Origin of the sequence: Paenibacillus sp. B2(2019), from assembly GCF_008370385.1 — a bacterium.
Lineage (GTDB): Bacteria > Bacillota > Bacilli > Paenibacillales > Paenibacillaceae > Paenibacillus_AQ.
Map to the genome: position 1 here is coordinate 1 of NZ_VTZR01000019.1, position 57,671 is coordinate 57,671.

General features: G+C 42.1%; 57 protein-coding genes and 1 pseudogene (1 of these 58 running past the window's edge). 12 read left to right on the forward strand and 46 right to left on the reverse strand.

The genetic code is table 11. From position 1 onward, the window contains the following. Positions 1–307: 307 nt before the first annotated feature. From fabZ to PAENI_RS16365, 10 genes are all read right to left on the reverse strand, one after another. Positions 308–736, reverse strand: coding sequence for a 3-hydroxyacyl-ACP dehydratase FabZ (fabZ, locus tag PAENI_RS16320; RefSeq protein WP_149646008.1), 429 nt, complete (start codon positions 734–736; stop codon positions 308–310). A gap of 123 nt (positions 737–859) precedes the next feature. Further along, positions 860–1,798 carry a CHAP domain-containing protein gene (locus tag PAENI_RS16325; protein WP_262495630.1) on the reverse strand — a complete coding sequence of 313 codons (939 nt, stop codon included), beginning with the start codon at positions 1,796–1,798 and terminating at the stop codon, positions 860–862. Positions 1,799–2,108: 310 nt separating this feature from the next. Further along, a complete protein-coding gene (locus PAENI_RS16330; protein WP_149646010.1) occupies positions 2,109–2,591 on the reverse strand; it encodes a hypothetical protein in 483 nt (160 codons plus the stop codon). A 77-nt stretch (positions 2,592–2,668) separates the two neighbouring features. Beyond that, the gene (locus tag PAENI_RS16335; RefSeq protein ID WP_188114596.1) at positions 2,669–3,568 is read right to left on the reverse strand and encodes a GNAT family N-acetyltransferase; all 900 of its coding nucleotides are present in this window, start codon (positions 3,566–3,568) and stop codon (positions 2,669–2,671) included. Between the two features lie 207 nt (positions 3,569–3,775). Then, complete coding sequence (locus PAENI_RS16340) at positions 3,776–4,393, reverse strand: hypothetical protein (protein ID WP_149646012.1); 618 nt, start codon at positions 4,391–4,393, stop codon at positions 3,776–3,778. 172 nt (positions 4,394–4,565) lie between these two features. Next, entirely contained in the window at positions 4,566–5,306 is a 741-nt protein-coding gene (locus PAENI_RS16345; RefSeq protein WP_149646172.1) for a class I SAM-dependent DNA methyltransferase, read from the reverse strand. Between the two features lie 593 nt (positions 5,307–5,899). After that, a complete protein-coding gene (locus PAENI_RS16350) occupies positions 5,900–6,766 on the reverse strand; it encodes an SDR family oxidoreductase (protein ID WP_149646013.1) in 867 nt (288 codons plus the stop codon). Positions 6,767–6,769: 3 nt separating this feature from the next. Continuing rightward, on the reverse strand, positions 6,770–7,273 hold the full coding sequence (locus tag PAENI_RS16355; protein WP_149646014.1) for a hypothetical protein: 504 nt from the start codon (positions 7,271–7,273) through the stop codon (positions 6,770–6,772). A gap of 108 nt (positions 7,274–7,381) precedes the next feature. Next, the gene (locus PAENI_RS16360) at positions 7,382–7,948 is read right to left on the reverse strand and encodes a MarR family winged helix-turn-helix transcriptional regulator (RefSeq protein ID WP_042189233.1); all 567 of its coding nucleotides are present in this window, start codon (positions 7,946–7,948) and stop codon (positions 7,382–7,384) included. Between the two features lie 57 nt (positions 7,949–8,005). After that, positions 8,006–8,353, reverse strand: a complete 348-nt coding sequence (locus PAENI_RS16365; protein WP_149646015.1) for a VOC family protein — start codon at positions 8,351–8,353, stop codon at positions 8,006–8,008. A gap of 311 nt (positions 8,354–8,664) precedes the next feature. On the opposite strand from PAENI_RS16365, the gene PAENI_RS16370 reads away from it, so the two are divergent. Next, entirely contained in the window at positions 8,665–9,477 is an 813-nt protein-coding gene (locus tag PAENI_RS16370) for a class I SAM-dependent methyltransferase (protein WP_149646016.1), read from the forward strand. 156 nt (positions 9,478–9,633) lie between these two features. On the opposite strand, the gene PAENI_RS16375 is transcribed toward PAENI_RS16370, so the two are convergent. The 3 genes from PAENI_RS16375 to PAENI_RS16385 form a co-directional block, all read right to left on the reverse strand. Then, the gene (locus PAENI_RS16375) at positions 9,634–9,888 is read right to left on the reverse strand and encodes a cold-shock protein (RefSeq protein ID WP_262495631.1); all 255 of its coding nucleotides are present in this window, start codon (positions 9,886–9,888) and stop codon (positions 9,634–9,636) included. A gap of 68 nt (positions 9,889–9,956) precedes the next feature. Beyond that, positions 9,957–10,205 (reverse strand): hypothetical protein, encoded by a 249-nt coding sequence (locus tag PAENI_RS16380; RefSeq protein WP_076287095.1) that lies wholly within the window; start codon positions 10,203–10,205, stop codon positions 9,957–9,959. Between the two features lie 880 nt (positions 10,206–11,085). Next, complete coding sequence (locus PAENI_RS16385) at positions 11,086–11,853, reverse strand: nucleotidyltransferase domain-containing protein (protein ID WP_149646017.1); 768 nt, start codon at positions 11,851–11,853, stop codon at positions 11,086–11,088. Positions 11,854–12,136: 283 nt separating this feature from the next. Between PAENI_RS16385 and PAENI_RS16390 the strand changes: the two are divergent. Beyond that, positions 12,137–12,517: pseudogene (locus PAENI_RS16390) on the forward strand (transposase); the annotation flags it as partial. A gap of 208 nt (positions 12,518–12,725) precedes the next feature. Here the strand turns inward: PAENI_RS16390 and PAENI_RS16395 are convergent. From PAENI_RS16395 to PAENI_RS16425, 7 genes are all read right to left on the reverse strand, one after another. Next, positions 12,726–13,601 carry an aldose 1-epimerase family protein gene (locus PAENI_RS16395; RefSeq protein ID WP_149646018.1) on the reverse strand — a complete coding sequence of 292 codons (876 nt, stop codon included), beginning with the start codon at positions 13,599–13,601 and terminating at the stop codon, positions 12,726–12,728. A gap of 150 nt (positions 13,602–13,751) precedes the next feature. Further along, complete coding sequence (locus tag PAENI_RS16400; protein WP_149646019.1) at positions 13,752–14,210, reverse strand: NUDIX domain-containing protein; 459 nt, start codon at positions 14,208–14,210, stop codon at positions 13,752–13,754. A 246-nt stretch (positions 14,211–14,456) separates the two neighbouring features. After that, complete coding sequence (locus tag PAENI_RS16405; protein ID WP_149646020.1) at positions 14,457–14,909, reverse strand: hypothetical protein; 453 nt, start codon at positions 14,907–14,909, stop codon at positions 14,457–14,459. 739 nt (positions 14,910–15,648) lie between these two features. After that, a complete protein-coding gene (locus PAENI_RS16410; protein WP_149646021.1) occupies positions 15,649–16,527 on the reverse strand; it encodes a PhzF family phenazine biosynthesis protein in 879 nt (292 codons plus the stop codon). Positions 16,528–16,792: 265 nt separating this feature from the next. Beyond that, positions 16,793–17,242 (reverse strand): hypothetical protein, encoded by a 450-nt coding sequence (locus tag PAENI_RS16415; protein WP_188114597.1) that lies wholly within the window; start codon positions 17,240–17,242, stop codon positions 16,793–16,795. A gap of 242 nt (positions 17,243–17,484) precedes the next feature. Beyond that, positions 17,485–17,967 (reverse strand): NUDIX hydrolase, encoded by a 483-nt coding sequence (locus tag PAENI_RS16420; RefSeq protein ID WP_188114598.1) that lies wholly within the window; start codon positions 17,965–17,967, stop codon positions 17,485–17,487. Between the two features lie 126 nt (positions 17,968–18,093). Next, positions 18,094–19,086, reverse strand: a complete 993-nt coding sequence (locus PAENI_RS16425; protein ID WP_188114599.1) for a phosphotransferase enzyme family protein — start codon at positions 19,084–19,086, stop codon at positions 18,094–18,096. A 708-nt stretch (positions 19,087–19,794) separates the two neighbouring features. Here PAENI_RS16425 and rsgA point away from each other — a divergent pair. Together rsgA and PAENI_RS16435 are read left to right on the forward strand one after the other, a co-directional pair. Continuing rightward, complete coding sequence (rsgA, locus tag PAENI_RS16430) at positions 19,795–20,859, forward strand: ribosome small subunit-dependent GTPase A (protein WP_149646024.1); 1,065 nt, start codon at positions 19,795–19,797, stop codon at positions 20,857–20,859. Next, entirely contained in the window at positions 20,856–21,872 is a 1,017-nt protein-coding gene (locus PAENI_RS16435; RefSeq protein ID WP_149646025.1) for an aminoglycoside phosphotransferase family protein, read from the forward strand. The genes rsgA and PAENI_RS16435 overlap by 4 nt, the downstream gene beginning before the upstream one ends. Before the next feature lie 187 nt (positions 21,873–22,059). Here PAENI_RS16435 and PAENI_RS16440 read toward each other — a convergent pair whose 3' ends face one another. The 10 genes from PAENI_RS16440 to PAENI_RS16485 form a co-directional block, all read right to left on the reverse strand. Continuing rightward, a complete protein-coding gene (locus PAENI_RS16440; RefSeq protein ID WP_149646026.1) occupies positions 22,060–22,872 on the reverse strand; it encodes a nucleotidyltransferase domain-containing protein in 813 nt (270 codons plus the stop codon). 85 nt (positions 22,873–22,957) lie between these two features. Further along, a complete protein-coding gene (locus PAENI_RS16445; RefSeq protein ID WP_149646027.1) occupies positions 22,958–23,758 on the reverse strand; it encodes an aminoglycoside 6-adenylyltransferase in 801 nt (266 codons plus the stop codon). 92 nt (positions 23,759–23,850) lie between these two features. Continuing rightward, positions 23,851–24,708, reverse strand: coding sequence for a GNAT family N-acetyltransferase (locus tag PAENI_RS16450; RefSeq protein ID WP_149646028.1), 858 nt, complete (start codon positions 24,706–24,708; stop codon positions 23,851–23,853). A 124-nt stretch (positions 24,709–24,832) separates the two neighbouring features. Next, the gene (locus tag PAENI_RS16455) at positions 24,833–25,354 is read right to left on the reverse strand and encodes a phosphotransferase-like protein (protein WP_149646029.1); all 522 of its coding nucleotides are present in this window, start codon (positions 25,352–25,354) and stop codon (positions 24,833–24,835) included. 217 nt (positions 25,355–25,571) lie between these two features. After that, the gene (locus PAENI_RS16460; protein ID WP_149646030.1) at positions 25,572–26,021 is read right to left on the reverse strand and encodes a DUF1569 domain-containing protein; all 450 of its coding nucleotides are present in this window, start codon (positions 26,019–26,021) and stop codon (positions 25,572–25,574) included. Positions 26,022–26,344: 323 nt separating this feature from the next. Beyond that, positions 26,345–26,755, reverse strand: a complete 411-nt coding sequence (locus PAENI_RS16465; protein ID WP_223178964.1) for a hypothetical protein — start codon at positions 26,753–26,755, stop codon at positions 26,345–26,347. Positions 26,756–26,863: 108 nt separating this feature from the next. Next, entirely contained in the window at positions 26,864–27,118 is a 255-nt protein-coding gene (locus PAENI_RS16470) for a hypothetical protein (protein ID WP_149646031.1), read from the reverse strand. Between the two features lie 210 nt (positions 27,119–27,328). Continuing rightward, positions 27,329–28,810: a DUF4179 domain-containing protein gene (locus tag PAENI_RS16475; protein WP_149646032.1), complete on the reverse strand. Its 1,482-nt coding sequence runs from the start codon at positions 28,808–28,810 to the stop codon at positions 27,329–27,331. Beyond that, on the reverse strand, positions 28,803–29,372 hold the full coding sequence (locus PAENI_RS16480; RefSeq protein ID WP_149646033.1) for an RNA polymerase sigma factor: 570 nt from the start codon (positions 29,370–29,372) through the stop codon (positions 28,803–28,805). The genes PAENI_RS16475 and PAENI_RS16480 overlap by 8 nt, the downstream gene beginning before the upstream one ends. A 469-nt stretch (positions 29,373–29,841) precedes the next feature. Beyond that, a complete protein-coding gene (locus PAENI_RS16485) occupies positions 29,842–31,461 on the reverse strand; it encodes an RNA polymerase sigma factor (RefSeq protein WP_149646034.1) in 1,620 nt (539 codons plus the stop codon). Positions 31,462–31,709: 248 nt separating this feature from the next. On the opposite strand from PAENI_RS16485, the gene PAENI_RS16490 reads away from it, so the two are divergent. Beyond that, positions 31,710–32,462, forward strand: a complete 753-nt coding sequence (locus PAENI_RS16490) for a YdcF family protein (RefSeq protein ID WP_149646035.1) — start codon at positions 31,710–31,712, stop codon at positions 32,460–32,462. On the opposite strand, the gene ybaK is transcribed toward PAENI_RS16490, so the two are convergent. The 5 genes from ybaK to PAENI_RS16515 all read right to left on the reverse strand — a co-directional run bounded on the left by ybaK (position 32,451) and on the right by PAENI_RS16515 (position 35,317). Further along, positions 32,451–32,924, reverse strand: coding sequence for a Cys-tRNA(Pro) deacylase (gene ybaK, locus PAENI_RS16495; RefSeq protein ID WP_149646036.1), 474 nt, complete (start codon positions 32,922–32,924; stop codon positions 32,451–32,453). The two genes, PAENI_RS16490 and ybaK, sit on opposite strands and share 12 nt — an antisense overlap. A gap of 96 nt (positions 32,925–33,020) precedes the next feature. Then, complete coding sequence (locus tag PAENI_RS16500) at positions 33,021–33,272, reverse strand: YolD-like family protein (RefSeq protein WP_042189285.1); 252 nt, start codon at positions 33,270–33,272, stop codon at positions 33,021–33,023. 86 nt (positions 33,273–33,358) lie between these two features. Next, on the reverse strand, positions 33,359–34,177 hold the full coding sequence (locus tag PAENI_RS16505) for an SPL family radical SAM protein (RefSeq protein WP_149646037.1): 819 nt from the start codon (positions 34,175–34,177) through the stop codon (positions 33,359–33,361). Next, positions 34,174–34,707: a methylated-DNA--[protein]-cysteine S-methyltransferase gene (locus tag PAENI_RS16510; protein WP_149646038.1), complete on the reverse strand. Its 534-nt coding sequence runs from the start codon at positions 34,705–34,707 to the stop codon at positions 34,174–34,176. Before PAENI_RS16510 ends, PAENI_RS16505 begins: the two co-directional genes overlap by 4 nt. Beyond that, the gene (locus PAENI_RS16515) at positions 34,697–35,317 is read right to left on the reverse strand and encodes a bifunctional transcriptional activator/DNA repair enzyme AdaA (protein ID WP_149646039.1); all 621 of its coding nucleotides are present in this window, start codon (positions 35,315–35,317) and stop codon (positions 34,697–34,699) included. The genes PAENI_RS16510 and PAENI_RS16515 overlap by 11 nt, the downstream gene beginning before the upstream one ends. 212 nt (positions 35,318–35,529) lie before the next feature. Between PAENI_RS16515 and PAENI_RS16520 the strand changes: the two genes are divergently transcribed. Next, complete coding sequence (locus tag PAENI_RS16520) at positions 35,530–36,069, forward strand: MerR family transcriptional regulator (RefSeq protein ID WP_149646040.1); 540 nt, start codon at positions 35,530–35,532, stop codon at positions 36,067–36,069. A 107-nt stretch (positions 36,070–36,176) separates the two neighbouring features. On the opposite strand, the gene aspA is transcribed toward PAENI_RS16520, so the two are convergent. Together aspA and PAENI_RS16530 are read right to left on the reverse strand one after the other, a co-directional pair. Next, positions 36,177–37,601 (reverse strand): aspartate ammonia-lyase, encoded by a 1,425-nt coding sequence (gene aspA, locus PAENI_RS16525; RefSeq protein WP_042128747.1) that lies wholly within the window; start codon positions 37,599–37,601, stop codon positions 36,177–36,179. 296 nt (positions 37,602–37,897) lie between these two features. Further along, positions 37,898–39,574: a hypothetical protein gene (locus tag PAENI_RS16530; RefSeq protein WP_149646041.1), complete on the reverse strand. Its 1,677-nt coding sequence runs from the start codon at positions 39,572–39,574 to the stop codon at positions 37,898–37,900. Between the two features lie 235 nt (positions 39,575–39,809). Here PAENI_RS16530 and kduI point away from each other — a divergent pair, with 235 nt between their 5' ends. From kduI to kduD, 3 genes are read left to right on the forward strand one after another with little or no spacing between them, the layout of a single operon-like run. After that, positions 39,810–40,643, forward strand: coding sequence for a 5-dehydro-4-deoxy-D-glucuronate isomerase (kduI, locus tag PAENI_RS16535; RefSeq protein WP_076300614.1), 834 nt, complete (start codon positions 39,810–39,812; stop codon positions 40,641–40,643). 34 nt (positions 40,644–40,677) lie between these two features. Next, the gene (locus PAENI_RS16540) at positions 40,678–41,433 is read left to right on the forward strand and encodes a DeoR/GlpR family DNA-binding transcription regulator (RefSeq protein ID WP_076286209.1); all 756 of its coding nucleotides are present in this window, start codon (positions 40,678–40,680) and stop codon (positions 41,431–41,433) included. Between the two features lie 43 nt (positions 41,434–41,476). After that, on the forward strand, positions 41,477–42,235 hold the full coding sequence (kduD, locus tag PAENI_RS16545; RefSeq protein ID WP_042189303.1) for a 2-dehydro-3-deoxy-D-gluconate 5-dehydrogenase KduD: 759 nt from the start codon (positions 41,477–41,479) through the stop codon (positions 42,233–42,235). Positions 42,236–42,280: 45 nt separating this feature from the next. On the opposite strand, the gene PAENI_RS16550 is transcribed toward kduD, so the two are convergent. Next, positions 42,281–42,715, reverse strand: coding sequence for a DUF5301 domain-containing protein (locus PAENI_RS16550; protein WP_149646042.1), 435 nt, complete (start codon positions 42,713–42,715; stop codon positions 42,281–42,283). A 5-nt stretch (positions 42,716–42,720) separates the two neighbouring features. Beyond that, complete coding sequence (locus tag PAENI_RS16555; RefSeq protein ID WP_149646043.1) at positions 42,721–43,242, reverse strand: hypothetical protein; 522 nt, start codon at positions 43,240–43,242, stop codon at positions 42,721–42,723. 142 nt (positions 43,243–43,384) lie between these two features. On the opposite strand from PAENI_RS16555, the gene PAENI_RS16560 reads away from it, so the two are divergent. Together PAENI_RS16560 and PAENI_RS16565 are read left to right on the forward strand one after the other, a co-directional pair. Then, entirely contained in the window at positions 43,385–44,035 is a 651-nt protein-coding gene (locus PAENI_RS16560) for an NUDIX hydrolase (RefSeq protein ID WP_149646044.1), read from the forward strand. Beyond that, complete coding sequence (locus PAENI_RS16565) at positions 44,032–44,577, forward strand: GNAT family N-acetyltransferase (protein WP_149646045.1); 546 nt, start codon at positions 44,032–44,034, stop codon at positions 44,575–44,577. The genes PAENI_RS16560 and PAENI_RS16565 overlap by 4 nt, the downstream gene beginning before the upstream one ends. Before the next feature lie 44 nt (positions 44,578–44,621). On the opposite strand, the gene PAENI_RS16570 is transcribed toward PAENI_RS16565, so the two are convergent. Further along, positions 44,622–46,697, reverse strand: coding sequence for a beta-galactosidase (locus PAENI_RS16570; RefSeq protein ID WP_149646046.1), 2,076 nt, complete (start codon positions 46,695–46,697; stop codon positions 44,622–44,624). Between the two features lie 282 nt (positions 46,698–46,979). Between PAENI_RS16570 and PAENI_RS16575 the strand changes: the two genes are divergently transcribed. Further along, positions 46,980–47,759: an AraC family transcriptional regulator gene (locus tag PAENI_RS16575; protein WP_262495632.1), complete on the forward strand. Its 780-nt coding sequence runs from the start codon at positions 46,980–46,982 to the stop codon at positions 47,757–47,759. Positions 47,760–47,897: 138 nt separating this feature from the next. Here the strand turns inward: PAENI_RS16575 and ybiA are convergent, their stop codons facing one another. The 6 genes from ybiA to PAENI_RS16605 form a co-directional block, all read right to left on the reverse strand. After that, complete coding sequence (gene ybiA, locus PAENI_RS16580; protein WP_149646048.1) at positions 47,898–48,449, reverse strand: riboflavin biosynthesis intermediates N-glycosidase; 552 nt, start codon at positions 48,447–48,449, stop codon at positions 47,898–47,900. Then, entirely contained in the window at positions 48,446–49,336 is an 891-nt protein-coding gene (locus PAENI_RS16585) for an NUDIX hydrolase (RefSeq protein ID WP_149646049.1), read from the reverse strand. The genes ybiA and PAENI_RS16585 overlap by 4 nt, the downstream gene beginning before the upstream one ends. Positions 49,337–49,363: 27 nt before the next feature. After that, complete coding sequence (locus PAENI_RS16590; RefSeq protein ID WP_149646050.1) at positions 49,364–50,374, reverse strand: AAA family ATPase; 1,011 nt, start codon at positions 50,372–50,374, stop codon at positions 49,364–49,366. Further along, a complete protein-coding gene (gene pnuC / locus PAENI_RS16595; protein ID WP_262495633.1) occupies positions 50,371–51,048 on the reverse strand; it encodes a nicotinamide riboside transporter PnuC in 678 nt (225 codons plus the stop codon). The genes PAENI_RS16590 and pnuC overlap by 4 nt, the downstream gene beginning before the upstream one ends. A 397-nt stretch (positions 51,049–51,445) precedes the next feature. Further along, positions 51,446–52,852 (reverse strand): alpha-L-fucosidase, encoded by a 1,407-nt coding sequence (locus tag PAENI_RS16600; RefSeq protein ID WP_149646176.1) that lies wholly within the window; start codon positions 52,850–52,852, stop codon positions 51,446–51,448. A 96-nt stretch (positions 52,853–52,948) separates the two neighbouring features. Continuing rightward, positions 52,949–57,671, reverse strand: partial view of a glycoside hydrolase domain-containing protein gene (locus PAENI_RS16605; protein ID WP_149646052.1) — the 3' portion only. 722 nt of this gene lie beyond the right edge of the window; only the last 4,723 of its 5,445 coding nucleotides appear in the window; its start codon lies beyond the right edge, outside the window; the stop codon is at positions 52,949–52,951.

Sequence of the window (57,671 nt, forward strand, 5' to 3'; positions counted from 1 at the left end):
TGCGGCAAAATCTTTAATGTGTTTATACATATCCAACATCTCCTTTTTGTAATGGAATCAAGTTTATTATACCGAACGCTAGTTCGCAAGTAAATATTTACATTTACTTAAACTACCCCCGTTAACCAAACGAAGCTGCCGAAAATCATTGCGCTAATCCCGAAATGTAATTAACTACGTATGGTTAATACTTTTGTTCATTTTGTTTACGCTAGCCTGCCCGTTAGCTTAATGAAAAGAGCAGGATACCGAAGCACCTGCTCATCAATGTATATTGTTCAACTATCGTTTCCCGTTACATTAAAACCTAAATCGAACTGAATGCAAACATTATTTCAGATTCGCATACCAATTCATTATTTACCGTGGCGATTCCCTTTCCCTTGACGATTTGTCCCTTGATTCGAATTACATCAAATACAAGAAGGAGTTGGTCTCCTGGTTTTACTTGTCGTTTGAAACGACAATTATCAATACCAGTCAGTAAGCCTATTTTATGATTGTTGCTTTCAACGTTAGACATAGCGATTCCACCGACCTGTGCCAGTGCTTCTACAATTAAGACTCCAGGCATTACGGGATAGTCAGGGAAATGACCGAGAAAATAAGGTTCATTAATGGTTACATTTTTAATTCCAACAGCTCTCTTCCCCTCATTAATCTCCAATATTCTATCGACCAAGAGAAATGGATTCCGATGAGGAATAATCTCTTTAATTCTTTCAATATCAAACATGGATTTGCCTCCCTAATCGGTTTATTACCATTTTATCGCCTTTGGGGGTTAAATTGGCCCGAAAAAAACTCAACATAACTCTTGTTAAATTATCCTATCTGTTAGCGTAATAACTGCTCGAAATCAATAACCAAAGGGTATATACTCTCCAATGAATTGATAATGGTAGCCGTTATCTATTCGGACATATCCGAGTATACAATGATCTCTACCCCTGAATGAGACACTAGAGTAGTTTTTATTGTCTTTATTACCTTCAGCAATCAAAATTCCATTGTCTTCACAAGCTAAAACAATTCCGATATGATCGTGAGAATTATCGGAGAGAAGCTTATCGAAAATAACAATATCACCACGTGCCGGAATAAATTCTTCTTGTTTAGCGTCATAGAAAAATCTAGTTTCGTGCAGCTGAGCCCAATCCAACCACGCACCAACCCCAGCTAGACGATACATTCGGTTAGGATATCGAATTGGAAGAAGTATTCCAACCTGCATACAGCAGTAGTATACAAATGCAGCACACCAGTTACCTTCTAGTACTTTATAGATATCTGAGTCCGGCCAATACTTGCAAATTTCCCGATAACGTTCATCTTCCGGTACCCCGATTATGTTTTGCTCTGCGAGATTTTCCGCAAAATCAGCCAGCATAAGTCGTCTGTCTTTAGTTTCTCTATTTAATGCTTCCACATCTACGTTTAATTCTGTATCTACATTTCCCTCCGGAATCCCTAATTCAATAAATACATTTTGTAGTCTATGTATATCCGTCTTAAGCAAATGATTTCCTGTATTTTGAAAGTACCTCTGCAATAAAATAGCGTCTTTAATAACTTCCTCATCTGGTCCATGAACTCGATTTCTATCTTCTTGATAAAAGATTGATCTAAGAATTACTGAGATCTCTTCGTCGGTAAAGATTTGAGTGCTACGTATTATAGGTCTTACCGCGTCTGCGCTATTGTGACCAGGAAAGGTATTTATTCCAGTTTTATAGAAATAAAAATCGTGTAGCACCCCCGCGATCGCAGCTATTTCCGAATCTTGTCCTCTTCTCATAGCGAGCATCGAAGCGAAGGTAGACACTCCTGAAAGATGAGCCCAAGCTTTCTGATTCTTGAAGCTGCTCTGCATTTCATAAACAAGGGATCGAACAATTTCAAGACGCTTAGATTTCTTCTCACATATCATAATTAATTCCCCAATCCCCGAACTAACACAGGCTTATGTCCATAGCCTCTCTGTACTCATAAAACTAACGTCCCCCATTAGTTCAAGTAAGTTCTTTTAAAATGTTTGTATAGATCCATGTGAGTCTTGCTGTACTAGTTAATCCGTATCCGTGCAATCCAGTACAGACTTGTGGCATCTATGACTCCGTTACCAACTCCTTTACTTTAGATGCAAAGGTCTCCCAGCTTGTATCATATCCTACATTAAACGTCCACCCGTTAGATCGAAGCTTCTCACCTAAATAGATGTAATCGGCGCGTTGCTTATCATTTAGGTTTACATCTAAAATCTCGTCACCAACCTTGAACTCATTCATGTAATCGTACATTTTCATAAGGATATCTTCCTTATCCTTATCTCTTTCCATTCCACTGTGTAAGATAATTGAATCGATAGCATCATCTAGTTTCTGTGTAACAAGAGTTTCATTATTCCAATTATGATCTTGTTGATACTGTATAGTTGCTTCAAGTTGAGCTAGATCTCGGTGAATGTTAGCATTCAATAATTCATATTTCAATTCTTGAATTCTGCTATCCTTTTTCTGATTCATAAATAAGACAACATTACCGAATAGCGATACTATTAGAATTACTTTAATCCAGTCTATCTTCTTCATACTTTCTCCAATCTCTCCTGAAATATCGAACACTTCTAATAATATTCTATGCTTATTCCACTAACATTACCGTTAGCTCAACGAGTCATTTGAGGATATATCTCGCTAGGTGGTCTGCTCAATCGAGTGTCCGGTTTATAATATTTTGTTACCCAATGGTTTAATGACTTTGCTTTGAAACCAAGACTCTTATACAATTTTATTGCAGGATTTCCTTTCACAACCCCGAGTGTCACTTTTTTCCCACCTCTTCGCACAATTTCATTTACAAGAAATGAAATAAAAGCTCTTCCGTATCCTCGTGATTGAAGATCTGGACGAACGGACACATGACTCAGTTCAACCCCGTCAATAATTCCGACTGCTGCTATTTCACTATCAATAAGCATCACGAATCTATTGCTTCTATCTTCGGCGAATCTCATCCGCTCCGTTTCGTTAGGAGGATAATAGTAAGACGGAAGAATACCCACGCGTTCATGCATTTCGTAAAAAGCTATTTCACAAATGTTATGGCATATTACATAATCATCATCTTCGTATTGCCTTACAGTAATATTAGTTTTAGGAAGAAGTGCACCTTCACGCTCCATGATAAAGGATGAATAACTTATGTAATAACCATGCTTATATAAAAACTGCTGAGAACAACGGTCGCCATCTATACAGAAACCTATCGATCGTTCTACTGTTACGTTTTGAGAAAGTATTTTATCCGCCTTTTCCATAAGTGTGGCACCGATACCCATTCTTCTATATTCTTCGTTAACAAATATCGTCGTCAACGCTCTTCTCTTAAAACCATCAAAAGAGAGAAAACCTACCGTTAAGTCGTTGTAACGAGCAACAAATATACCGTCTGAGAGCATTTTGTTACTCTGTTTAAACACATTAAATTGTTCATTTTCACACAACATGGCTGTGATTGAAGCTTCGTCCCTTTCGGGTTTATAGGGTTGAATTTTCAGTTGTTCCATCTGCATTCACCTTTGATCATAAGTTTAGTTTTGCTGCAATTTTCATAAATCCTCCTTAATCCTTAGGACTGGAACTAATACGTACTCTATAATAATTAGACCATAATTTACAAAAATAGGTTTCTCTATACAACCCGATTAGTTGAACAAATAAAACGGCTGCCGAAGCAACCGCTATTCCACTATCGTTCTCCGTTAGCTTAGTTTCTAAAATACAAATTCTGTCTCGTTGTTTTCCTTATCAAGATATATAACCCTACAGGAATCTTTCCAACTATCCCAATTTAATACGCTATCAACATCCACACGGAATAACTCATTATATGGTACATTCATAGGATTAGAAAAATCATAAAAAACAAGTTCATAGGGGCATGCCCAATAGCATCCATCAATCACTATTAGTTTTTTTTGTTGGAAATATATTATTTCCCCCCAGCAAAATCCATGCCCTTTATAAGCCTCTTCGGGAACATAATGATTGGTTTCTTTATTTGATAAATTAACAATTGAATACCCCTGATAATCTAACCCACACAACAGATATTCTGTGCCATTTACCCCCAACCAACTGAATAAGAATGGGTCATAATTTCTATATATTATGTCGATGATTTTATGCTCACTATCCGTAACAATCCCTTTTGTGTAATTATGTCTGTTAAAACCTTCAACATGGTTATAGTGATGGATTTCAAGTTTGAACTTTCCTGAAGGTGAATGAATAATTTCAGTTTTCTCAGAAATGTAAAATTCATCTTGAAAATAGCACATCATCTCAGCTCTTTCACTGAGAAACTGTGAGTCCTCAACAATATTCCTCAAATTCTTTCACCTCTCTTTAGTATTACAAATTGTACCATATTTTCAGACAGGCTATTACGCTATCTTGCCGTCTAGTTGAATAAAGGCGGACTTTAAGGGAAATCTGCTTAGGATCACCAAAAATCCCCTCGACCTGAGGGGATTTTTCCTATTGCAATGCATTACGTCTCTCCTAACATTTCCTACAAACGCTAATAATAGATGAAGATGACGGTGAGAACGGCGTTTTATCCCAGTCAGCATATTGATGTTCGACGCGAAAGCCGTGACGGATTAATAAAGATTGCAGCGTCGCCTGATCTGTGAACCGACAAGCAATTCGGGAAGTCGTTCGTTTATTCCCCCAATCACGCATCGTGACCCAATGCATAATATGCTGGCTAGCATCGTAACATTGTGTACCTGATACCTTGACGTTTTTCCCATCCTTATCAATAAATGATCCCCATTCTGTCTCCTCTTGATCGGATAAATCCGTTCCCTCCGGATTACGGGTCTCAAATGCAAAGATTCCATGGGGTTGTAAATGTTTGTGAATGGTAGTAAGCAAATCGTTTTGATCTTGATCACTTAAGAATGCCTGAAATGCATTGCCAGTCAAATAGATCATCGAAAATCGCTTGTCCGATTCGAAGGTACGGGCATCGCCTTCCATAAAAGTAACAGTCAACCCTTCCGCCTTCAGCCGCGCATATGCGAGCATCGCCGAAGAGATATCTACGCCGGTCATCGTTATACCGGCTTTTGACAGGGGTATCGTTGTTAAGCCTGTACCACAAGCAAGTTCTAACACTTCGCCAGGACTCGATCTTGCAAGTTCAAGATAGAACTGATATTTGTCAATTTCACCGTCAAATTCAAGATCATAATTTACCGGATCCAGATATTCTTCAAGATTGCTATGTTCAATCAACGCCATCCCCCTCTTTCCTTTCAATGTTACATTGGAGAAAAAATAATTTTCATTAGGAAAAACATGTACTTATATAGACTCAGAAAGGATAATCAAAATAAAAGCCCTCTCGATAACCCTCGTACTTAACAGTATTATTTTACTATTTATTCGATAAACCGTTTGGTAATTCATAGTTATAATCAATTTTTATCAAACCTTACATAACTACTTTTTAAGTCGATAATCACTACTTTATCCTGACCGCAATAGAATAATTAGAGGCCGACCAACAAAATGGTCGTCTTTTTTTCGTATTCGGCATAGCATCTTTCTTTATTCGTTACAGGTGACCGTGTAAACGAAATCTCGTTCCCATCTTCAAGCCGAAACTGGTTCGCAGACACCGTGTCGGAACAATAACCGGACCAGATGACGCAAAATTATTTCGACTGCGGTCCCATTCCGTTAACCTGCTGTTAGCTTAAATGAAAAAGAAGAGCTACCATATAGGAAGCTCCTCCACTAACGTTCTCCGTAAGCTCAATGACTTAACTAAAATCGGAGTAAAACGCTGCTAACGATACAAATATCAGAATAGGTGGGCTCCGCCTCTACCGGAAATTTTCTACACACTCATGTAGAAAGGCGTCTAGCGTGCGTGGCTCTCTGCCAAGCAAGCCCTTTACAGTGTTATTTGGACTTTCTGGCACCATCCTAGACATGGTTTGAATTTCTACAACGTGGTTCGCGAGCCAATGAGGCAGATTCCCGTGCTCGATAAGATTACGGAGTAGTACTTGGGGTTCCAAGTTGATGTAACTTATCGGCCGATTAAGCAGGGCAGATAGTCGACTCGCGATCTGGGGATAACTGAAAATCTCCGAACCAGTAAGCGTATATATATGGCCTGATACCTTGTGGTTGGTCAGAACTTCTGCGGCAACGTCTGCAATATCGCGACAGTCTATAAAGTTACACGGTGAAACGCCCATGGAGCCGAAGAAAACATTTTGGGTTGTAATCGTTGGTGCAAAGCGTATTAAATTTTGCATGAACGCATAGGGGCGCAATACGGTGTGGGTGAGACCCGATTCTCTCAGCGTTTCCTCAATTTCTTGATGCCAGCCCGCTACTGCCACTGGAGAGCTATGCTCAAAGGCTGGACTGGATATTTTTACGATGTGTTTGATTCCAGATTCGGCGGCAATCTGAATGATAGAGGTTTCCAATTCGATTTGTCTTGGACTGTTGGACATGGCAAGGAAGAGCTGGCTAGCATCTGTAAACGCGCGGCGCACCGATGTGGGGTCAGAAGCATCCACAAAAGCGACCTCGATAATTGATCGGCCTTTTTCTCCGATCTGATCACGCAACTTCTCTGGCTCTCTGCTTAGCGCCCTGACAGGAACGCCAAGATCAACTAAACGTTCCAAAAGCGCACTACCTATCGTACCTGTTGCTCCCATAATAACTATCATTTTTTATCTTCTCCTTTTAGATGAAAAATTAGTTGTGACGGCAAGTCGCCACCGCCATGTCACTATCGTGCTTGCTATGAATCCAGACAACGGGAAATCGATCCATACACGATCGACCCAGGCCAAGTAATTAATCGGAATCATAAATTCTACAAAAACAGATGTCACCCATGCAGCGTATAGTCCAAATGTGGACCCGGCCATTGCGAATACCCCTACTACAACCAAGTGAGGTGCACCGATGACCCATCGCAAATGGCCCACTCGGCTGCGCAACAAAAGGCCAATCATCAAGGCCATCAAGGCCGATGCGCCGCCAATTGTGGTTAATGCCGCTATTTGAAGCCCCCTATCTGCAGTAACCAATCCCCCGATACCTGCCATAATGGCAGGAGCAATATAGGCCATTACAACTTCACGCCATAGTACAAAAGTCTTTTTCTTGGGACCAGCAGCCTTGATGCCGTAAACATCATCTGTCTGATTCGAGTATTTCATCTGGTTCATTTACTTGCTCCTTTCTTCTTTGAAGTAGTTCAATGATTGCGTTCAGCTAGATATAATTAGGTGCCTAACTATATATGAGTAAAAATAGGCTAGCTTCACTAGCCCATTCTACTCATTACTGATGTTTCCCTTTGGTTTCGAGCCTAATTCGCCCGTAAGTGCTGAGATGCCTTGTGTAACTCGACCTAACAAGTCGAGAAATACGCTGCGTTCTTCGATGTTGAGCAAGCCCACCATTGCTTCCAACCGAGCGAAATGCTCAGGAGCCATTTCACGGAGCTTCTTCGCTCCTTCTTCCGTTAAAACGACTGATTTCTGACGGCCATCGTCTGAGCTTGATCGCCGAGATACTAGCCCATCTCGTTCAAGAATGTCGATAAGACCAGTCACTGTAGCACGTGTAACGCCTAGATGCTCCGCTAATTGCGAAGGCAACTCTTCTCCTTCGTTATCTTCAAGATCTGCCAATAAACGATAACGCCCTGTTGATAAACCGAATCTAGAGAAATGAATCTCTGAGGCGTGTCCAAGCATGGCTCCCGCTGCCATTAGCCTAGACGCGACGAGTATAGCCTGTGCGTCTATGTCTAGGTTATAGCGATCAATCTGACGCTTGGATTGTACAAGCGAGGGAATAGCCTCAATGTCATTTATTTTTTTATTATTGTTGTTCATATATGTAGTATGGTCCCTAACTACTTTTGTGTCAACTCATTTTTATTACACAACTCTTTATTTCTCCCAAAGCTCGATCAGTCGACCTTCAGGATCTTCAATCCAAACAAACTTTCCAAATTCACTAATTTCTTTTTTCTTTGCAAGTGGTATACCAATATGCTCAAGATGCTTAATAGTCTCGTCTAGATTATGTACTTGGAAATTTAACATCACTTGTTGTTCTGTTGGAAAATAACTGTCATCCTCGGTAAAGAAAGAAAAGATAGTCTCATTTCCTGATTGGGGCTTTATCACAGTCCCATTCCAATGATCTATTTCAATCTTCAAGGCCTCACTGTACCATTTTTTTATAACTTCAAGATTCTTAGTTCTCCAAAAGATTCCTCCGAAACCTTTTATCATCGTATTTATCTCCTGTCTGTCATCAATTTTTTAGCTATCCGTTCTCAAAAGATATTCGAGATTTAAATTTAAGTTCCTTTTTCAACTATCTTGCCCATTAATTGAACAAATAAAAAACTTCTGCCGTAGCAACCGCTATTCCACTATCGTGTCCCGTTAGCGCAATGAGTCTACTAGATCCAATGGACGCTGTATGGAAGATTTTAGATAGATGTATTCATAGAAAAATGGTACATTATTTTGGAATCAATAGCGCGCAAGTCAGGATATACATTTAAACTAATATTTTTATATTGGGGGATGGTACTGGCATGGACAAGAATTCTGTTTATAGAACAAATATTATAGGTGCTGGCGAGGTTGGTAGCGCTATCTCGGTCGATATGGACAAGAATGTTATTCATGAAACTAACAGCTTATTTTGGGATACAAAAGGAAATGATATTTTAGGAGCAACCGCACTTCCTTTATATGGAGCATTCGTCTCAGAAGAAAAATGCCAGCTTTTTGGCGATATTTCAGGAAAAAAGATGTTGGAGATAGGCTGTGGAAGCGGTCAATCATTGCAATATCTCGGGGAACGTAAAGCATCTGAACTATGGGGTATGGATATATCAGAAAAACAAATCGAAAAAACAAGAGAATATTTGTCAGATCACGGACTTTCAGCAAAATTAATCTGTTCTCCCATGGAAGAAAAATGTGGCCTACCTGAGGATTATTTTGACTTTGTTTATTCGATTTATGCTATAGGCTGGACAACCGATCTTGAGGGTACTTTTAGCAGGATTGCTTCTTACCTAAAAAAAGACGGCGTATTTATTTTTAGTTGGTCTCACCCTATACACAAATGTGTTGTTGCAGAAAATGATATGACTGTTTTTAAAAAATGTTACTTCGATGAATCTTGGTATTCGGTAACCCTTGACGAAAGTACGCTAACATTAGCTGACCGTAAACTATCAACCTATGTGAATGCGCTCTCAAAAGCGGGATTTGTTATTGAAGAAATGATTGAGCAATCTGATGATGAAATTATTCAATTGCGGGACGATAACGACGATTTTGCAAAAAAAGCAAAGATGCTTCCTGTAACTTTCGTAATCAAAGCAAGAAAACTATAATTAGTAGTTGAAGATAAATGCCCGTTAATTGAATAAAGGCAGCCGATCATGTTGACTGATTGACTGCCTTATCGTGTTTATATCGAACTATCGTCTCCTGTTAGCTTAATTATGATTCCCGAAAGTCCATACATTCATCAAGTACGTCCGATTCCTTCATTCCTCTAATATTTGCACATTCTTAGCTGTCCTGCGCTGAGAATCAATTATATTCGGAAACTCGAATAGGTCGAATTCAACTTTTTGACCCTCTTTAAGGAACCGAAAGCCGTTCGGTAACCTAATAGGGTCTGGTAGTATTTCGCTGAAGTGTACAAAAACATGGTTACCTTCCTGCCCGTCTAGCATTAACCGTCCGTAACCTTTATCTTCTTTGTACCATTGGACAATACCCCATCTTCTTTTCGCCACCTAAGCACCTCCTCTGTAACTTTATGGTACAATTCATAATGTGCTCACATCGTGTTGAATGAGTTATCTTATTTGATTTTTTTCGGAAACCCATATACGAAAAGTATCATACCGAGGAACGCAAGGATTGGCACAAAGATATTATCGAAGAAGCTTGTAATATGAGTTTCAGGTAGGGCATTGAACATGTTTGCTTCGTACAACGCTGCAATTTCATGGCTGCGCGCTATCAAAGAGCCTACTCGTTCGATTGCATAGATTACTCCAGCGGAAATTAAAAAGGATGCACCTAGTTTTCTGTAAAAGTCGTTGCCCATGAAATATTTGTCTCCTCCTCTATTTTTTATTGAGTACTTCTCCCACCATCCCACTTTACCACATTGTTCCAATTTTCTGAGTATCAGAATATCATTACATAACCTAATGCTAATAATGTGACGCTATAGCGCCACAAATTGTAAGTATTCTGCCGGCTAATTGAACAATAAAAAACGGCTGCCGAAGCAGCCGCTATTCTACTGTCGTTCTCCGTTAGCTTAATGATTTACTTTGCTTCGGACGAATCATATTGCTCTTTATTGAGAACTTCATGGATTATATTTGTTATGTCGTTAATTTTGCGGGAACAATATTTCAAAATAGGGTTAGCCCAATATCCGGGTCTAGTTTCTTCATCACCTATTTTCACTAAATTCAATGTATACGCACCCTCTGAACGCATAGCTGGATACCATCCTAAATCCAAAATCAAACCTGTCTTTTCATTTCTAAAAAAGAATATATCCTCATGTAGCTCCCATACATAAGGAAATAAGTCGTCATGAAAGGCATCGGGATTAATTTCGTAAAAATGATTCTATACAACAGTCCAATCTGACGGAATATTTAATGGCACCAATTGTAGACTCATTTTAATAACACATCCCTTAACAATCTTCATATTCAAATCTCCGTGACTTGTCCAAGTTATCCTGCCCGTTACTTCAATGAAAAAAGCAGGCTACCGTAGCGCCTGCTCATTAATGTGTATCATTCAACTAAAGTTCTCCGTTAGTTCAATAGTCTTATGTTTTAATTAGAGTCGCTGCTTATAGTTGTGAGGCTTGCCGAACACCTAATCCAGTGACGTCCCGACGGGCTTAGGGGGCTGGATGTGGTCACTCGCTTCTCAGAGTGACCCGGAGCGTCAATATGGTGTTAGCCGAAGGAAGCTCTGGAAGCAGCCATTGCATTTAAGGCGTTCTCAAAATAGCTATATACTTCATCTGCAATTCCCAGAAACTCTTCAACAAGTACATTACTATCCAAGTAACAAGCATACAGATAATCAACTAAAGCGGAGTCAATCTCACAATAGTTTAATATGGCATTCTTCATCTTAATAATGTCATCTTGCCATACACCTGTATCTTCTAAAACCAAAGAGTACAATGCACGAATTAATCTCTTAGAGTAACCTTTAATGTATCTAGTTTTCATTGTGTTATCATTAGCATTAGAAAGTAAACTATGTATACGATCTACTTCCTCCTTGGTCTCTGTATTTAAGTCTAAAATGAACTCTGGAGAAATAATTATCGGTGGTACTTTTTCACCAACGTCATGACCATATATGCAAACACAAATTATCTTTACCCAAAAACCCCACTCATTTGGTTTACTTAATACATCGTCAATCGAGCAAATTATCGTATCAATCTTAGTTACTACTGGATATTCTTCCAAAAGCCTGTCTTTAATATTTGACAATCTTTCGTAATCAATATCTTTGGGATTTACACATACAATAGTAAAGTCTGCATCTGACTTAAAAGGTTTAGCAGTTCCTTTTGGAATCGAGCCACACATATAAATGCTATGAATCTTACCTTTAAATTCGGTAAGTATATTTTCTATATACTTATCAACAAAATCCTTATATTCACTTTGTATTACAATTCTATTTATAACTTTTTCTAATATCATATAGACTCCTCCTAAACTAAGAACTTCTTTCGGCTAACGTCTTTTTTGCGAACTTCGTAAATTCGTCATGACTTAAGTTATTCGCGAAATCATTCAACTATCCTGCCCGTTAGCTCAACGGCATCCACGATTTGACGCCTACTTCAATAAAAAAGAGAACAGGCCACCCGTGGCAGTCTGCTCCCTAATTATCTTGAATGCTCCTTACTTCGATATAAAGGAGTAATAAAACACCACTTCACTTCGACGGCCTTGATTTTAACGAGCGAAACTGATGAAACTAGCCGGTCATATGGCTATTCGGAAGGCTCGACAGGGCAAGAAAGGCATCGACAAAAACCAAGCAGACACCTATTATTTTAACGTGGAACAGTGCAAGCGTTGTCCGTTTAAAGAGGGTTGTTATAAAGAAGGATCGAAGAGCAAAACCTACTCTGTAACGATTAAATCTGAAGAACATTCAGAACAGATTGCGTTCCAGGAAACAGAGTACTTTAAAGAAAAATCTAAGGAACGCTACAAAATTGAAGCGAAGAATAGCGAACTTAAACATGGGCACGGGTATGATGTAGCTACATCCTCGGGTCTGATTGGTATGGAATTACAAGGTGCGATGACGATATTCGCCGTGAACTTAAAGCGGATATTGAAGTTAACAGATTGAAAAGATAGGGATAAATTGAATAAAATAGAGCTAAAAAAGAAGACATTCTTCCTAAAAATGGGGTTGAATGTCTTCTTTTTTGAAGTTTATACATACTCCTTAAGAAAAACGTAAGTTCTTCAGTGCCCTCTCCAATAGATTGATGCTTTTTGCAATGGTATGGAGCCGAGCTTAACCAGTTGAGAACCCTACAGATCCCTTCGGATCGTCAGTTGATTTCTATGGTCAGGGAGCTTGTGAAATTCGCCCCCGGCTCCAGGGTGATTATTCCCTCTTTAGCTTGAAGTTCCCCTTCGAAGACGTCCATATCCGCTACTCCTTGCCAAGGCTCGATGCATATGAAGGGAGCGTTCAAAGGCTGCCAGATGCCGAGGTCGGGAAAACCCTTATAGCTGACAACTACGCTTTTGGAGGAGTGCTTGCTTATAAGCGAAATCTGCCGAGAGCTCACATTTCGGAAAATCAATGCGCCTTCGGCGAACATTTCATGGGATAAAGGCAGGATGGTCTCTTGTTTCAAAACGGGCTCCGATTTGCCGCTGATCAGCAGGCCGTCCGAATTCAAGAACAACCTTTCAAGGTTTTCCGATTCAGCGAACTCCAGATAGTAATCGTTCAGGCTACCGTTGTCATCAAGCGGACAATTGAACGCCGGGTGGGTTCCGAGCTGGAAGAAGATATCCTGTTCATCGCTATTTTCCACCCGGTAACTAAGTTCCAGTGTGCTTGCATTCAGTTTATATGTAATATATAGGTTGAATTTAAAAGGATAACTGGCCAGGGTTTTCTCATCATAAGAGAGGCGGTAAACCGCGTGGGTGTCGCTTTCTTGGACCAGCGTAAATTCGCTGCGTCTGGCGAATCCGTGATTGCCGATCTTATAGGCTTTGCAGTCCACCTTAATCTCTCCGTTCCGGGCCGCACCAATAATGGGAAACAGCACCGGAGAACGGCCTGTCCAATACGTGGCGTCACCCCTCCAGATGTATTCAGCTTCCGGATCCAGCTTTCTGAAGCTGATCAGTTCCGCCCCAAGAGTATTAATCTCAGCTTCCGCCGAGCTGCTGCGCAAAATTTTATTCATTGTTGTACTCCCCTTTCATACTTATAGTCCAGATACCCATATTATATCAAAGTTCTTGAGAGAGTTGAGAAAAAGACAGCCAATTCATCAGCTGCCGTTTCTTCGTGCTTATTGAGCTATCGTGTCCCGTTAGTTCAGCGAACTGGTGTATTAAGATCTAAGTATATTTGTATTCCCGTTTAGCATATCTTCAAAGACTGGTCGTTGAACTTTGTTTATTTGATCCAGTGAGATATCGTTAATATCCCAAAACTGTAATTTCAACGATTCGCATAGATCGTCCTGATATCTTATCGCATCCCCATCCTCAGATAAATACTGATTATAATCAGTCCAGGCATTGAAAAGAAACATAACAAAAACAACCTTGTTGCCATCAGGATAGGAGTATTCCATCCTTGGACCGCTATATACAGCGTAAAATTCACAATCCGTAACAGTTAATCCTGTTTCCTCAATAACTTCCCGGATCATTGTCTCTTGGATAGTCTCACCTGGATTCATGCCTCCGCCTGGTAATCCCCAGTCTCCGTAATCGGATCTTTGCTGCAATAAAATTCTTCCTTTACTATCTCTTATAATTGCTCCGCCAGTTACAACAATCTGCATTTATAGTAGCTCCTTACTTGGTAGAAATACATAAGTTGATTATTCTAGGCTTTTAAGGTAAAGTCCTTTCAAGAATTGAATTGTTGAATTATTCTGCCCGTTACTTTAATAGGCTTCAGATAAAGCCGTCAGCAGTTGTTATTGTGCTATCGTGTCCCGTTAGCGTAACGAATAAGCATGTCATCCTGGTTAAGCTCATCCCCTGAATAAGATAATCACCGCACCGAATAATGCTTTTGAATACACTTATATCCACGTTTGAAATGATTTATTAACCATCTCCACATTGTTCATTTTTGCCCAACTCTTTAAATCCGAGATACCTCTATCCTCATCCTTTGAATACCTAAATGCCATATCCAATGGGACGATCTTCCTCCTGTAAGGTAATATCCCAATAACAGGTTTAAAGTACCCCCTAGTCATTATCACTTTAATATCCCTTGAATTAATTATTTCCCCATTTAATATGATTTGCTCATTGCATAGGCATAACTCAGTTGGTTTCTTAAAAAATGTTCTGTACAATGCGAGTAACAGTACAACTAAACACATAAGAACCGCTGTTAACGAAGCGTAGAATAAACCCCTATGATCCCATAATCTTAATACAAGAATAGATTGACTCGTTATAAGCGCTATCATGCCTATAATGGTTCCAATCCTTGATGGACTCTTAACTGGATGCTTTATTTCCATCAACATTGCCCCCTGTTCAAATCCTTTACCTTGGAATACCTCATATTGGAACTATTCTGCCCGTTACTTCAATATAAAAAGCAGATTGCATTAGCAGTCTGCTCTTTACGTTATCGTTCTCCGTTAGATCTATAGTTTGATAGATCTAAAGACGTCTATTTCTCTTTTCATCTAAATATATATCGAGCACTGCTATCGCTCTGATTAATAACTTTATGATTAAATACAGTGTATATAATCCAAGCAAAATGAAAAGTCCGTAAACAATAAAAAGGAGCATTGGCAAAAACATCAATAACATTGTAGAAGAACCCATATTCCATCTCCTTTAAACGAAATTTATGTGAGCAATGACTAATAACCGGGAACAGTTAACTCTTTCCAAGGACCAACCTCATATTACCATAATTGGAACTATCCTGCTCGTTAGTTGAACAAAGGCAGCCGATCCATTGACCGGCTACCTTTGTGTCGTTATTGAGCTATCGTGTCCCGTTAGTTCAATGAAACTACGTGTCGTTCACGATCTTCAACGCAAACGGCCTAGCATTGCGGGAGGGGCTTGTTCGATGGCCTCGAGGAACGCAAAATGATCAAAATCAAGGAAAACGACAGGTTGGATGAAGAACTCAATCCGTCTGCTTACGCAAGCATCCTCTGCTATCTAGCCTCGCAGTAGCAAAATAAGCCTATTTGCCCCCTATGGTACGGTGGCTGCAAACAGGCTTTTTGATTCCGCTTATATCATGATATGTCTTCGTTCAATGCCAGCCACTGCACCGCCGACCCGAACCTGATTGATTTCACCGCTCTCGCTCAGGCGCAATCCTGCCTTGATTTCAGAAGGACAATCCATAGAATACCCTTGCCTGAACATGACATTCTCTACTTCCCGCAAAGATCGTTGGCCATGTTGGTACAAATAGCTGAGCAGGGCACCGTTGGATGTTCCTGTCGCGCTCTCCTCGGGAATATCGTACAGCGGCGCAAAATTCCGGCATTCCGCAGCAGCATCGTCTGGAGTATCCATCGTGAACAGATGATATCCAACCACATTATATTTTTCGCTGATGGCGGTTATGGCATCAAAATTTGGCTGAACCTCATTCAAGAGCTTCCTGCTGCGGATCGGGATCATAATGTCCCGCAGGCCCGTCGAAACAATCTGGATCGGCAACCCGGTTTCCAGACCCTCGGCATCCATCCCCAAAGATGGGGCGATTTCCTCACAGGATATCTTTTCAAGAAATTGAGGTAAAGCCTGTGACAAATAAACAAGACCCTCGGAGCTAATATCGACATCCAGAATCCCTGCCTTGGTTTCTATCGAATAGGAGGTCCCTTCCTTTGACAAACCCAGCGAATGCATTAGTCCAAATGCAGCAATCGTGGCGTGTCCGCACAGATCAACTTCGCTGGCGGGGGTGAAATAGCGGATTTTGTAATCCGCAAGCAGGGATTTTTCCATAAAGGCCGTCTCCGAAAGGCCCAATTCCTTCGCTATGAGCTGCATTTCGGCAGCATCCAGAGAAAGGCCATCCTCCAAGACAACGCCTGCTGGATTACCGCCACGCTCCCCTTTCGCAAACGCATTTAACGTATACACTTCCACATTCATGTTCCGCTCTTCCTCTCTTTATCTTCGAAAAACCGATGTGTGCAACCGCACGTCCCACTCGCATTCAAGATCTTCCTTTTATCAATTTATTACTAGGTAAAGACGACAGGAGCGATTGAATGAATTGTTGCGTTAATCTGCCCGTTAGCGTAATGATGATCTGTCATCTATGGTACGGTTCTACTTAATGGCGCGGCGAATTAATTTCATAAAGTACCCTCACTGCTTATAATATTCTAGCACGTAATCTTGCTTGTGCAGAGTGTTAATGCCCACGGATGTCAAGATCACTTAATGGATAGTTACTACTGCCCCAAGTATAAACAATATAATTGTTAATTAGTTTTTCATCTGCTTTCAATGCTTTGAATTTCAAGTTACCATTAAGAAAATCAATGTTATTACTCACTTGCTTTTCAACGATGTAACTCCACTCATTCTCGCGATACTTTGAATAAAAATGATTTAATTCTTCTAAAGTTAGTTCCGATTTGATTAAAATAGCGCCAAAAAATTGCATTCCATTTCCATTCCCAATTAATTTTCCAGCTGATGATAAATCATCTATCAATTCAGTTTTGTCTGGCAAAGATACTTTTACTAGATCTTTTTTTATGGAATATGCAATATAATTGTTAATAAATGGAGTGGTTACGACTAGTAAAACAAGAGCAACTACTGCAATTATTAAAATGATTATGAATGTTTTCTTCAAGTTAACACCTCTCTCAAAAAATATAAATATCCTACCGAACCACACAGGTTCAATACACTTAGAAACCCCTTTTTATTACGCTATGACAGTATAGACGTTAGACATTTTTTAAATTTTAATTTATTGGTATCTAATCCAATATCAACATTTCTGTTACTCAGCTAATCTGCCCGTTAGTTGAACAAATAAAAAACGGCTGCCGAAGCAACCGCTATTCCACTAACGTGTCCCGCTAGGTTAAATCAAGACCCTTTAAAAGCCAATAAATCTTTTGTGTTAATATGTTTAATATCAGAAATTTGCCCACTTGTAAGCATCTCATAAAGACCGTCAGGAACAAGTTTATACTGAAGGTTTTCTTCAAAATCATCTAAGTTCTTCCAAACAGCTATAAACTTTTTGTCCCCCTCAATCCCTTCAAATTCATTCTTGTTATAGTTATCCATTCGACTAAAGCTCGCTTCATAAATAAAATCATATTCATGTCCAATTTCTCCGTACCAAGGGAAGATGTGCTCGATAATCCCTATCAATTTTGGTTCAATAATATCAATATTAATTTCCTCTTTTACTTCTCGTATTACAGCTGATTTGCTATCTTCCCCATACTCAATCGTGCCACCAACTGGGCGAAATGTAATGATACCATCTTCTTCCGGGAATTGTTCAAGTAATATTGATTCTCTTCTTTTAATAATGCAAAGTGAACAAGCTCTATATCGCAAATTTTTCACTCCTCATAGTATCTTATTTTTCAAATATATTCCATATAAGCATTGCGTTATCCTGCCCGTTAGTTGAGAAACAGCAGCCCATCAACTTGGCTGCCGTTTATTCATGTTATTGCTCTTTTAAGTTATAAAATTCAAGATATCATCGGGTTCAATCAGTGAAATATTGTTTTCCATATTATATCGGGCACGCTTCAAGAACTCTCTAGACCAACCATCGAGTGCTTCAATATTTCCGTTTCGATAGAGAGCTGAATAAAGGATAGCTTGTCTCAAATCCATAAATAGTGGTAAGTCTCTTAACAATCTTATATCAATCGTATTTTCCTTTTCGTAACCTTCCAAGAACGAAGTTAGATACCTTTTCACAAAAGTTGGAACATCTTCATCAGGACTAGGCACTGCAATACCATAGAATAAGTTAACAGAAATATCTTGCGTGAACCATCCGTATTGACATTCATCAAAGTCAAATACAGTGATGCTTCCATTTGGTTGAACTGTGTAGTTACCAAAACAAAAATCACCATGAATAAGTCCAAAATTTTCACTACCACGTGATAATTTGTGGACCCTCTGCATCAAGGATTCAAAATGAGCAATTACAAGGTTCTGGGAAGAGGGAATATAAGTTATGAACTCTTGAAGATAACTATTTTTTTGCCAGTCGTATCGTGTTATCTCGGCTGTACTAGGAACATATTTTTTAGCTAGTGCGTGCATTCTCCCTGCAATTTCTCCCAATTTATTAAACTCTTCATTTTGAGATATTTTATCACTCCATGAGGCACCAAGACCTTTATGGAATGCTACAACAAAAAAACCATTCATCTTTTCAATTAGCTCACCGTTACTTGATTTCACTGGATAGGATACTGGAACACCGTTTTTCGCAAGATATTGTATCCATTCTAGTTCACCATGTATAAGCTCCAGCGTCCTGTGCGATTCATGTATAATCCGAATGATGAGATTACATGCTTCGTTTTTACTTCCATAGGTGAAGTTTTGATTCTTCCCCAATAAAATCAACTCTTCAGGCATGAACCCATACCTTTTTGCTGCTTCAACTACAATCTTATCCGTAAAAAAAGCTTCAATTGTTGGATTCATATTACACCTCATTATTTTTAATTCAATGTGTTATCTCCCTTCTAGTAAATGCTCTATTAACACTTCTTTACTCTAAGATTTTTCCCAATAGTATATTTCATTTTTTCCTCCTCTTTCCATATATGCATAAAAAGAAAATACACTAACAGATTCTATTTGTAAATAACTCCCACTTAACCTACCGTTAGTTGAATGATGAATTGTTAGTATTCAATGAGTATCTTGTCGATTTCTGCAATTTCGCTGATCTTTGATATACCATCGCCGTTTCCTTCAAACAACTTGAGGAAGCGCTCACGCTGACTTTTAATGCTCGCGAGTTCTTTATCAATGGCAGACTCGATGGAGCAGGCCGACAATCTGCGCTGTCAGGCATTGATTTTTTTTCCAAAATAGGTTATTTTATAGAAAGCTTAGCGATAAGCAAGTTCCTGACACGAAGGGAGATGTGTTTTAATGGCAACTACTTATATGGTGGTTTGGTCTTAAAACTGAATAGTAGGCATACGCGAAAAAAGCGGGGAAATGCCCCTATTATTTGGTATGCCATCCTAAGTAACCTTTCGTGAATATTGCTGTTTGCAAGATACGATGAAGGTCGTGTCTTTTTTGCGTCCTGATGCCGCGTGACAGCAGCTTCTTTAGAGGCTGCTTGTCCGTGGCATTTTTGCGTCCAAAAACAACATTAAAGGAGCTAACAAAAAAACTATGATAAATCTGAAAACCTATGGCTATATAGAAATAGAAGCAATTCCCGACGGATTATTGCCCGGCAGGGTGACAGAGCTTCGGCGCGAGCGCTTCACGGTCATGACCGAGCGCGGCGAAGTAACGGCGGTGCTCAAAGGAGCATTCTATCACAGCGTGGAAACACGCGTAGATTTTCCATGCGTCGGAGATTTCGTCTTGCTGCAATACAACGAGAGCGGAGATTCGCTCATCGTTACGGTACTGCCCCGCCGTTCCAAGTTCTCACGCGCAGATTACTCAGGGCATGCCGTAGGCTACGCCAAAACCGTGCGGGAACAGGTCGTTGCAACCAACTTTGACTATGTGTTTATTCTTTCTTCTTTGAATTGGGATTTCAACGTTACCCGCCTCATGCGGTACCTGACACAAGTCAGACAGAGCGGAAGTCAGCCAGTCGTCATTCTGACCAAGGCTGATCTCGTTGAAGATTATAGTCTCCCGCTCGCAGAAGTTACACAAAGCATCCCTGATGTGCCAGTTCATGTGGTCTGCAGTCATACCGGCCTGGGGCTGAACGAACTCGCCCCCTACTTGATGCCTGGTAAAACAGTCGTCTTTCTCGGCATGTCCGGCGTCGGTAAATCATCTCTGCTCAATGCATTGATAGAACAGGACGTAATGAGGGTTCAGGCGATCCGAGAGGTTGATAGCCGGGGGCGGCATACGACAACGCACCGTCAGCTGTTCATGCTCCCCTCCGGTACGATGGTCATCGATACGCCGGGAATGCGTGAGCTTGGGCTTTTTGATGCCGGCGAAGGCATACGTGCAAGCTTTACCGATGTGGAGGAATGGTTCCCGCAATGCCGGTTTGCAGATTGCCGCCATCAGGGCGAGCCGGGCTGTGCCGCGCTTGCCGACGGTTCGTTGCCGCGTGAACGGTGGGAGCATTATGTTGCCCAGCAGCATGAGCACAAGTATGTCCAAGATAAAACAAGCTACCTCATCGATAAGAGGGCTCGAAACAAAACGATAGCTATGTCAAGCAAGCAAACGAAGAAAAACGGAGGATGGAAGAAATGAATATTAAATTTGAAACGCTGATCTATGCCTTAAGCCGAAAGTTCAAGAAGGATATTATCTCGGCTGACTGCCAAACCATGCCGTTACAGGGCGGAACTGTGGGAAATGTGCACCTGGTAAACGGGATCGCCGAAACCGCGGATGATGAAAAAATGCCGTACCGTATCGTGCTGAAAATTCAAAAGAAATGGGAACGTTACAACGATCCAGATTCCTGGCGCCGGGAATATGATCTCTATATGTCTGACTTGGGAACGACGTTCTCGGATACCTTCCGCTGGCCAACATGTTACCATGCGGAGATGAATGCCGAAGAAAATGAATTCCAGCTGTGGCTGGAATATATCGATGGCGTAACCGGTTTAGACTTAACCGGTGACATGTATGAACAGGCGGCGCTGGAGTTAGGACGCTATCAAGGCAAGCTGTATGCGGAGAAGCCCGCTGTGCTGCAGAGCCTGACAAACCTGAGCCATGCGGATCTCATGAAGAATACGTATCTGCATTACCGGTCGTGGCCAGTCGTCTACAATTATATACGCTCGGAGGACTGTGAATTCCCGCAACACATGCGGCAATTGCTCATCGACATCGATGAGCACGCAGATGAGATACTCGCCCGCATCGAGCAATTGCCCCTAGTGCTATGCCACCGGGACTTCTGGGTGACCAATCTGATCTATGCCGACGGGAAAATCGCGCTCATCGACTGGGATACATGCGGATGGGGCTACATGGGTGAGGATCTTGCAAGCTTGATTGCGGATGAAGCGGATATCGATCACATGGTCGAATACTACCAACGATGTGTCCCTGCGTATTACAAAGGTTTTTCGGAGTATGCAGATGCATCCCCTATCGCCGATAATTGCGTCATCGAAATGATCCTTCTCATATTCGGGTACAGGCTTGTAGAGTGGTATCTTCACACAGAGAGCGATGACGAGAAAACAAAGTGTCTTCATACGCTCCAAAAAATCCATGAAATGAAGAGCAGCCCTGCGCAGGGTTGACTCTAAAAAAAGAACTCCGAAACCCCTTGAATATAGTGGGTTTTCGGAGTTTCTTTCATTACTCTCATTCGGTGAATCGACAATGGAAATAAAGTCCTAGACTGTCACTACTCCAATTAACTATCGTGTTCTGTTAGCGAAAAAGTTATTATTAACAGTCTTTTAATAGGACAAAAAAGATTCTAGTTTAATGAATTGTTGTTTCGAGAACTCTGTCCAGATCATGTGATGCTTCAATAATGGCTGGCTCCAAATTACTCAACCATTCGGAATACTCTAAACGTGTTACCATGGATGGATCCTTCCTTAGCTCCTTGCATCTCTTCAAATTCTCTTTCCATCCGCTACTAAGATGTAAAAGCCCCCAGTCTGCTGCCTGGCTTTTAGACAAGATGACACCTTCCTGCCACCAAGCAATAAATTTAGAAGCTAATAGGAGCCAGTCGACGGAATGTAGACTATTCCCCTTGCCAAACTTCCGCATGCACTTGGCATATTCCTTAAAAAAACTAATAAACTCTTCCTTCGAGTACGATGGAATATTGTCTAGATGGGACTCACCATACAACAAGATACTCTGCTCCTTGATCGTGTACAGGGTGAACAGGTCTAATTGATTTTCCGTCCAGACGGATTCGCCCTTTGTTCCCCACCATAAGCCACTGCCCTTTTCACCATTCAGCATATTAATCGTAAGAAAGGCACCCTCAAGCATATCGGTATAGAGGTTGGGGATTTGTCTATCGACGGATCTTCTAAGAAGGGATGATCTATAATTGGACCTTTGTTTGTTTAAAAGTTCGATTTCATTTTGGCTTAGGTCCTCTCCAATTACGACGAGAAAATCTAAATCCCCGTATCCCGGGGATAAATCATTGTGTATGGCCGAACCGTAAAGGTAAATGCTTCGTAACTTTCTATTAAGTATGGCTCGGATATCTTCCACAAATATGGACAAAGATTGCTCAAGTGTTTCGTCTACAAATGATTGGATAAACAATTCAATCGCTCCATTTTGTATTTCTATTTTCAGTAGCGTTCCCGTAGTTATGTATCTGCGTCTACTCGCAATAACCCAGTAATGCTTATGGGTTGGTATCCGCTAAACTCTCGCTTTCTTTAGATTGTAATAGCATGACATGAGCCTCTGCTACGGCATTACGAAACAACTTGTCTGTCAATTCGATGCGATCTACTATATCTTCTACGGTTTTTACACCATATAGCTTTTCCAAGGTTAGTACCACTTCGACAGGAAAATCCCGAGAAGCATGAACCAAGAAGCTGTCAGCTTGGAATGGTGTATAGAGTATCCGAAGTACATCTACAAGTGGATTCACAACATACTTATGATAGTAAATCAACGACTCTAAAAAAAGCCCACGTTTTGTATATTTGACAGCTCGGTTCCTTTGACTGTAAATACCCTGAGCACGTATCAATTGTGATTGAAGTTGTGAATGGTGAGTCGTGTGATCAACGTTTTGATACTTCACGATACCTGTCTTATCTATCAATATAACTGGTACGACAGTTTTGTCTTCGTTAATGAATAAAACAGGGACACTCTCACTTTGGATCGTCACGTCAACTAAGAGACTATCTGATGACTCCTGTAGGTGGTAAGACTTGTAGCGGTTATTTATGGGTCGACCAGTTTCTTCATAGGCAATATCTACTTTTCCTAATCGATGCATACAGGCATCCAACCGGGTGAATGCAGCATCTATGCAACCTTCTTTCGTATAGCACACCAAATCGATATCAGAATACTCGTCCAAAGTTTTAGTACCATCTGAACCCTCTAGCCAGATAGCTAAAATATAATCTTCAATTCCAAGGTCTGATACAATTGCGTTTAGAATGGTCTCACGGTTAATCGTCATAGCTAAACCTCCCATGTATTTTCATCTAATAATAGTTTTATCACCGGTTTACTCCTGTCATTTTGGAAAGTTTTCGTTTTAAACTCTCTTTTTTAATAATTGAATCTTTTCAAATAATCACTAATTATACTCTGATCCTGATGCCACCATAACATTGGAAAATCATATTTTTTTGCAAACCCTAACTTTTTCGCTAGCTGTATCGATCGTTCATTGCCAGCGTCACAATTATAATTCGGCACCAGATTATGGTTCAGACAATGTTCGATAAATGCTACACCCGTGAGTGTTGCTAGCCCATGATTCTGGTATTCATCCACGGTTACGATATCGATATCTGCATACCCTCCACCTACAAAATAAGAATTACAAACACTTGCAAAATCATCATTCACCATAAGACAGAAACCAAATCCTCGATCCGCAAATTGTTGTGCCGAACTCCATAGCGAATCATAAGAAGCGTCCATTTCATTTTTGTATTTATCGAATAGCGCTTTATCCATCCGTTTCATAACAAATTGTTCTGGCAATGCGTTAGTTTTTTTTAGATGTTGGAATTTGGATAGCTCGAATGTAAAAGAAGAACGGTGCAATAATACAGTCTTTCCCGCTAAACTTTCGCTAATTTGAAACAGTAGTTCCGGTGTTGAAGCATAAAGATCGTAGTATTTTGAATGATTTTGATCATTTCGCAAAAATTCAACTACATCGCTCATAAAGCATTCATTGTCGCCCCTCTTAACCAAAAGATACTGTCCATATGAATTGATAATAAGACTGCAGGTAGGATTTTCGTTGTGATCAACGAACACTTTTCCAGATTGATTTCGCTCAATTACGGAATATGCAAACACAGGTTCATATGCTAGATTTTTCAACAGTGGCAGAACGTGAGCGTAGTTTTCTTTAGATAATTCTATCAATTCTTCTCTCCCTTCAAATTTCATCTTTATATAAGTTCCTTGTTAAATTAACCTGAACTCAGTTGAACAAATAAAAACGGCTGCCGAAGCAACCGCTATTATACTAACCTTCTCCGTTAACGGAATGTGTCATCTCGAGCATAGTAATTCAAACTTCATCTTCAAATATACTTTTTAAAATCAAATCTGCGCATTCTTCGGAAGTGTTTAAATGTGTGTTGACTTTACAATTATACCGGATATCTTTTGCCATGATTTTGTGTTGCCAATCAGATTGGTCTTCGGTTCTATTTTCTCGTGCAATATTTCTCTGACGGCAAATGTCTAAAGGGCAAAACACTTCAACAATGTATAATGGGTAACCAGAAAATATATTCTTCACTTTTTCATAATGCGGTTTCAACTCAGGTCTATCTACCATAATGCCGTCAATAAGCACATTTTTACCATGGTCAGAAAATAATTTGGCTGTATGATACATCATGATAATTGCTTCACTTAAATACTTCCAATAATCTTCACGAAGATAACGTTCACCTATCATTTCTTCAAAAAGGTCATTGGCAACAACATAAAAAAATTCATGCGATTTTAACTGTAAGGCATCTACTATTGATGTTTTTCCAGAGCTCGTAACACCGTTTAAAAATACGATTCTACCCTTGTTCATCCTGTTAATGCCCCTTATTAATTCAATTAATCTCATTTTAATATTTAAACTGTAAGTCTGGAAATAAAAAACAACTATAATTGAACTATACTACCGTTAGTGAACAAATAAAAAACGGCTGCCGAAGCAGCCGCTATTCCTCTATCGAGTCCTGTTAGCACAGCGAAGTGTTGTTACTGCACTAAACTGAACAATTATTAATCATTGCGAAAAAATACTAAGCACCGAATTGTCTTAAATGATGGTCTAGATGTTTATAAATCCCTTTACCCCATTGCTCAGGAGTAAACTTGCCAAAAAAAGGATGCGGATGGGATGAACATTTCTCCGGACCGTTACTTTGGAAAGTTAAAATCTTTTGTTTCAGTTTTTCTTTTTCTGTCATAAAGTCTCTTTCACCTAAAATAAGAATGGTCGGAATTGTTGACATATTGTGTGGTACCGGCTTGTCATTATAGAAAATAGAATTCACAAACCTTCCTATTAACCTTCCTAGCCAATATCTAGGGGGAAAGGAATTTCCCAATGCGATGTCTTGAAATGCTGAGCAGTGAGCCAACATTTGAGCAACATTCATTGTTCCCCATTGTGGTTTTGAATTTGGACTTAAATTCTCGATACGGTTCAGTATTTCTGCTGTATGCAATTCATTATATATATTTTCCATTGGCACGCTCCATTAAATTTATCTTTTGTATACGTGAATTTGACTTAGAAAAACCCCTCATCAAGTTCCAATTTGGAACGGTAAACAGGAAAATTCATCTCACCTGAGAAAGTTCACATATGGTGTAGACCGATGCGATTTCCTGTATAATCTAGAATCTTCTGGTTTGTCTATTATATTCATAATTGCTTCAGTACAATTCGACAGCATGCTGTCATTCTAATATTTACTATTTCCCATCAATCTAACCTTTGCTCACTATCCTGCCCATTAGTTGAACAAATAAAAAACAGCTGCCGAAGCAACCGCTATTCTACTAACGTTTACCTATGTCGTCCCTCATCAACCCTATTCTTCGCCATTACTCTTATATCTTCGTCATCATCGTTCAATAAAATAGTTAATACTCGAAATGTCGCTTTTTTGTTATAGACAATTCGTTTTCTAACTGAGCTATCTAAATCTTTTGCCAGTTTCATTTGTAAACTTTCTGGTAGTCGATTTTTTGTAGCAACATTAAATCTAACCCTTTCATCTGCATCGTCAGCTAGAATTTCCATAATCTCAACAGGAATTGATTTATTATGTGCTACCCATTCACGCATTTCAGGGTACGTTTCAATTACTTGTAACCAAACCTCAAAAGGTGCTTCATCCCATGCAGCCTTCAGATATTCCTCCATGTTATCACTAAGCCTTAACCTTACAAATTCTTCAGCCGAATTAATCATCATTCAACCCCGATAAACAGATTTATTCACATTTTAACATAAAAATTTAGTTCAACTAAACTGCCGTTAGTTGAACAAATAAAAAACGGCTGCCGAAGCAACCGCTATCGGTTAACTTTCATCTTTGAAATGAAAATGTTCATGATGGATCGTATCCATTCCAACCAACTTACTACTCTTTCTATGGTAATATGCGAAGTTATTATTTAGCGGCATTCGAAGTAATTGATAATTGTGATCTCTTGGCAAAGCTTCGACTTCATTAATGGCTAACTCACGTGTGGTATAAATACCAACTGGAAAGAAATTCGGAAAATCAGTTGAAGCATCAGCAACGAAAATCCCCCAAACATAATCATTTGGCATATAATTCACCCGTCTCCTTTAGCGCTTAATAAGACAAAGAGCAGCTGCCACGGCGATATGCTCCTTGTTTTAAGTAACTATAGTTCCCCGTTAGTTGAAGAGACTCGATAAAGACATTACAAAATTCAAGATTTTGTGCAGATTTACCCGCGGCTGCTACCAGACACTGTTAAACAATTAAAAGGCCATGATTTTCCGCTTTCGCTTTTCTTATTTGTCTTCTTTTGGCATTGGCAATGGTACTTTCCAATCCAGGTCATAGCTCTTTTTTGCCAATTCTGAAGTAAGACTGAGCTTTTGAGGAAGTTCTTTCATTTCATCACTTTGCAATTTTATTCGGATATGGTTTCTGCCTTGTTCATCCTTTCCTATCATTTTAAAATCTCCACCTGTTATATTGTATATTTTGCCCTTTTCATCCTTTATAGTCCAACCAAAACGATTAATAATTTTATCTGTGTCATCATCCATTAAAATCGTATCTGATACATTTATATATGATATATCCTTTAAATAAGCCTCTAGCAAAATAGTAGCGTGCTTCTCATTCTTAGGAGATGCTTCATTTAATGGTTCGTCAAAGGTTACAGACATGATCTCAATCGTTTTGCCATCCTCATCTACTCTTACAGGTTTTTCGGCAAGCTGTTTTGGCTCAAATGATACACCTAGCTCATACGGTTCTGTTTTTTCTAAAGAATCCAATACAAGTGTATATTGATGAACAGGAGACAGTGGAGCAAATCCATACTTCCGATTAGAATGACCGTATTCTCCCACAGCATTGCGTGGAATATCAAGCGTCCTAGTTAAATCTTTTACTTTCTCTCCTTTTTCATTTTCAACATGAAAATTCAGTTTATAATCATCATAGCGAACATAAGGATCAACTGAATCTAGTTTTCCTTTCACTTGTTTACTTTCCTCTACTAATCTTTTCTTTGCCTCTTCCGTCCATTTCGTTTCATAATCCACACGGGCAGCAGTCGGTGAATGCATAATGCTATTTAGATTGATTTGCAGTCCCTGTGGTGTAGTATACGTTTTATCGATTGGTAGCACCTTGGATGCCTTAATTGCTTTTTCTAAATCAATAGGAATCTGTAAGGCCCAATTTCCTTTAACAGAGTCGATCTGATTCCCCTCAAACTGTAATAAAAGGTTTTGTTCTTCTGTTTCCCCCGGTTTTTTTAGAGTGAGATATCCGTAATTTTCTTGGATTTCTACCATATACGTTTTAGTTTCTTTAATTACATTCCCTTTCAAATCTGTTACCTCTACGTTACTTATGTGAAGCTTATCCGGATGAATAAAGTTCTTTTGCTGATCCTTGATCGAATAAACAGCCACAATTCTCATCGGATCAGCCAATATCTCCTCTATTTCAAGAGTATAGCCCCGATCAGTAACAGAGGCATTTACCTTCTGTGAAAAACCTTCCTGTGCTGCATATTGCAGTTCTTTATCAGAACCATTAAATAGCGATTTAACATAGGCCGCAAAGGTAGGACTTACCGATATCGTTAGAAGTAAAGCGCAGCTGATTAAGACAGGAAGTACCAAAGTGCCTAGTAAACGCGACCTTTTTCTTTTATAGGCTACCACATGGTCAGGAATCACAAAACTAGGCTGATCCAATTCTCCAGCAACATTTTTTAGAGTTTGTGCAATTTGTTTGTCAAGATTAGTCATGCATGTTCACTCCCATCTCGGTAAATACCTGTGTTTCTTTGTTTATTTGTATTTTTTCAGCAATTAACTTTCTGGCCTTATGTAGCCTTGATTTTACCGTTCCCTCAAATACACCAAGGATTTTTGCAATTTCAGCTATACTAAACTCCTCATAATAGTAAAGGATAACTACTGAGCGATGTTTCAGCGTCATCATCTGAATCGCTCGCCAAATCTGTTGCTCTTTCTCCTTTTGAAGAATACTCTCCAATGGGTTTTGCCCAGGGTCAATAGAGTCCAAATATTCTTCCGTTTTTTTCTTTCTACGCACCATATTAAGTGCACGATGTGTCACAATTTTTATAAACCAAGCTCGAAACGATGTCCCTTTTCGTTCATCATATCGATAAAGTGATTGATACGCTTCCCATAGTGCTTCTTGAACGGCATCCTGAGCTAGATGATAATCATGGACGATCAAAAAAGCGACTCGAAATGCACTAGTTAAGTGAGGTTGAACAAGTGTTTCATAATCAACTGGACCTCCTTCCTTGGGTATTGGAAAATGATGATTTTCTTTCACTTAAAAGACCTCCTCGTTTTTCCTTTCACTTCTTATTCACCAGTTCTCGTATTTTGGTTCATAAAAAGAGGAAAAAACTTTTCCCTCACTTGGGTAAACTGCTACTTGCCAGGTTATCAATAAATTTTCTGGCTTGAATTTCTTATCAGACTTTTTTTGCGTTAATTCATTACGACAGCTATTAGAGAAATCACCCATCTTTTCATAATAACCGTTCAGCTGAAGAAGTTTTCAGCCTACATTATCCAGATTTATACTTAAATTATCCTGCCCGTTAGTTGAACAAAGGGCTACCTCTAGGCAGCCCTCTCATTATTGAACTAAAGTTCTCAGTTTGTTGAGCAACTTGTAACTGCAATCATCTTAATCGCCTTTTATTAAATCGTTCTTAGCTAAATCGAAGGCTACTGCGAGATATCTTCACATTGCTGCATTAAAGAATATTTCATTTTCTTCGATTAATTTGAAGCTAGCGTTGATTCATGAACATGATTGTGGAAATGCCTTTTTTACGATGCGGATCAGGTATTTTTAACATACCGATGTCGACTAAATGTTTGAGTACGAAGGCGAGTATGGTTCCCGACGCCATGCAGTTCTGTGACCAGTAACGCACATATTTATGTGCATGATCTGGTTGTCCATCGAGATTCACTTGATAAACAGCTTGATCCAATTTCGTGGCGGCTTCTTTGATTCGTTCGGACGGTTGCGGAATCGCCGCATGCAGACGTTCTCCTGTTTGCTTATCCTTGCAATAAACAATGTTAACTTCAAGGTCAGATTCCGTTCTCAGCAAATATTGTTTATCGAAAAGACGACGATAGGCATCAATGTTCACATCATTTTGCGGTAAATCTCCATTGATCACATGCATCAGACTGATGAAATCCGAACTCAGATTGTCTCGCCAACTGTCCTTCCTGCCACACCACAACGTATCGACCTGCCATGCCTTTAGTGCAAACTCATCGGAATCCCTATTCATATCGCCACTATAATAATATTGTTTAGGATCAAAACTGACGTCAAACTCTCTCTGAATCGTTGCATGAGCGGCGTAATGGCCGCCATCTTTGCGGCTGATGGAAACCTCTTCATGGCTAACCCTATTGAGTTCTTTGAAGCTCAATTGATTACCAGCATACGGAATGAGACTCCACAACAGTAGATTGACATCGCCGCCAGGAATATAGACACCCGTCTCTTGGAACACTTCACCCATCGAGAAAAACGTCTTGAAATAATGCTCGACTGCAATCTCCGCATATTCTTTGAACAATGGGTACAGTACCTCGCTTTTCATTGGGGACGGATCTTCTATGTACATATTGGTACGATACTTTCTACCTGGTAGTTTATCCATGAATCCGTATTCTTCCAGTAGTTCGATCTCATCCTCTATAAATACAGGTGAAATGCCCAGCTCTTCAGCAATTTCATTAATCGTGAGTGCCTTGTAATACGTTGAGAAAGCGATGTTTTGTCTAATCGCCGTCGCTAAAAAGTCAGAGGTGTCGCCTTTGTTTCCTGGGGATCCGTTATGCCCTAAACCTGTCATGCGAATCGGGTTGATGCCGAGATTACCCATTGATCGAATGGTGTTCATTTTGTGTTTCAGCTCCTTTTTCGCTTCGAATAAATGCCATTTGATTGTGCCGCTAGAAAGACCCATCTCAGCCGCGATTTCACTAATTTTCATTCCACCATAATAGTACTTGATAACGATTGCCCGTTGCTGGTGAGATAAAAAAGCTATTTCCCGCCGCAAAGCGCCAGCCGTTTCTTGGCGAATGATCTCGTCGAAACCCTGTTCTCTGGACATCACCTCTTGGTCATCAATCCGCATTTGGTTGGAAGCTTTCACTTTCTCGCCTACGAATTTCGCCCATACATAATGTGCAATCTTAAAGACGTAACTGTTCAGATCCAAGAAGTCTGACTTTTTAAGAAGCGCTTGGTATACTTCCAGCGTAATTCTTCCCGCCAGCTCCTCGGCTTCGGCGATCTTTCCCGTTTTGTTCAAAGCAAAACCATATAGCGGCTTGATGTAATCCTTGATGACACGGTCAGCATGTTGTTTATTCATGTTCTAAAAGCTCCTTCTTATCGGTGGCACTTAAATATATACTGCAGCGAAAACGAAAAAGGTTGGGGAGTTTAGGAAAAATTTATTCAGCTATCCTTCTCTTTAGCTTAATGCGTTCCCAATCTAGTTCTAGATTAGGCTCTCATCAAATAAAAAAAGACCGTTTCGGTCTTTTGTGCAACTTCGAACACCCCAACTCATGTTACAATACAACCTGAACTCATACTTTACGAAGGCGGTTGATACTGTTGATTTACATCATCAAATTTGCATACAGCTTTGTGCTTCCTCCAGGACTTTTCATCCTACTTCTGCTCGGTCTTGTCATTTGGTTATGGAAAAAGAACCGTCGTCCTGCGCTTGTCCTGCTTGGCGTTACACTGCTTATGTATTTCTCCATGACTTCCTTAGTCAGCGATGCGTTAATCGGAGGTTTAGAACGAAAATATCCTCAACCGGATACATTGCAAGGAGATGTCATCGTTGTGCTTGGTGGAGGTGCAAGCTCTGGGACACCGGATATTGATGGCGAGGGCAACTTATATGGATCAGCAGCGAATCGGCTAATTACAGCTGTACGACTACATAATGCAAGTGGTTTACCCATCCTATTCTCTGGTGGACAAGTCTTCTCCGACAGCGGCAATGAAGCGGATATCGCCAAAAGACAACTCCTTGGACTCGGTGTCCCCGAAGAGGATATCCTGACCGACAATCAATCTCTTAACACGGAGCAGAATGCTGTAAACACCGCCGCAATCCTACAAGAGAAGGGACTTAAGCGCCCTGTACTAGTCACATCAGGGTTTCATATGCCCCGCTCGATGCAGCACTTCAAGAATGCAGGGCTAACAGCGCAAGCTTTTCCTACAGATTATATCGCCAGCGCTGAATTTTCGTTGCAACCCTCAAAGTTCACTCCTTCGCCAGGAGCCATCTCCACTACAGGCACAGCCTTGAAGGAGTATTTAGGTCTTCTTGTTGCTCATCTATTTAATTAGATCTGTGAATTTCGCATTTGTTACCCCTGCAAGAAGCTGCGGTGATACATCCATTTGTTGACCAATTTTTCCGGCGCTAACGGCTATCGTTTCCTGACTTTCTGCGCTGCTATCAATGAACGTTGGATATAGCTTCTTCATACCGACTGGTGAACATCCACCACGGATATAACCCGTCCACTTCTGCAAGTCCTTCACTGGCAGCATCTCAATCTTTTTCTCTCCGGCGGCCTTGGCCGCCTTTTTGAGATCCAGCTCCTCAGCAACCGGTATAACAAATACATAAAGATCTGCTCCGCTATGAGCGACCAAAGTTTTAAAAACCGTCTCTGCCGCCTTTCCAATCTTCTCCGCAACTGCCGTACCATGGATTAGTCCATCCTCGTTGTCATAAATAAACACTTCATATCCAATCTTCTTCGCATCTAGCATTCGCATCGCGTTGGTTTTGGTTACTGCCATATCTGATCTACCTCTCTTTAATCTATTCGATACTATATGGTCAAAGAGGCCCCAAAGCCAACATGGCTAACAGGACCTCTTATTGCTGCGTTCCCATTAATCTCTGGGATAATTAACTTGCATAATATCCATAAACGGAACTTTTTCGATACCTTCGTTTTTACTGATGTGTACTTTTCCTGTCCGCGAGTCCATTTCTACAATCGTTCCGCGCACCTGTTCTTCTTTTCCCCATACAGTCAATAAAATCTCAGAACCTTCTTGCTTGGCTTCAACTAGCTGATTGCCTAGCTCCTCAAGTACAAATTCATCTCTAGTGGGCCGCTTGGCCACTTTTGCTTTTGCCACTCTACTCCTCCAATAAGCGATTACAGGTATTAAGTATTTTAAAATACTAAGTATGAATGCTCTCGTTTATTATATCATGTTTCAGTTTAAGGCTCGAACCCCTTCTGGCTCAAGAAAAGCTCATCTTCATTAAAAACACTCCGGAGTCCATCGTACACCCTGCGATAAGCCGCCGGATCGTACCATTCTTCCAATTGCAGCTCTTCATAAAGGGAATAAATACCTAATCTCCGTGTCCGTTTGCCCCCACTGCCATCTCCCATAAAATAATCGTCGATACAGACCCTATCCACCAAACCCCTTAGGATCTCTGGAAAAGAAGTGCTGCTTGGCAATACCGGAGCGATGGTTGCTTGAACAGGAATGCCCGCTTCACGCAGTAATTTCAGTGTCTTTAATCTTGCAGAAATGGGTGGAGCACTTGGTGTGAATTTTTTGCGAATATCTTCACGATCCGTCTCTACAGTCATACTCACGCGAACCTTGTCTTCTAAGCGTAATAATAAATCTATATCTCTGCGTACGAGCGGACTGCGCGTCTGCACGAACAGAAAATCGGGCGGGGACTCCACCATAACCTCCAGCAAAGCTCTTGTTACCTGCTCCTTGTGCTCTATCGGTTGGTATGGATCTGTACTAGAGGACATAAAAATGGAGACCGGTCCTTTGGACTTTGCTTTCTGGAGTTCTTTGCGTAAGATAGCTGCAGCTTCTTGTTTGACATCTACCCACGTTCCCCATTCCTCTTGGCGAAACAGTGAAACAGGCATTTGACGCACATAACAATAAGAACAGCCATAAGTACAGCCGGTATATGGGTTTAAAGAATGACTATATCCGTTCAGATAACCCGTCCCTTTATTTAGTAAGGTCTTTGGGGTTTTGTACTGGATCTCAATATTCATAATTCTAGAGCACTCTTTCCACTTTCCAAATTAAGCAGCCTAGTCTTCATCTCTAATCCCCCGCGGTAGCCAGTTAATGTTCCATTCTTGCCAATGACTCGGTGGCAGGGCACCGTAATTAGTATCGGATTTGCACCTATGGCCGTCCCTACCGCGCGTACTGCAGCAGGCTTTTGAATATGTGTGGCGATGTCCGAATAAGACCACGTTTGTCCATATGGGATTTCACATAACGCTTTCCACACCGCGAGTTGAAATGGTGTCCCACGATAGTCAAAAGGAATGCTGAATGCTTGCCGTACCCCTTGCAAATATTCGATCAGTTCCTGTACAAATGGAACCATTTTCTCATCGTCCTGCACCAGTTTACTTTCAGGAAATCTACGGCTGATCCAGTCACTCATTTCTTCGAATGGCTTCTGCTGCGACCCCACATAACTTAATCCTTTCTCCGACGCTGCGATATAGAAACTCCATTCCTTATAAGCTAGCAATGTCCAGTATATGATTGCATTTTGTCTACTCTCCATTTTTCTGTACCTCCAAGAATAATTCAGAATGATTCGTTAATTCTAATTTGTTAAGCTGTCGATACTTCGTTGGGGTAAGCCCCGTCTTTTTCTTAAATAAGGTAATAAAATACGACGTATTTGGCAGACCCACATGTAATCCAATATCAGCTACATCCCGATCCGTGGTAACCAAATATTCAGATGCCTGATCGATTCTCTTTTGCTGTATATAACCCACTGGAGTGATTCCCGTTACTTTCTTGAAGGTTCGATGGAGATGATAAGGGCTTCCATGACAGACTTCTGCCAACGTTTCAAGAGTAAGAGGTTCATGATAATGTTTGTCGATATATTCAGTCATTACAGCCACCCATTCCTTATCCGGCAGCCGCTCACCCGTCGGTTTGCATCTTTTACAGGGACGAAATCCAGATTCTAATGCTTGTTCTGCATTTTGAAAGATACGTGCATTCTCACGATTAGGTGCTTTGGACTTACAGGAAGGTCGGCAAAAGATTCCCGTAGTCTTCACAGCATAAAAGAATTTTTCGTTATAAGCTGCATCATTTTGCAAAATAGCCTGCCATTGCTCCTCAGTCATCTTTTCCACTTCTCCACTCTTATCCATACGATTCACCTCTAAACCAAGTATACCCCGCTACTGGGTCATCTGTACTCATTCTAGAATGTAAAAGCAAGATAGTGAAATACAAGAATGGTGAGATTGCTCGTAATAACACTTTGTTTATCGAATCCGCACTTCCTTTGTCAACCTTGCAGGGAGCAGCATTTGAACAACGAATTACTCATAACATGACTACCTGAACTGGAGGAATCAAAATGGAAATTCTGAAAACAAAGGATGCCGCAGAGCTGCTGTCCGTTAGCCAGACTACGATCAAACGTTGGGCTGCTATGTTCCCTGATTTTTTTCCAAAAGACCGGTTTGGCCACTATACATTCTCAGAGCAGCAAATCAGCTTGCTTAGTCATATTAAAGACCGCATTAATCACGGAGATCCACTAGAGAGTATTCAATTAACTGACTCGAATGAAAAGCAGATGTCCACGTCACCGCAAGTTCCACTTCATCCTACAGACGCTGAGCCTATGCAAGATATATTATCCCGGATTCATTATATTGAACGTACACTCGATCAAAAAGCCGACGAAGTAGTCATGATACAGTTGCTTCAGCAGCGTGAGGAGCTTGAGGATCTGCGGATAATGATCAAACAATTAGCGGCAACCCTAGAACCCAAGCAAGTTTCAAAAGGCAACGCCTTCACATCTAATGAAGCTTCCCATCCCGTTACTACTGCAAGGTTACCCTCTCCACCAAGAAAACGTGGTCTATTACGCTCATTCTTTTTCCTGTAAGCCTGAAACACAAAAAGAACCTACTTCTAACTAACGTTGAAGTAGGTTCTTTTTAAATATCGTAGGACATAAATGACAAAGTCAGCGATTAACGGTTAGGTGATCCCCTATTGCTTCTGCAATAAAGCTGAGCCTGCGATTCCTGGATGCGTCATTTCGTATGGGTCCAGAATCAGATTGAGCTCTTCCTCGGATAATACATTATACTTAAGGCACAATTCACGAACAGATTCTCCTGTCAAAATCGCCTCACGAGCAATACGAGAAACCACTTCGTAGCCCAAATGTGGGTTAACCGCAGTAATGATTCCGACACTCCGCTCCACATCCCGCTCTAGCTTCTCTTTATTGGCTTCAATACCAGCCAGACAGAAATCTGTGAAGACTTGGAAGGAGTTGTTCATGATGCTGATGGACTGAATGAGATTAAATACTAGAACTGGCTCCATAACATTTAGTTCCAGTTGACCCGCTTGGGAAGCCAGACAGATTGTATGGTCATTTCCTATCACTTGAAAAGCTACCTGATTGATGACCTCTGCCATAACCGGATTAACTTTACCTGGCATAATGGAGGAACCAGGCTGGCGAGCAGGTAGTGAAATTTCATTAAACCCTGTCCGCGGGCCGGAGGCCATGAGTCGAAGATCATTAGCAATCTTGGACATGTTCATCATGCAGACTTTTAGCGCAGCAGATACTTCTGTGTATGCATCTGTATTTTGCGTAGCATCCACAAGATGATCTGCAGTAACTAGCGGCAATCCACTTATTTCAGCCAAATGTTCTACAACCACTTCGATATATCGAGGGTCAGCATTTAATCCAGTTCCTACAGCCGTTGCCCCCATATTCACTTCATACAAATGATGACGTGTATGTTCAATACGTTTGATATCTCTCTCAAGTACTCTGCGATAAGCCTCGAACTCTTGGCCCAGACGAATCGGCACTGCATCTTGTAGATGCGTGCGTCCCATTTTTATAACCGGATCGAATTCCTTGGCTTTGTCTGCAAACACCTCATGCATTCTGCGCATAGTAACAAGCAGTTGTTCCAGAAGAGAAAGCGTCGCAATATGAATAGCCGTCGGAAATGCATCATTTGTAGACTGCGCCATATTCACATGAGAGTTGGGACTTAAATGACGATAGTCTCCTTTTTCATGACCAAGCAGCTCTAATGCTCGGTTAGCAATGACTTCATTGGCATTCATATTTAACGAGGTACCTGCACCACCCTGTATAGGGTCTACAATAAATTGTTCGTGCCATTGACCTTCGATGATCTCATCTGCTGCTTTCACAACAACTTCTCCAAGCCCACGATAGAGCCTGCCGATTTCCATATTTGCAAGCGCAGCGGCTTTCTTTACGATCCCCATCGCTTTGATTAATTCATTGTGCACTCTATAACCCGTAATTGGAAAATTCTCTACTGCGCGTAATGTCTGAATCCCATAGTATGCGTTCTTATCTACTTGTTTGCTGCCTAGAAAATCATTTTCCACACGAAATTCAGTTCCTGTCACAGTAAATCCCTCGCATTCTTTGAGTTAGGTTTGAACGGATTTAAGAAAGCGCATTCATTCATATGTCTCACTTAGATATTAACCTTTATTGTGATAAATGTCTCTCATAAAATTAGAGATTAATGTAATTAATTTCAAATAAGATTACGAAAGCCTTGCCCTTAAAGGAAAGCTGGTTTTTATTAGGAGTAAATTTCCAAATGAAGCTATAGCATAGTATGCGCATTTATAATATAAAAAAGCCGACCTTAAGGTCGACTCCACCAAACTTAACTCACAACTATGTTGAGTTCTTATTAAACCGTATAGTTCTCCAAAGAGATCTTCACACCATTCAGCAAAGCTCGCGGTTGCTCTGACTCACTCACCATACTCAAATGCAATCTTTCGCCATTACTGGTCGTATAATGAGCCGACAATCCGTCTCCCATCTCAAAGTGTGGTTCATTATGGGCCATAGCTATTACGAATGCATCCAGTCCGATGATGCCACGCTCTGCAGACTCCTTAACACCGATCGCCTCAACGATCACCCCACCCGGCATCCCTTGAACGGTTACCTCAATGTATCCCGGACGTTCCTGTAGTTGGTACGATTGAGATAAATATATTGCGAAATAGACATCCCCAACCTGACCGAATAAGGCATTCGGGTCTTGCATCCACTCCCCATGAGGAAGAACACCGATGATCGTATTCTTTTCCCCCTGAGGAATGGGAAATAAAGAAATAACTACATTCTTGTGATAGAGGACCTCCATATAACGGCTCTGATGGCGTGGATCTCCCTCATTGTAGCCTTGACCTGGATGGAAGAAATATAGCTGGTTGGACCCTCCTTCTCCATTCACAGGCAGAGAGAAAGCCCAACGGAGCTGTTCATTATCAAATTCCTCTACCCGTTCCCACATCCCGCCTGCTGCAAAATCCTCAGTAATATAGGCATAAGAATGAAGTAACGGTTGAGCGTTCGGATCTGTTGGGACTACCTTCTGTGTAATCTTGGTGGTTTCCACTGGGGTCCGGCGATTCATCGCAGCTGTTAAAGCCTCATCTGGTGCTTTATAGAATAGGAGTCCAGCGTATTCCGTGCGTGGCATTGCCTCTGAAAGCTTGAAGTCCCCGAACTGAACATAGTCATGAAGCACATTAGCATCCCCTGGTACATCATGTGGCCAACCTCTAGAATGTGCACCCACCCAAGCTCCACGTAAATAAAACTCTGCTCTTACCTTCCAAAGATGATCAAGCATGTCTTTAAGAGTAGTTATTAAATCCGTATCTTCTGTCGGGACAAGCTCCAAAGCGCAGGTAAACGCTTGTAACCAATGCCAGAACCACGGGAGACTGCCGTATTCTGGCATACCCTTAGAGCGGATGTATGTCAATGTGGCCTTCAAACTTTGCCGACCATCCTCAACGAGCACATCATCTGCAAACATAGTGCCAAAAATCAGCTTTGCTGCTGTATATTTCGCTTCATGATGTCCAAAAGTGACTACCGGCTTACGGAAGAAATCACTCCTATAAATGTGCCCAAATGCTGTATTCAGGACAATGCGAAGTTGAGCGTTTAGGGCTCCACCATACCTTTTGCAAAAGTAGGCCATCAGACTGCCCATAATTTCTACAGGTAATTCATGCGGCGAAGCCTCACGTGGAACCGGATTCAATCCAAGCGGCCAGTGCCCGTATAGCTCCGTGCCAGGTTGACGATTCTGTAGCATTAATGTCTCTAGCAGCACATCCTGTGCCTTCTGTTTCGCTTCTTCCCGGTCAAAAGGCAACGACAAAGAATCATCTACTGCAGCTGCAAAAAGATATGAGGCATAATAAAAGTTATTTCGCACATCATCGTGGAACCAGAGTCCACTCTCAAGCAGAGGCCGTCTCTGCGCTTCCAGCGCTATACTTATAATGATTTCTTGTTGACGGTCCTGATAAGTACTCTGAATACCATTCGACTCCAGCATTCAAGTTCAACCTCCCACATCTCAATTTTCAATAGTATGATAACAATCCTATAAATAAGAACTAAGCATTTTAGATCTATTGTGCACACTTTTCGTTCATTTGGCAATTATTAAAACTTAAAAATAAACTAAAATGAACCAACATCTAAAAATAAACACTTGTAATATGAACATAAATGGAGTAAATTGTACCTATACGAACGAAAATATGCTTGTGAAGGAGATTGAATATTCCATGGAAAGACGTTTTGCATCCCATCCTAATGAAGTTAAGCAATTTGACACTGATCGCCTCCGTAAGGAATTCCACATTCCTGTCATTTTTGCACCAGATGAACTGAAGCTTGTACTTACCCATGAGGATCGCATGATCGTTGGCGGTGCTAATCCTGTTAAGGAAGAAGTTGCACTTACAACTGACCTTAAAGAACTTGGGGTTACTTACTTCTTGGAACGCCGTGAGCTGGGGATCATCAATGTTGGCGGTAAAGGTTCGGTTATTGTCGATGGTACAGAATATGAAGTAGATTTCAAAGAATGTCTGTATGTCGGTCAAGGTTCTAAAGATGTTATCTTCAAAAGTGCAGACGCTTCCAAGCCCGCTAAATTCTATTTGAATTCTGCGCCTGCTCACCAGTCCTATCCAACTACCAAAACCACTCTGGCTGAATCCGAATCTGGTGCAATGGGCGGTTTGGAGAACTCCAATGAGCGTACCATTCACCGGTTTATTCATACAAATGGCGTGCAAAGTGCTCAGCTAGTTATGGGTATGACTCAACTGAAGCCAGGTAGCATGTGGAATACGATGCCAGCACATACACATCCACGCCGGATGGAAGCATATTTCTATTTCGATCTACCGGACGATTCCGTTGTGTTCCACTTGATGGGAGAGCCTAATGAAACTCGCCATATCGTAATGCAAAACGAACAAGCGGTTATTTCTCCAAGCTGGTCCATACACAGTGGTGTTGGTACTCATAACTATACTTTTATCTGGAGTATGGCTGGCGATAATAAAAGATATGATGATATGGACCCCGTATCCATGAAAGAACTACAATAGAGATAAATCAATTACGGAAAGCTGAGGCAAGCGGATGAACCCGATACGACGACATGAGATGATTATGGAAGTTATGCTGAACCAAAAAGATGTAACGGTGAATGAACTGAGCGATAAGCTACAAGTTACGGGAAAAACAATTCGTGAGGATTTAAGCAAGCTGGAGGAGCAAGGACTGATCGTACGTGTACATGGCGGAGCTGTGCTGGCACAAAGCGACCAGTTTGGTATTTTGCCCTCTAAGGATCCATTGGATAAGTATTCCGACGAAAAAACAGAGATCGCCTTGCGCGCGCTTGCTCATATTGAACAGGACGATATTATAGCTCTTGACGGCGGGAGCACAACGCTTGAAATTGCCCGACGCCTGGACAATATGCCTCTAACGGTAGTCACCAATGATGTATACATCATCAGCGAACTGGTTCCCAAAGATCATATTCGTCTCGTCGTTCCCGGGGGTTACCGTGTCCGCAATATGTTGGCCGGCCCTGAAGCCGTCTCCTATGTGCAACAACTTAATATTCAAAAAGCATTTCTGTCCTCGACAGCTGTTCATATCGAACATGGACTTTCTATTTATACAGGAGATTTAATTGAGTTTAAGCAAGCCCTTGTGTCTACTGCCCGTAAAGTGTTCGCGGTTGTGGATCATCATAAATTCGGCCAAACTGCGCTGCGTACATTCGCTTCTCTGCAGGAAGTTGACGTTATCTTGACAGATAAAGGACTCTCTCCCGAAACAGCAGAACAGTTCCGCAGTGCAGGCATTGCCATTGAATGTGAGTAATAACGGAATCAAATCCATTTAAATCAAAGGGGCGTAATTTATAATGTCATCATCATTATTCAGCTTGGCAGGTAAAACAGCACTCGTAACCGGTGCTGCTCAAGGTCTTGGACAAGGCATTGCCCTTGCCTTCGCAGAAGCAGGTGCGGATATTGCATCCGTATCGCTTAATACAAGTCAAGAAACCGTAAACGCTGCAAAAGCTTTTGGTGTAAAAGCAGTTAGCATCGAATCTGACTTAAGTGATCATAGCAACCTGCAAAACACATTTGACCAAGCACTTGAACTGACTGGTCATGTTGACATTCTCGTGAACTGTGCAGGAATGATCCGCCGTACTCCTGCAAAAGACCATAGTGAAAAAGACTGGTTCGATGTTATTAACCTGAACTTGAACACAGTGTTCCTTCTGTCTCAGATCGCTGGCCGACACTTCCTGGAAAGAGGATCCGGCAAAATCATTAACATCGCCTCTATGCTCTCCTATCAAGGCGGAATCAATGTCCCTGGCTACACCGCGAGTAAGCACGGGGTTGCAGGTCTTACTAAAGCTTTTGCCAATGAATGGGCAGGCTCCGGTCTGAACATCAATGCGATTGCACCAGGCTACATGGCGACTGAAAATACAGCTCCGATCCGTGCTGACCAAAGCCGCTCGGATGCTATCTTAGATCGTATTCCAGCTGCACGTTGGGGAACACCTGATGATCTTAAAGGTCCTGCTGTATTCTTAGCTTCCGCAGCATCCGACTATTTGAATGGTCATATTCTTAATGTTGACGGCGGATGGATGGCTAGATAAATAACCTGAAATATTTAACCCGCTGCCTGTGGCAGCGGGTTATTTTTACTTAAACAAGCTTGTAATGGATTCCCCATCAAATTTACTAGTAATCTTAAAATTTCCAGAGTGATACTTACTATTACTAGATCGATCGCTGAAATACAAGTAATCTGTGTCATAGAGTATCATTCCAAAGCGCTGATCTTTATTTACATATATTCTTATCCAATAGGTCTCCGCAGGTCGTTCTGATGCATCACTTCTTTTTAATTTCACGTCAGAAAACTCATCTATGATCTTTTCAATTTCTTTCGGGTCATCCACTTTAATTTCTTGTTCATTAGAACTCTTAAGAACTCTAATGGAGGTGATTTGAGTAGCATCGATTCGATCCAGTACAAGATTTTGAAATGAATTATAACTGTGATATAAGGGAACTCCATAAAGAAGCAGATTTATTACTATAAGAAACAATAAAAATAATTTACTTTTTTTCATAATTATTAGCCTTCTATCTCCACAAATTCTCCCGGATGTGCCCGAATATACTCGCCAATCAACCTGTGGCTATCTACGGCTATGTTCTTAAATCGTTCAAATAAACCACCCATCTCATTCAACAACTCAGGATCTCGATCGAGATCCGTGATGGTAGCATCAACCCACTGTATTCCAAGTCGATTGTTTCTTTCTTCGAGAAATGCCTTTGTTTCCTGAAGCAAAAGAATCATCGGATCATCGCCAAAAAATCGTATGCCTCCCATCACCCCTGTCCAATACCCCGGCAGGTCTTGCATGTAAGAAATCCAAGCATAATACTCCCCTTCGGAATTACGGCTGTGATCATGCATTACTCTGAACATACAAAGTGCTTTCTGTCCATCTGTGAGCTTTGAGATCACTTCGGATTTGATCGATGCTGATTTTGCGCGAATCTGCTGAAAGGTAGGCTCCATACAGGCCCATCCTAATCTTTCATCACTTAAAGTGTCCAAATCCTTCTGCTTCATGGTTACTAAATTCATTTAACTCCTCCTTTGATTAACATCCAAAAATATACATTTCATTCTAGCGGTTGTCAATAAGAACCTCCCTAACATTTAGGGTAATTCGAACGTTTTTATGATAGGCTTTAGAAAGAAAAAATCATCACAAAGGAGCTTTTCTATGCATAATGAGATACTTACCATTTTTGATGAAGCAGGCAACCGAACAGGTACGGCTCCACGTGAAGAGGTACATCGGTTAGGACATTGGCATGAGACTTTCCACTGCTGGTTTATAAGCAAAGATCAGGAAATACCCTATATCTATTTACAACTTCGGAGTGAACAGAAACAAGATTATGCGGGACTACTGGACATCACGGCCGCCGGACATTTGCTAGCAAACGAAACTGTAGAAGATGGAACACGCGAGGTTCATGAAGAGCTGGGACTGGATTTATCCTTAAAAGACCTGATCCCGCTAGGAACAATTCCTTACAGTATGAAAAAAGAAAACCTTATCGATAATGAACGAGCGCATGTCTTTGTTTATAACAATCCCTATCGCCTAGAAGATTTTCAGCTACAAAAAGAAGAGGTCACCGGCATTGTCAAAGCAAAGTTCTCTGATTTCCGCAAATTTTGGCAGGGAGAAATACATAGTCTACAAGTCAACGGTTTTCAAATCGATCCGCATGGACATAGAATTACCATTGAGCAGGATGTAGACATGACCCATTTTGTACCCCATGAAGTGGGTTATTATACTCGTATTATCGAGGGTATCGAAGCTATATTTCTAAAATCACCAGTAGTAACGGAGGACAAATGATTATTGATCAACGAACATTTACCGTGAAAGGCATCCATTACACCATAAGATCTGCAATCACTACGGATGCTATGATATTGTCCAAATTAAGAGTACAAATTGATGGTGAGACCGAGAATTTAGACAGAGAACCAGGGGAGGCTTTTATAGACGAAATAGGGTTTCAGCAGCTTATTCTATCTGATTCAGAGAAACTAAGAAACTTATTTCTGATCGCGGTAGTTAATAATCAAATCGTTGGGTTCTCTAGATGCGAAGGCCATTCATTAGCAAGATTCGCTCATAAAGTCGAGTTCGGAGTATGTGTGCTGCAGGATTATTGGGGTTATGGAATTGGAAAGAATCTTTTAGCAGAATCTATTGCTTGGGCCGATGCTAATGGTGTCCAAAAAATCACTTTAAATGTCCTCGAAACGAACGACAAAGCTATTACCCTTTATCAGAAGCTTGGCTTTGAGATCGAGGGAATATTAAAGAATGATAAGTGCCTTTCAGATGGAAAATTCTATAACACGATTATGATGGGACGATTTATGGATTGATAGTAAAAAGGCAGAACCTGAATCCCTCAGGTCCTGCCTTCTTTTTATACTAACGATTTACGCTTCAACATTGCGAGATCATTTATAGCTAGATTTAACACAGACGGAGCAGCAGTGCCTGAGCACAAATCCGTATAATCCGCTCCATCTAATTTAACCGCTTGCGGACTGCCGCTGTAGTTTTGCACAAAAATATAATCACTCTCTCCATCCGTACGAAGCTGCGCTGTCACACCAGTTGGAAGCTCACTATCAAGCGCACGAGTAATTCCCGCTTTTGCAGTGATTGCAGCATACAATTCAACATAGAAAGAGGCGTCTTTTACACGAGTAGCGAGATGATACGCATTTCCTTCACCAAAACGATTTACCGTAAGCGCTGGACGGCCAGCATAGAAATCGCTGCGATAAGTGCCTAATGCTTCCGCACCTTCCAAGTGGATCAGCTCAGCAATTTCATGCGCATCATAATCACCACTTAGATTAAGTGCATTGCTCGCCTGCATTACAACACCATTCAAATCACGGCTATGCAGCCCTTCGGTCTCTTCTGCCCAAATGCCGAGCGTTCTACGTAGTGGTCCAGGGAATCCACCCAAATGACATAAATCCGTTTCGTTAACGACACCAGACCAATAGGTTGCCAGGAAAGTTCCGCCCTGCTCAACAAACTTCTCGATGCGGTTTCCATTCTCTTCACTGATCAGATATAACATAGGTGCGATCACCAGCTTGTAAGCGGACAGATCATCTCCCGATCCGATCATATCAACTGGAATGCCTAGCTCCCAAAGGGCACGATAATGCTGTAGTACAGTCTCCTCATAACGCAATCCGGAATTACGAATGCCTTGCGCATCCTTGATCGCCCAGCGGTTGTCCCAATCGAAAATAATCGCTGTTTTTACTGGAGTTGATGTACCTACTACTTCTGTCATTCCGGCCAGTGTCTTACCTACCTCTGTTACATCTTTAAATACACGAGTCTCGGAGTGGCCGCTATGGTCAACAACTGCACCGTGGAACTTCTCACTAGAGCCCCGGCTTTTACGCCATTGGAAGTATTGTACAGAATCCGAACCATGTGCTACCGCTTGAAGCGAAGACAGCTTGTGCATGCCAGGACGCTTCAGCTTACTGACCGATTGCCAGTTCGTAAGAGATGGCGTGCTTTCCATGAGCAGGAACGGTTTCTTTTTAAAAGAACGCATTAAATCGTAGTGCATTGCCGTCCATGCCGCCAGTCTAGCATCGTCACCATCTTCGGTATAATGCCATTCTGGATAAGCATCCCATGAGACAACATCCAGAATTTTAGCCAGTTCGCGGTAATCAATGCCATCGATCATATGCATATTCGTTGTAATAGGCAGTGCAGGATTGTAAGGGCGAACAGTATTGATCTCATGCTGACAGAAATCAATCGTCCGTTCGCTGACAAACCGCCGCCAGTCGAGATTCAAGCCATGTACTTGCGTCTCTCCATGTGGGGCCGGGGATTCAATCTGTGCCCATGAAGTGTAGGTATGACTCCAAAAAGTAGCCCACCAAGCATGATTCACCTCATCCAGACTGTTATTGTATTTGACCTTTAACCAATCTCTAAAAGCATTCTGACAAAGATCACAGTGACATTCGCCACCGAACTCATTCGAAATATGCCAACCGATAACCGCAGGATGCTGGCTATAACGTTCTGCTAGCTTCGCATTTAAAATCGCAGTCTTTTCCCGATATACAGGCGAGGTGAAGCAATGATTATGACGGAAGCCATGTAAATTGTGAACACGATTACGTTCCACTCTTAGAACTTCAGGGTACTTCTCAGACATCCAAGCAGGTCGTGCTCCACTAGGAGTTGCCAGGAAAGCATAAATCCCATTCTCTGCAAAAGAATCCAAAACACTATCGAGCCAATCGAAAGTGAACACACCTTCTTCAGGCTCTAGGGATACCCAAGAAAAAATTCCGACAGACATCACATTGCAATTCGCAAGCTTCATCAGACGAATATCCTCACGCAAAATTTCTGGGTACTTCAGCCATTGCTCAGGATTATAATCGGCACCGTGCAGCATCACTGGAGCTTTGCTGCTAATCGGGGAGTGTTTTTTAGTCATAATGTAAGATCATCCTCTCAATTCTGCCCATTTCTTAAATGGGACTATTCTCTGATGAGACGCTAGATGCTTAAGCTATCAAATTCACGAATCATCATTTATACTATTTATAATATAAGAAAATCCATCCCGATCAGTAGGAATATACTCTCGAAGTGATAGTACAAAATGAATATGAGGTGAATCATCCTGCTTCCTTTTTCACTGATAGAACTACCGCGCGACGCTGAGACGCTTCCCTTATATCCCTACTCTGTAGGTCGTCATATACAATTTCATCATGTGCGCCCTACAGGTTTTCCTGTTCATCAAGTTTTTCTGATTCGTACCGGAACTGGGTTGTTTCGTGATCTGGAGACCGGTTCTGAAACCATACTAGAACCTGGAATGGCTTTCGCCTTCCCACCGGATCGAGGACACGAATATTATCCTACCTCACATGAACCATGGCATGTTGGTTTCATCGGAATCGAAGGGAGTCAATCGCAGGGAATGCTGGAGGGGATTGGCCTTCTCCCTTCTCTCCCCTATCATCCTGCTCGTTTTGAACAATGTTGGGAGGAAATCGGAAAGATCTGGCATACGGTGAACAATCAGACGGCTAGTCGTCAAGACGAGCAAGGGATGGAGGATCTATCTATAACCCTATATCGATTACTTCTGATGTTACGTCGTTCTGAATCCATACACTCCTCAGGCAGTCGTTTAGAACTTGAGTCTGTGCGTAATGAAGCGTTGGCTAAAGCGGTTGAACTTATTAACGAACATTATACTGAGCCACTCCTTATCTCCAATCTAGCAGCTGCTGTGGGGTATTCCGTCCAGCATTTCCAGCGTCTATTCGTACAGGAATATGCCGTAACTCCACATAAATATCTACAGAATCTGCGACTAGAACGTGCGATACAGTTAATGACAGAGAATGCTGATATTCTCGTTCAGGATATTGCGATTCAACTGGGAATGGAGACGAATTATTTTATCCGAATCTTCCGAAATACTTATGGCTGTACACCTGGGGTGATGAAGCTTCGGCTTTTAGAGGGTGAACAAAAAAGATAACGAAATCCAAAGGGATATCGTTATCTTCTCATTTAAATATGGGACTACATCTTGTTGCATCACACTTAGAATCAGTTATCTCTCTTGCATCCAGAAGAAGGGCCCCTCTCCTTTCATCAATAACAATTCCGGTAGAAGTTAATCCCGCAGCAATTCGTCCCTCACTTCGGTCAGCACGAATCCAAGTAGGTTCCTACCCCGCCATTTTACGGGATTCTCCGCATCCGGATTGGACTGGCTCATGCCTATTCCCCAAATGCGATCCTGTGGGCTAGCTTCGACGAGAATACGGTTTTTCGTTGACTTGAGGTATTCGCCAAGCTTCGGATTCTGCGAAAATTTGGCTATATTTCCTCTTTTGACAATGTCATAGCATTCTTTATCCCAAGTGTCATTTTCGAAGTTTCTTACTGCACGCCCGTAGGCTTTCATCTCCTTGGGATGCTTAGCTTTAAGGATCGCGTCCAACATATCGTCATCTCCAAACAGTCTTGCTTTCTCGGACATCATAAACTGCTCGACACAGGAATACTCGATCCCCTCTACCACGAAAGGACTCATCCACCATTGGCTGAAGCAGCTTTTGTCGACGCCGTCTTGCTTTGGCGGTGTATGGCCCCAGAAGAACACAAACTTGAACGTTTTGCCCGCGATATAAGATTTTCTTAACTGCTCTATATTGTATATCATTGATATTCCTCCATATTTCTCCGATATAAGCGGGAAGGACGGTGTCCCGCATTTTCAGTATAATGATCGGTCTCCGCTACGAGATCCGCTACTTTACGCCGGAATGCGGCTTTCAGCAGCTCTTTGTCTAAGATCACCTCATAAACCTGCTGTAGATCCGTCAAAGTGAAGAGACCCGGCATCAAGTTTAGCGCAATATCGGTGTAATTCACTTTTCCCCGCAGTCTCTCAATAGCGCAAGCTATAATCTTCGCATGATCAAAAGCCAATCCGTCATTTGATACAATGGAGTATGCGGTTGACGTAGAGGCCGACTTTGATGTCATCGTCCGACCCACAACTGCCGTAAACTCTTCTTCATCGCTACTTAGCTTGAGCTCGTATTCCTTCGTTTTCACATACCCATCCTCAATAATCTCTTTCCGCTCGCGCAGCCGATAGGTTACCTTGAACCAGGCAGCATGGACAGCGTCATCTCCTGCTTTCAGCTGTACCTGATCACTGTTGATTAAGGCCATGTAGCTGCAGCTCATCACCCAGGTACGAGGGTCCCTTCCAACATCGCTGAAGGTGTACAACTGCTCCAAATAAACGTCATCCACACCGGTTTCCTCACTCAGCTCCCTCACCGCCGCCTGCTCTGTCGTCTCGTCCGGCCGGACGAAACCGCCTGGAAGTGCCCAATTGCCCAGGAACGGGTGACCTCCCCGCTGAATGAGCAGAATTCGCAGCTCTTTTTCCGGAAGCTTGCGGTAGCTGTCCGCCTCCGTGTTCGTAACGGTGAAAATGACCATGTCCGCCGCCACCGAAGGCCGCTCGAAATCCCCGGCATGGTACTGCTCTAAAAATTGACGTTCCGTAAGTCCATCGCGATCCAACATATTCATGTATCCTTGCCTCCTTTGTTCTTTATTCTAGCCATTCAACTCTCCGAAATAGTTCCGGTAGGGCTCGAACTTTGCCAAGACCTCACTTACTTTGTGCATTCGTTCCTCTAGGTTTCCTCGCAACGTGATATAGGGAATCCGCCGCTCTTTCAAATCGGCAATGATTTGCTTATGAAAAATATGCCGCTTCTGATCCCCGCTACGGTCCCATGTATTCTCATAAGGAATATCATCGTCACACAGGAAAAACAGATCGTAGCGCTGCGCGTTTTCTAATGCGATCCGGGCTAAGCATTCAGGAGCCCGGCCGTGGTAATCCAAAGCAAACATATATGTGGTAATTGCATTGGTATCGACAAAGAGATATCGGTTAGCTTCCAGCAGCGCCTGCTCCTCACGTTCGATATGGCCCAAAGCGATCTCATCGAACGCTTCTAGGCTGATTCTACGATCCACTTGATGCTCGGTCCAGTAATCACGCCCATATTCGCTCGCAAAGGTTGTGCGATACCGCTGCGCCAGCGCTTCGGTGATTGTAGATTTTCCAGTCGACATCGCTCCCACAAAAACCACTTTCGTGATTAACCCCCTATACACGACATCACTTACAAATCTGCGATATTTATAAGGGTCGGCACGTACCATCGTGGCCGAAATCGGCACCCGCTCACGGGCTTCATCCACCCGCCGGTCCGCCGCTCCTAATGCGACACTCATATGCTCACCGTAAAACTCACTAGAGTAAAAATGCGTCACTTGCTCGCCCTTCAACAGCCCTAAAATATACTGCTCCTCTCGAATCTCATGCTCCCGATCGTTCGAATACCCGTCTGGACCGTCCCAAGCTTCGATTACCCGGACCGTCGGATAGAGCTTGCGGATCCAGTTCGCCCGGATATGAAGCGGAATCGGGGTCACCGTCGTTTCGTAGATTACCACAATCAATTCGTCGACCTCTTGCAACGCCGTCTCGATCATGAATTGATGTCCTTTATGCAACGGGGCAAACTTCCCTAGCGTTAATCCAAGCGTCTTCATACCGATACCTCCTTAGCCCCTTTATTCCAATTGTAATAGCCGTATGCCGCATTAATCAGATATGCACTCCACATGACGATCATTAGCACCCCTTCGCTACTGCCTTCCAGCATCCGAATTACCCACAGCAGCACCGTAAACATATTCAAAACAATGTAGACCAACCATTGTTCCTTAAATCTTCTGACCATTAAAAAGGTAGCTACAATGGATAATACCGTTGTAATAGCATCTATATAAGGCGAGTTCTGCCCTGGGATGAACGATAGCCCGATTCCCAGTAACAGGCAGCCTATTACGCATACCGCTCCAACAAGGAACAGCCACTTAAGATCCATCTGTCGCATGGATAGCTTGCCGTCTTGGCGGTTGTTTTTCCACATATAGAAGCCAATGACATTCATAGGTACAAAGAATATCAAATTCAGCATGACCTCTCCAAACAAACCGTTTATATAAGCCAAGTACGCGTAACCAACGGTATTGAACATTCCGAAAACATAACTCATCAGGTTTCCTTTCGCCGCGAGCACCACACACAGCACCCCGGTGATAAAGACCGTAAATCCGAATAAGGAATCTTTAGAAATAACCGTAAACGCAACAGCAATAGAGGTAAATAAAACTAGCCAGACGATTTCAAACAGATTCCAACCACCCCATGTTTTATTCACTTTCATCCGCTCCCTTTCATTAAATTTCCTAATCTTCACCATTCAGTTTGTTGTTAGTAACTTTTTGATAATAACAATTTGTTAATATCAAATATAGCAAAAAGGCGAGGAAGATGCAATAAAAAGGTGAGAATAATTTCCAACTTAAGTCTGGACCCAGTCCATGGTCGGTATCCTCTTCCTTAGCATAAGCCTATTTCTAGAATCAGCTAACGGTACTTATTCTTGACAATGATTTCTGGCAAGAATATACGCTGACAAAGGAAAAAACCCGCGATTTACGCGGGTTGGCGTTCGAACATGTATTTGTCATCCGGCTACTTCTTCTCACCTCTGCGCTCGCATTATTGCCCACAGACCCCATCGTATAATAACTTAAAGCTAAGAATCTTATCGTTCACTTTGCCTCCTCGCCCTTCTGCATACGGAAAACATGGGCGATCGGAGCCTGCCCGTTCAATTCGCAATCCGGAAGCGTGATCGAGATTCCTTCCGGCGTACGCTCAACCTGCAGCAAAGCGTCGCTTCCGACAAGCTCAATGCCTGAAACGGGCTCCTTATAAGGAATATGAACGAGCTTAGCTAAGGCTTGATCTGCGCTTTCATACAAGTACGTACAGTATACGGTATTTCCTTTCGAGGTGAACGCGCAGGAACCGGCAAAATACGGTCCGCACACGCGTGTGCCGTATACCGCTTCACCGTAAACCTTCATCCATCCGCCCAGCTCATTGATACTCTTAACCGCCCCAGCCGGCAATCGTCCGTCGGGCTGAGGACCTACGTTAAGCGCCAAATTGCCGCCTTTTGATACGACTTCCATCAGAATGCGAACGAGCTCTCTCCCCGATTTATACTGGTCATCGTATTTGAAAGCCCACTGTGTGCCGATCGTAATGCAGCTTTCCCACGGTACGTTCAGCGGACGCTCCGGAATCGTTTGCTCCGGCGTCACGTAATTTTCGTAAGGCCCTCCGACTGTACGATCCGCGGATAACAGCCACGGCTGCGTTTGACGGGCGCGCTCGACAACCTCGCCCAACCGAATGTCCTGCTTTACCTGATCACTATCTTTAACCCAGCCCGCATCCAGCCACAAAATATCGATCCGGCCGTAACGGCTCATCAGCTCCATGATTTGCTCATGGGTGAAATCGACGAATTGCTCCCACAGCCACGGATATTCCTCGGGGGAGTACGAAGGCCCTCTCCACGTATTGTTGCCCCGTTCCATTCCTGGCGCCCAGTAATACGGCGATTGCCAATCCGCCTTCGAAAAATATGCGGCGATCGCAAGCCCCTTGCTTCGGAAAGCGTCAAACACATGCTTGCAAACGTCGGCATAGCGATGTGCATGAAACGGCGTTTCCGAGCCAGTAATTCGGTAATTCGTCGTATGTGTGTCCCACATGCAATATCCGTCGTGATGCTTGGTCGTAAAAATCAAATATTTGAACCCGCCTTCGGCAGCGATTTCCGCCCATAGCTCCGGCTGGAAGCGGAACGGATTGAACGTGCGGTTGAGTCCGAAATATTCGCGCTTCATCTCTTCGTAGTCGCTCGTCCAATCGACATCTTTACGCGCCCAATCACCATCTTCGTCGCTGAGAATCCAGGACTCAACCTCAATCTGCGAATAAGGTCCCCAATGCATCATTAGGGCCAATTTCTGATCCTTGAACCATTCCAACCTTTCCAGCGTAATTGGATTTTCCGGCTTCACCCAATTCGTCTCGCTGCTGTAACCGTGGACGCCTTCTTTCAGTTCCGCCACATCTGCTTGCTGAAGTTCCTTGATTTCCATATCGTTCATCGGGTTGCCTCCTTCGGTTCTCCGCGTCACATCAAAGTAAAATTATTAATTGTAAACCCCCAATATAGAAATTGGGGGTTTACCCGGCTAGTGTATAACTCTATTGAGCAAAGCTGCTGCTTCTGCACGGGAAGTGATCCCGCTCGGAACGAATTTGTTTGCTTCTCGACCGTTAATTAAATGAAGTGCCGCCGCCGCTCTTACTGACTCAAGCGCCCAGGTTGCCACAGCGGATTCGTCGGTAAAGGAAGAAGCCGTTTTTCCGTTCAACTCGACGTCCTTCAAGATAACATACGCCCGCATCAGCATAGTGACTATTTCTTCGCGTTTGATGCTAGCATCGGGATTGAAAGACGTTGTGCTAATTCCTTTAATAATGCCTGCTTTGACCGCCATGGAAACAGCTCCCTCGTACCAGGCACCCTTCGATACATCCGTAAATTTCGATTCGCCCACTGATGTCAGGTTCAACGCTTTGACAAGCATCGCCGTAAATTCGGCCCGTGTTATAGAACGCTCTGGCTCGAACATTGCCGCGCTAGTGCCTTCAATAAATTGCTTCGCTGCTAGCTGTTCGATCGCATCGGCCGCCCAGTGAGTGGACTTAACATCGGTAAATAATTTCTTGAATTCGAGCACCGCATATTTACTGAAATGGTAAATATCGGCCACCCATTCTCCGTGTATAAACGTGCCTCGCACATATTCCAGCGTACCGTTGTCTGCCAAATAGTAAATGCCAGTCAGATTCGGATTTAAGGAAGGATCCGCTTTAAATCGAATCGTCATCGGTTTATCGAAGCTGTTCAAGCTTGTCACTTTACCATCTTTTCCGACAATCGATAAGCTAAAATTGATCACATTGCCGGAAATTTTAATATTTGCATGCGTGGAAGACTGCCTTATCGCTAGAAGGTTGTTAGCATCAGATTCGGATAAGAGAGTCATGATTAACTCTATCGTACTGTCTCGTTTAGCTTCTGCGGAGTATTTATCCGTCAACTGTTTAAGTAATTCAGCAGGGACCTCCAATGTGAATGAACCCGTTTGAATGACTAATGGATGTAGTCCAAGCAGTTCGGCTGCATTGGCAGGAAGTACAATTTTCTCTTTATCTTTGGCAACAATCGTCACGACTCCGTTGGAGGCTGGAGTGGTAAGGTCCTCCGATTTCACTACAAGTGTATGAGCATCGGTATTCCCATTGACTGTACCACCGGTAGAAGGAATACTACTATTCTCACCACTCGTCGGAGGATTACTATTTTCGCCACCTGTCACCTTTTGCTTAAATGTAACATTGATCATATGATCGGCAGTTATGTTAGTAACCGTATACACGTTTTCGGTCACCGACACGGCGGTACCGTCTAACAGTACCTCGTCGACTTCGTATCCATTATTCGGATTAAATGTAAAGGTTTGATCATTGCCCTCATTGACTACAACGGCGCCGTTCGGACTGATCGTTCCATTTTCCCCCGCACTCGCCGTGATCGTCTTACTGTTCTCGCCACCTGTCTCTTTTTGCTTAAACGTAACATTGATCGTATGGTCGGCGGTTATGTTAGTAACCGTATACACGCTTCCGGTCACCGACACGGCGGTACCGTCTAACAATACCTCGTCGACTTCGTATCCATTGTTCGGATTGAAGGTAAATGTTTGATCATCACCCTCATTGACTACAACGGCGCCGTTCGGACTGATCGTTCCATTGTCCCCCGCGCTCGCCGTAATCGTATTACTGTTCTCACCAATCTCTCCGTTTTCCGTGAGATTATAGAGTTCAAGCTCATACATAGCGTACATGCCCCATGTCGTATAGTTCGCATCGTTTATCTTTATTCTGAGCTTTAGCGCATCTCGTACTTCAGGAATATTGGCAAAGGTATGCTCCATAACGCCGTCATCTTTGCTGCTTTTCCATTGGATGGGTACTCCCTGTGCTATGGTTTCAAAGTTTATTCCGTCTGTAGAAGCCTGAACATCGATATTGGAAATACCCTGAATTAAACCAGATGTCGTAGCCAAGACGATGGTGTTAAAGGTTTGCGGTTGTTCCCAAGTAAGATTAATCTCATGCGGAAACGGATGTTCGTTATTGTAGCCTCGCGAACTCGCGAACATGGTATAAATAATACCGTCAACCATTTTTTTGGCACTATATTCCTCGCCTTCACGTTCTGCCGTTGCTCTAATCTCAGAATAGCTTCTGGCAATATTGGTACCTAGCCCATCCTCATTTCCTTTGAGAAAATTCAACGTGTAGAGCTTTGTAGTTGTCCCGTCGCTTGCAGTGGACCTGATATGAATTACGCTTTTTCCGAATGGAATGTCAAAAGTCTGCGCTGTGTTATTGGCGACAGTCTTTCCGTTGACCTGCAAGGTACCCGCTCCGTCCGAAAGTGTTGGCGTTATCTCGATGGAGTTTAGATCATTCGGGATCATTACTGAGTAGGTCATCGTACTATTGTCAAATGTAAAAGTAGGAACATTAGGGATTGTTAAATTACTAAGCGTTCCGTCTGCTGTAGGGGGAATCTCTCCGTTGTCTGGAAGATTATAAAGCTCAAGCTCATATAGCGCGTATATGCCCCAATACGTATTGTTAGCGTCATTGACCCGTATTCTCAGCTTCAGTGCGTCATTAACTGTAGGGATATTCGCATATGCGTATTCCATCTTGTTGTCGTCTGTGCTGCTAAACCATTGAATCGGTACCCTCTTTGCAAAGGTGGTCCAATTCGTTCCATCTGATGTAGCCTCAATATCAATATCCGTTATCCCCTGTAATAAGCCTGATGGCGTGGCCATGACCATCGTATTAAAGGTCTTTTGTTGAGTCCAAGTCAGATTGATCTCATGTGGGAATGGCACAATGCTCGTATACCCGCTTATACTAGCAAACATGGAACCGTAACTTCCATCAACCATATTAGCCACACCATAGCCACTGCTGCCTCCCCTATCAGCTGTTGCTGTAATCGCTGAATAACTTCTCGCAATATTGGTGGTCGGTTGATTTACATTCCCTTTGAGAAAGTTCAACGTATAGAGTCTCGTGGTTTCCCCATCACTTGCGGTAGAGCGAATAAGGATCTTACTTTTGCCAGTAGGGATGTTGAATGTAAGCCTCTCACCGCTGCGGTAAGGTAACCCGTTGATTTCCAGGGTGCCATTTGCATCCGTAAGTGTTGGCGTAATCGTGATCACATCTACATCGCTCGGAATAATGGCCTGGTAATTGATATTGTTTTTATTAAAAATAACCGACGGCATGTTAGTCATTTCCAAACTTTGCAGCGTTCCGTCATAGAGCTCCTGTCCTTCATACATGCTTACTCTGAAGCCGTCAACGAATAGGTTTTTGTTCTCCAGATTCACTACCTTGATCGTATGCTTGCCTGCTGACAAGTTATGATTGCTGTATACCGATATCGAATCGAGTTGAACTTTTTCATATAGGTCTATAATCTCTGGAGCGGAATCATCGATGGATACAGCAATTTTACCGGAGCCTTCATTTTTCTCCGCGATAAGATCGATGCCAGCCCCTGTAAAAGTATAGGTTAATTCATCATCCGCTTTTAACGTGCCTTGAACGCCGCCCATATAAGCGTATTTCCGGCTTTTTGCAAACCATTCACCATCAAAAGTGATCTCACCGGTCGCGTTATCGGTCATGTAAGTCATAGGTACATCCTGCCCATCGTAGGGACTAGTTGGCACAGGAATTTCACCCAATGTTTCTCCGGCCGCCGCTTTAACCAGATAATCATGAAGCTTGCTGATATATTCATTATCCAGGGTATATTTTCTCGGATCAGATGGGTTAACAGCGCTATCTACTATACGTTTTGCAAGCCCAGGATTGGTTTGCTTGAGTTGGTGCATCAGTTCGTATTCCTCAAGTCCGTCTCTTTGGGCCTCGTAACGCAGTGAGCTCTTAACCGTCATATGTTCCTTGTCTGGATATACGATCGTAGAATCTCCATAATGTGGGACGTACCATACGTTCCATCCCCAATGTAAGTGTCCTTGTACACCTTCTTGACTAAGATTCCAGAATAACAGTCTGCCAGTCAATATGGGCTGCGTCCAAAATCTGTTCAACCACGGAGCCGGATTGGCATCGCAAGTATACACCCACATGTCTTTGCCTGCCGCCTGCTCCGCTTTATAGAGATTTTTCTTGTCCTGGAAAACCGGTGTTAACGGGACCCACACATCCACATAAGGTTTGATGGTATCGTTCATTAGAGTACCGGCCGCATCAGCATCCAAAGTCTTGAAATCCGGAACGACCTCTTTTATTTTTCTAGCGATATAGGTCATATAGTTTGTAATGCTCGAACCGTTAGGTTCGTCCTTAGTATGCTGATACCAAGTAATACCATTAAGCCAACCTTTTTCCTCTAAATGATCGTGCAATGCTGTCAAGTAGTTCGTAAGATAAGCGTCTGTAACAGGTAGTGAATCGAATTCAGGTACCGACGTTTTCCACGGATCTTGTGGATTATTATTGTTTGGTCTCTCACTTTGTGGCATTTGTTCTAACGCATGGATCAAGTGTATGTTCGCAAAATGAGTAATTCCTCGATCCATAAAGGTTTGAACATATCGATCGAACAAAGACCAGTCGATATTCTCCGGTATCCCGTCTTTAAAAGACACCATTCTTGTACCCTTTTCATTTAATAATAAGTCTGTACGAACCCAAATCATGTTCTGGCGATAGTCCGTCATGGTCTTGGCGAAATTATCCATAAGCTCAAACCACTCATCGCTATACGTCTCCACTCCATAA

Bases quoted from the DNA above. Each gene is read 5' to 3' on its own strand.
- fabZ (WP_149646008.1), bottom strand. From the start codon at position 736: ATGTTTGATATTGAAAGAATTAAAGAGATTATTCCTCATCGGAATCCA.
- PAENI_RS16325 (WP_262495630.1), bottom strand. From the start codon at position 1,798: ATGAGAAGAGGACAAGATTCGGAAATAGCTGCGATCGCGGGGGTGCTA.
- PAENI_RS16330 (WP_149646010.1), bottom strand. From the start codon at position 2,591: ATGAAGAAGATAGACTGGATTAAAGTAATTCTAATAGTATCGCTATTC.
- PAENI_RS16335 (WP_188114596.1), bottom strand. From the start codon at position 3,568: ATGGAACAACTGAAAATTCAACCCTATAAACCCGAAAGGGACGAAGCT.
- PAENI_RS16350 (WP_149646013.1), bottom strand. From the start codon at position 6,766: ATGATAGTTATTATGGGAGCAACAGGTACGATAGGTAGTGCGCTTTTG.
- PAENI_RS16355 (WP_149646014.1), bottom strand. From the start codon at position 7,273: ATGAACCAGATGAAATACTCGAATCAGACAGATGATGTTTACGGCATC.
- PAENI_RS16360 (WP_042189233.1), bottom strand. From the start codon at position 7,948: ATGAACAACAATAATAAAAAAATAAATGACATTGAGGCTATTCCCTCG.
- PAENI_RS16365 (WP_149646015.1), bottom strand. From the start codon at position 8,353: ATGATAAAAGGTTTCGGAGGAATCTTTTGGAGAACTAAGAATCTTGAA.
- PAENI_RS16370 (WP_149646016.1), top strand. From the start codon at position 8,665: ATGGACAAGAATTCTGTTTATAGAACAAATATTATAGGTGCTGGCGAG.
- PAENI_RS16380 (WP_076287095.1), bottom strand. From the start codon at position 10,205: ATGGGCAACGACTTTTACAGAAAACTAGGTGCATCCTTTTTAATTTCC.
- PAENI_RS16385 (WP_149646017.1), bottom strand. From the start codon at position 11,853: ATGATATTAGAAAAAGTTATAAATAGAATTGTAATACAAAGTGAATAT.
- PAENI_RS16395 (WP_149646018.1), bottom strand. From the start codon at position 13,601: ATGAATAAAATTTTGCGCAGCAGCTCGGCGGAAGCTGAGATTAATACT.
- PAENI_RS16400 (WP_149646019.1), bottom strand. From the start codon at position 14,210: ATGCAGATTGTTGTAACTGGCGGAGCAATTATAAGAGATAGTAAAGGA.
- PAENI_RS16405 (WP_149646020.1), bottom strand. From the start codon at position 14,909: ATGGAAATAAAGCATCCAGTTAAGAGTCCATCAAGGATTGGAACCATT.
- PAENI_RS16410 (WP_149646021.1), bottom strand. From the start codon at position 16,527: ATGAATGTGGAAGTGTATACGTTAAATGCGTTTGCGAAAGGGGAGCGT.
- PAENI_RS16425 (WP_188114599.1), bottom strand. From the start codon at position 19,086: ATGAATCCAACAATTGAAGCTTTTTTTACGGATAAGATTGTAGTTGAA.
- rsgA (WP_149646024.1), top strand. From the start codon at position 19,795: ATGATAAATCTGAAAACCTATGGCTATATAGAAATAGAAGCAATTCCC.
- PAENI_RS16435 (WP_149646025.1), top strand. From the start codon at position 20,856: ATGAATATTAAATTTGAAACGCTGATCTATGCCTTAAGCCGAAAGTTC.
- PAENI_RS16445 (WP_149646027.1), bottom strand. From the start codon at position 23,758: ATGACGATTAACCGTGAGACCATTCTAAACGCAATTGTATCAGACCTT.
- PAENI_RS16450 (WP_149646028.1), bottom strand. From the start codon at position 24,708: ATGAAATTTGAAGGGAGAGAAGAATTGATAGAATTATCTAAAGAAAAC.
- PAENI_RS16455 (WP_149646029.1), bottom strand. From the start codon at position 25,354: ATGAACAAGGGTAGAATCGTATTTTTAAACGGTGTTACGAGCTCTGGA.
- PAENI_RS16460 (WP_149646030.1), bottom strand. From the start codon at position 26,021: ATGGAAAATATATATAATGAATTGCATACAGCAGAAATACTGAACCGT.
- PAENI_RS16465 (WP_223178964.1), bottom strand. From the start codon at position 26,755: ATGATGATTAATTCGGCTGAAGAATTTGTAAGGTTAAGGCTTAGTGAT.
- PAENI_RS16470 (WP_149646031.1), bottom strand. From the start codon at position 27,118: ATGCCAAATGATTATGTTTGGGGGATTTTCGTTGCTGATGCTTCAACT.
- PAENI_RS16475 (WP_149646032.1), bottom strand. From the start codon at position 28,810: ATGACTAATCTTGACAAACAAATTGCACAAACTCTAAAAAATGTTGCT.
- PAENI_RS16485 (WP_149646034.1), bottom strand. From the start codon at position 31,461: ATGAATAAACAACATGCTGACCGTGTCATCAAGGATTACATCAAGCCG.
- ybaK (WP_149646036.1), bottom strand. From the start codon at position 32,924: ATGGCAGTAACCAAAACCAACGCGATGCGAATGCTAGATGCGAAGAAG.
- PAENI_RS16505 (WP_149646037.1), bottom strand. From the start codon at position 34,177: ATGAATATTGAGATCCAGTACAAAACCCCAAAGACCTTACTAAATAAA.
- PAENI_RS16510 (WP_149646038.1), bottom strand. From the start codon at position 34,707: ATGGAGAGTAGACAAAATGCAATCATATACTGGACATTGCTAGCTTAT.
- PAENI_RS16515 (WP_149646039.1), bottom strand. From the start codon at position 35,317: ATGGATAAGAGTGGAGAAGTGGAAAAGATGACTGAGGAGCAATGGCAG.
- PAENI_RS16520 (WP_149646040.1), top strand. From the start codon at position 35,530: ATGGAAATTCTGAAAACAAAGGATGCCGCAGAGCTGCTGTCCGTTAGC.
- PAENI_RS16530 (WP_149646041.1), bottom strand. From the start codon at position 39,574: ATGCTGGAGTCGAATGGTATTCAGAGTACTTATCAGGACCGTCAACAA.
- kduI (WP_076300614.1), top strand. From the start codon at position 39,810: ATGGAAAGACGTTTTGCATCCCATCCTAATGAAGTTAAGCAATTTGAC.
- PAENI_RS16540 (WP_076286209.1), top strand. From the start codon at position 40,678: ATGAACCCGATACGACGACATGAGATGATTATGGAAGTTATGCTGAAC.
- kduD (WP_042189303.1), top strand. From the start codon at position 41,477: ATGTCATCATCATTATTCAGCTTGGCAGGTAAAACAGCACTCGTAACC.
- PAENI_RS16550 (WP_149646042.1), bottom strand. From the start codon at position 42,715: ATGAAAAAAAGTAAATTATTTTTATTGTTTCTTATAGTAATAAATCTG.
- PAENI_RS16555 (WP_149646043.1), bottom strand. From the start codon at position 43,242: ATGAATTTAGTAACCATGAAGCAGAAGGATTTGGACACTTTAAGTGAT.
- PAENI_RS16560 (WP_149646044.1), top strand. From the start codon at position 43,385: ATGCATAATGAGATACTTACCATTTTTGATGAAGCAGGCAACCGAACA.
- PAENI_RS16565 (WP_149646045.1), top strand. From the start codon at position 44,032: ATGATTATTGATCAACGAACATTTACCGTGAAAGGCATCCATTACACC.
- PAENI_RS16570 (WP_149646046.1), bottom strand. From the start codon at position 46,697: ATGACTAAAAAACACTCCCCGATTAGCAGCAAAGCTCCAGTGATGCTG.
- ybiA (WP_149646048.1), bottom strand. From the start codon at position 48,449: ATGATATACAATATAGAGCAGTTAAGAAAATCTTATATCGCGGGCAAA.
- PAENI_RS16585 (WP_149646049.1), bottom strand. From the start codon at position 49,336: ATGAATATGTTGGATCGCGATGGACTTACGGAACGTCAATTTTTAGAG.
- PAENI_RS16590 (WP_149646050.1), bottom strand. From the start codon at position 50,374: ATGAAGACGCTTGGATTAACGCTAGGGAAGTTTGCCCCGTTGCATAAA.
- PAENI_RS16600 (WP_149646176.1), bottom strand. From the start codon at position 52,852: ATGGAAATCAAGGAACTTCAGCAAGCAGATGTGGCGGAACTGAAAGAA.